We start from the raw sequence: 56,586 nt of genomic DNA, 5'->3' as shown, positions 1-56,586 counted from the left end.
CAGCACCATGATCATCTGGCGGCCCTCAAGACGTGGCATGTGCTCGACCAGCGAGACATCCGTCAATTCATCGCGCACACGCTCCAAAAGGCGCATACCGATGTCTTGGTGGGTGATTTCACGACCCCGGAAGCGCAAGGTGACCTTGCCCTTGTCGCCCTCTTCCAGAAAACGCCGCAGGTTACGCAGCTTGATCTGGTAGTCGCCTTCATCGGTACCCGGCCGGAATTTGACTTCCTTGACCTCGATGATGTGCTGGCGCGCTTTGGCTTCCGCTGTCTTCTTCTGCTCTTGATACTTGAACTTGCCGTAGTCCATCAAGCGGCACACCGGCGGATTCGCGGTTGCCGCGATTTCCACCAGATCGACATCCTGTTCAGCAGCAAGACGCAGTGCTTCTTGAATGCTAACGATGCCCAAGGGCTCGTTCTCAGGTCCATTGAGACGGACGTCAAGAGCAGTGATTTCGCGGTTCAGGCGATGTTTGCGTTCGGCATTGGGCGTCCGACGGTCAAGAAAAGTAGCGATGGTCAGATTCCTTCAGGGTACACACCCTTGAGTCAAAACAACACACACCTGAAACACAAGACATCAAACCAAACCCAAGCTCACTCCTGAGTCGTGAGTTCGGTAGCGATTTTCCCGGAGAAGGCCTCCAAGGCCATCACACCGAGGTCTTGATTGCCTCTGGCGCGTACCGCAACGGTCCCCGCTGCCTTTTCTTTGTCGCCGACAACGAGAAGATAGGGAACCTTTTGCAATGAATGCTCTCTTATTTTATACGTGATTTTTTCGTTGCGCAAATCAATCGAGACCCTAAGTCCTTGTTTTTGCAGCTGTTTGGCCACTTCTTGGACGTAATCGGTCTGGGCATCGGTGATGTTGAGCACGACCACTTGCGTCGGTGCGAGCCAAGTGGGCAAAGCACCGGCGTGCTCTTCGATCAAGATGCCAATAAAGCGCTCTAGGCTGCCCAAGATCGCACGGTGCAACATGACAGGACGATGCCGCGTGCCATCTTCGCCCACGAACTCAGCATCCAAGCGTTCCGGCAAGTTCGGATCCACTTGGATGGTGCCGCACTGCCACTGACGCCCCAGCGCATCTTTCAGGGTGTATTCGATTTTCGGGCCGTAGAAAGCGCCTTCGCCGGGCAAGTACTCGAACTCACAACCCGCAGCCCGCAGCCCTTCAGCCAAGGCTGCTTCGGCCCGATCCCAACTTTCCTCGGTGCCGATGCGTTTTTCGGGCCGTGTGGATAGCTTGTAGATGATGTCGGTGAAGCCGAAGTCTTTGTAGACCTTCTTGAGCAATGCGGTGAATGCGGCCACCTCGGTTTGGATCATGTCTTCTGTACAGAAGATGTGACCATCGTCTTGGGTGAAGCCGCGCACGCGCATGATGCCGTGCAGACTGCCGGTGGGTTCATTGCGATGGCAAGCCCCGAATTCACCGTAACGCAGCGGCAGATCGCGGTAGCTCTTGAGGCCCTGTTTGTAGATCAGGATGTGGCCTGGGCAGTTCATCGGCTTCAAAGCGTATTCACGCTTTTCAGACTCGGTGGTGAACATGTTCTCGCGGTACTTGTCCCAGTGGCCGGTTTTTTCCCACAGGCCTTTGTCAAGGATCTGCGGTCCCTTGACCTCTTGGTAGCCATTCTCGCGGTACACCCGGCGCATGTACTGTTCAACTTCCTGCCAAATCGCCCAGCCCTTCGGGTGCCAAAACACCGTGCCGGGTGAGTATTCGTCCATGTGGAACAGATCAAGTTCGCGACCGAGCTTGCGGTGATCGCGCTTCTCGGCTTCTTCCAGCATCAAGAGGTATTTCTGCAAATCGTCCTTGGTCGCCCAAGCGGTGCCGTAGACGCGTTGCAGCATTTCATTGCGATGATCGCCGCGCCAATAGGCCCCGGCCACCTTCATCAGCTTGAAGAACTTCAGCTTGCCGGTGCTTGGGACGTGCGGGCCACGGCACAGATCGGTGAACTTGCCTTCGGCGTAGAGCGAAACATCCTCACCAGCCGGGATGCTTTCGATGAGTTCTGCCTTGTAGGCTTCACCGATCGACTTGAAATAGCGCACCGCTTCATCGCGGGCCACGACGCGCCGGGCGATCTTCTCGTCCTTGTTGGATAGTTCCGTCATCTTCTTTTCGATGGCGACCAGATCCTCCGGCGTGAACGGGCGCTTGTACGAGAAGTCGTAATAAAAACCGTGTTCGATGGTCGGCCCAATCGTGACTTGGGCATCGGGGAACAGTTCTTTGACAGCGTAGGCCAACAAGTGCGCGGTCGAGTGGCGAATCACATCCAGCCCGTCAGCGTCTTTGGCCGTGATGATGGCCAGCTGCTCATCAACCTCGATCAGGTGACTGGTATCGACCAATCGGGCGCTCTCGCCTGCGCCGATACGGCCAGCCAATGCGGCCTTGGCCAGACCCGTGCCGATGGAAGCCGCCACGTCGGCCACCGTCACCGGGCCGGGAAATTCGCGCTTGGAACCGTCGGGAAGCTGTATCGAAACCATGAAATCCTCAGAACATACCTAAGGGGTTGATTTTAAGGGATCAAGATGGCGCGGAAGTCATTGACGTTGGTGCGTGTCGGGCCTGTGATCACCGAATCACCCAAGGCGTGAAAGAAACGATGTGCATCGTTGTTATCCAGATGGCTGCGTGGGTTGAAACCCAAGGCCCAAGCCCGTTGCAGCGTATCGGGGCCAAGGCAGGCACCGGCGATGTTTTCGGCACCATCCACACCATCGGTATCACCTGCGAGGGCATGGACGCCGGCCAGTCCCTCTAAAGCGAGGGCCAGAGCAAGCAAAAACTCCACGTTGCGCCCTCCTCGGCCTGTACCGCGCACCGTCACGCTGGTTTCGCCGCCTGACAACAGCACGCAAGGCGGCTTGAAGGGCTGGGCATGCAGCAGCACCTGCCGGGTGATGCCAGCCAGCACCTTGCCCACATCGCGCGCCTCGCCCTCCAAACTGTCCCCCAAGATGTACGGTGTAAAACCGGCCGCTTGAGCCACCCGAGCCGCCGCTTCAAGGGCTTGCTGCGGGGCCGTGATGATGCGCGTGTCGATGCCGGCCAAGCGCGTATCGCCTGGTTTGATGCTTTCGTCCGCCCCATTCAGAAGAAGATGCCGCACCGCAGGGGGCACGGCGATGCGGTAGCGCTCGATGATCGCCAAGGCTTGCGTGCAGGTCGTGGGATCGGCCACGGTGGGGCCTGAGGCGATGTCCATCGGCTGGTCTCCCGGTACATCGGAGATCAAAAGCGTATGCACCTTGGCCGGATAGCATGCCGCCGCAAGTCGCCCGCCCTTGACGGCTGAGAGATGCCGACGCACGCAGTTCATCTCGGCAATGCTGGCCCCACTTTTGAGCAACGCCGTGTGAACGGCTTGTTTGTCGGCCAGCGTCAGGCCCTTGGCTGGAGCCACCCAAAGCGATGAGCCTCCGCCGGAAATGAGCGCGATCACCAGATCATCCGCCCCAAGGCCTTGCACCATGTCGAGGATGCGGGCCGTGGCCTGTAAACCGGCTGTGTCAGGAACGGGGTGTGCGGCCTGCACGATCTCGATGCGCTGGCAAGATACTTCGTGACCGTAGCGGGTCACCACCAAGCCTTCGAGCGGACCCTCCCAGTGATCTTCAAGGGCGCGCGCCATGGCGGCTGAAGCCTTGCCCGCACCGATCACCAAGGTGCGGCCTCTGGGGCGAGGCGGCAGATGGGCGGGTAAGCACAGCGCGGGTTGGGCGGCCGCAACAGCGGCGTCGAACAAGCGACGCAACAGGGTGCGGGCCTCGATGTCAGGCGTCAGGTTCAGGGTCATGCGTCGGCATTCTGCATAAAAAAACCGCGCCTTGTGGGCGCGGCTTTTTGGTGAGAGAGCTCCGCCGATCAGTGGAACTGCTCTTCTTCGGTCGAGCCGGTCAAGGCCTTCACGGAAGACGAACCACCTTGGATCACGGTGGTCACGTCGTCGAAGTAGCCTGCGCCCACTTCTTGTTGGTGCGACACAAAGGTGTAGCCCTTGTCACGGGCAGCGAATTCTTGTTCTTGCACTTGTTCCACATAGTGCTTCATGCCTTCGCCGCGAGCGTAGGCGTGGGCAAACTGGAACGTGTTGTACCAGTTGATGTGGATACCGGCCAGCGTGATGAACTGGTACTTGTAGCCCAGCGCCGACAGGTCTTCTTGGAAGGAAGCGATCTGCGTGTCGTTGAGGTTTTTCTTCCAGTTGAAGGACGGCGAGCAGTTGTACGACAGCAGCTTGCCCGGGCAAGCGGCGTGAACAGCTTGGGCGAATTCACGCGCAAAACCGATGTCGGGCACGCCGGTTTCGCACCAGACCAGATCCGCGTAGGGCGCGTAAGCCACGCCACGGCTGATGGCTTGCTCCAGGCCGTTCTTGACGCGGTAGAAGCCTTCAGGGGTGCGCTCGCCCGTCAGGAACGGCTTGTCATTGGCATCGTGATCGCTGGTGATCAGGTTGGCTGCTTCAGCATCGGTACGCGCCAAGATGATGGTCGGCACGCCCATGACGTCGGCAGCGAAACGCGCCGAGATCAGCTTTTCGATTGCCTCTTGGGTCGGCACCAACACCTTGCCACCCATGTGACCGCACTTCTTCACGGCAGCCAGTTGGTCTTCAAAGTGAACGCCAGCCGCACCGGAGGCGATCATGTTCTTCATCAGTTCGAACGCATTCAGCACGCCACCGAAACCGGCTTCCGCATCAGCAACGATCGGCAGGAAGTAGTCCACGAACTGCTCGTCGCCCGGATTGATGCCACGGCTCCACTGGATTTCGTCAGCACGCTTGAAGGTGTTGTTGATACGACGCACCATGGTCGGCACCGAGTCATACGCATACAGCGATTGGTCGGGGTACATGGTTTCGCTGGTGTTGCCATCAGCGGCGACTTGCCAGCCCGACAGGTACACGGCTTCCAAGCCAGCCTTGGCTTGTTGCATGGCTTGACCGGCGGTGATCGCACCGAAAGCGTTGACGTAGCCCTTCTTGGCCCCGCCGTTGACTTTGTTCCACAGCGTTTCAGCGCCGCGCTGGGCCAGCGTGTACTCGGGTTGCAGGCTGCCACGCAGACGCACGACGTCGGCGGCGCTGTAGCCACGCTTCACCAGCGCCCAGCGGGGATTTTCAGCCCAGTCTTTTTCGAGGGCAGCGATCTGTTGTTCACGGGTCAATTGGGTCATCACAAGCTCCGATGCGTAGCGGATCGATTAACGGTGGGAATGCAATGAATCTTAGCGGAAAAGAAGACTTATGTCTTATATAAGACAGAAGATACAAGGCCATGAAAATCAAGGACTTGCGCTCTATATTTCGCAATGCGGGAAGAAGTGCGACCCATCGACCGTGAACAGAAGGCCTCCGGCGGCTGTCATTTTTTACGCAGCAAAAAGAATTTCATAATACAAAATATCGCATGCGTAATTACACGCATAAATCGAACTTGCCCATGAAAAAAGGCGACCGAAGTCGCCTTGGATACCGCCGGTCTAAAAAGCTCAGCCGCCGGTCTTCTCGGACGGGGGGAGCTTGTAGTCTGTGCGGGCTTTTTCTTTCAAGCCATCACGGAACTTGGCCAGCTTTTGTTGCTGAAGACGTTGTTGCAGTTGCGGCTTGATTTCTTCAAGCGGCGGGAACTGCACATCGCGCACATCGTCGAGCTGGATCACGTGCCAACCAAATTGGGTCTTGATGGGCTTGTCGGTGGATTTGCCCTTTTCAAGCTGGCCCAACGCTTGACCAAATTCAGCCACGTAGTTGCCCGGCGGTGCCCAATCCAAGTCGCCGCCATTGGGGGCTGAGCCTGGATCTTTGGACAGCTTCTTGGCCAGTTCGGCAAAGTTAGCCCCACCCTTGAGCTGCGTGATGATCGACTGCGCTTCTTCTTCCTTCTCGACCAAGATATGGCGAGCACGGTATTCCTTGCCACCGGCTTGGGCCTTGAGCTTGCCGTACTCGGTTTGCAGTTCAGCATCGGTGACCGGATTGGCCTTGCTGTATTCAGACAACATCTCGCGGATCAAGATCCCTTGACGTTGCATCTCAAGCTGCACCTTGTACTCTTCGGTCGCATCGATATGCCGACGCTGTGCTTCTTGAACAAAGATTTCGCGCAACACCAATTCATCTTTGACTTGGCGCTCCAACTCCGGCGTGCGAGGTTGGCCTTGCTTGGTGATTTGGCTCATCAACGCATCAAAACGTGCCTTGGGCACAGCTTTGCCGTTCACGACAGCAATGTTTTGAGCTTGCACGAGGGCCGGCAAAACGGCGGCGAAGGCAACAGCGGCCAATGAAAGCTTCTTCATGATAGGGATGCAAACCTTTCAGGAGGGGACTTTAGGAGGGACAAACACAAAAGACGCAAACCCAAGCGCCCAAGGACGAATGATAGCGACCCAGACGTGGTTTCACGCCTCAAGGTCCAAGCTCAGGGCGTGAATGCGATCACGCATCAAGCTGCCCAAGGCCGCGTAAACAAGCCGATGACGGGCAACCCTGGGCAAGCCGGCAAAGCGCGGGCTAACGATGCGCACATGAAAATGCCCGCCCCCACCCGCTGCGCCGGCATGACCGGCATGCAAGGCGCTGTCGTCGCGGATCTCAAGGGCCAGCACCGGATCAAGCCCAAAGCGCAAGCGCTGCTCCATCTCGGCCAGAAGATTCATGCTCACGCTGTGGGCTCTTTCATATGACGCGACAGGTACACGCCCTGCCCCAAGGTAAACAAGATCAGCAGGCCCGTACCGCCGAAGAGCTTGAAATTGACCCATGTATGGGTTTCAAAGTTGAACGCCACCCAGAGGTTGAGGGCCCCCATGCCGCCAAAAAACAGCACCCAAGCGGCGTTGAGGCGTCGCCAAATCGGCTCGGGCAACTCGATCTTGTCGCCCAGCAGCACACGCAGCAAGTTCTTGCCGCCCAGCATCGGCACCAACAGCAACGCCGAAGCCATGGCCCAGTAGAGCAACGTGGGCTTCCACTTGATGAACATCTCGTTGTGGAACCAAATCGTGGCTCCGCCCAGCACCGTGACCAGGCCTAAGCTGATCCAGAGCATCGCATCGACTTTGCGCCCCCGCAGCTTCAGCACCAACACCTGCACCAAGGTCGCCACGATCACCACCACCGTGGCCAGCAAGACAGGAGCCTCCTTGGCCCCCACCACCCCGCCTTGCACTAAGAAGCCGAAGGCGTCGGTGGCCCAGCTCGCGGCCTGATCGGCATGGCGCTCGGCGTAGTTGAAGGTCAGGAAGAAAAGAAGAATGGGCAGGAAATCAAGCAGCAGTTTCATAAAGAGAAAACTCAGGACGGATCGGGATTGAAATCGAGGGCAGCGGAATTGATGCAATACCGCTCGCCAGTGGGCGGCGGGCCATCGTTGAACACATGGCCTAGGTGGGCTGAGCACTGCCGGCAGCGCACTTCAACGCGCACCATACCGTGCGAGCGATCAGCGATGCGCTCGACACAGCGCGCATCCACCGGCTCCCAATAACTTGGCCAACCGCAACCCGCGTCGAACTTGGCCGCAGCCGCAAACAAGGTCGTGCCACAACACACGCAGCGGTATTGACCCGGTTCAGCGTGGTTCCAGTAACGCCCGGAAAACGGCGGCTCGGTGGCCGCTTCTTGGGTCACGGCGTACTGAACCGGGTCGAGGCGGCGCTTCAGATCATCTTTGGACATAAGAAACCTCCCATGAGAAAGAAAAGCCCGCTCAAGACGAACACGACAACGCGATCTCGGCGGCCCAAGACGGCGGCAACGCCGCATAGGCGGCATGCTCAGGCTGCTCATCGAACGGCTTGGCAAGGATGTGCAACAAGGTCCGCACCGGCTCAAAGTCGCCCGCTTGAGCCGCCGCAATCGCTTGTTCCATTTGATGGGTGCGGGCGATGTACTTCGGGTTGACTTGCTGCATGCGTGTGTGCCGCTGGGCGGCATATTCAGGCTCCATGGCGAGGCGTGCCACGTAGGCCGTGGCCCAAGCGTCGAAACGCGCTTTTTGGGGCTGCATCAGCGCATCCAACGCGCCGGTCTCGATGTCTGCCAGCCCACGCCACGCCAAGGTGTGATCCACGCGGCCTTCGGTCAATACATCCAGCCAGCCTTGGATCAGCGCGTCGTCTTCGTCATGGACACGACCAAGCCCAAGTTTGGCGCGCATCCGGGCCATCCAAGCTTGCTCGAACAGCGGTGGATAAAGCGCCAGAGCCTGTTCAAGATCCTCGGCCACCCTTTCGTTCAGCACCGCCAAGGCTTGCGCCAAGCGTTGCAAGTTCCACCAAGCTACCGAAGGTTGGCGAGCAAAGGCGTAACGGCCCCAACTGTCCGAGTGATTGCAGATGTGGTTGGGCTCGAAGGCATCGAGAAACTTGAAGGGGCCGTAGTCCAAGGTCAGGCCAAGGATCGACATGTTGTCGGTGTTCATCACGCCATGGCAAAAGCCCACAGCCTGCCAGTCGGCCATCAAGGCGGCGGTGCGGGCGACCACAGCCCGCAGCAAACGCACGGCGGGCTCATCAGACTCAGGTGAGCGCTCAGCAGGCGTGAACAAAGCCAGCGCGTCCATCACCAGTTGCTGCAAAGCCGCAGGGTTGCCCGCAGCGGCAAAGTGCTCGAAGTGGCCAAAGCGCAGAAAACTCGGGGCGACCCGGCACACCACGGCAGCACTCTCGATGCTTTCTCGTTGCACCTTCAGCGGCGAGGCGATCAGCGACAAAGCGCGGGTGGTCGGTATCCCCAGACCCGCCATGGCCTCAGAGCAAAGAAACTCGCGGATCGAAGATCGCAACACTGCCCGACCATCACCTCGGCGCGAAAACGGGGTCGGGCCACTGCCCTTGAGTTGCAGCTCCAGCCCACGCGGGGCACCCATCTCTTCGGTCTGAACAACTCCCAGCGACAGCGCCCGACCATCCCCGAGTTGACCCGCCCAAACGCCAAACTGGTGCCCGCTGTACACCGTCGCCACCGAGCGCATCCCGGGCCAAAGGGCTGAGCCACTGAATACCGTCAAGGCCGAAGGCTGTTGCCACCAATCTTGGGGCCAGCCGAGTTGTTCGGCCACCGCGTCGCTGGTGGCCACCCATGTGGGCTCAGGCACGCCTTGGGCTGAACACGCTACCGCCAAGGTATCGCCCAAGGTGGCATAAGCATCCAACCATGTCAGACGAGTGACATCAAATTGAGTCATGTGGAAGGGGCCGGCGCTTGGTGGCTCAGCGTATGGGCAAGATACGCGTGGGATCAATCGGTTTACCGCGCTTGCGCACCTCGAAGTGCAGCTGGATTCGGTCCGTATCGCTGGCCCCCATTTCGGCGATCTTTTGACCGCGTTTCACAGGTTGGTCTTCTTTGACCAGCAAGGACTGGTTATGGGCGTAGGCCGTCAGGTAGACCTCGTTGTGCTTGACGATGATCAAGTTACCGTAGCCCCTCAGGCCTGAGCCGGCATAGACCACCCGGCCATCCGCCGCCGCAAACACTGGGTCGCCGGCCTTGCCAGCGATGGCGACACCCTTGTTGCGCGTCTCATCGAAGCTCGATACCAAAGGCCCCGTGGCAGGCCAGAGCCAGATCAGATCGCTCTCGCCAGCATCACGCCCAGTGGTGCCTATCGCAGCAGCCACCGGGATCACCGGCGCGGCCACGGTGGTTGGCGCAGCGGGCGCGGCAGCGACCAACACCGCAGGCTCCGGCAGCGCAGGCGTGATGGGCGGCAACGTGCTGGTGGTGATCACGCCCGCGCCCGGTGTGGTGGTGGGTGCGTTACTGATCGAACGAAGAGCGCTGGAGGGTACGGGCACCCGGCTGGTTACGGCCGGGTTTTCTGGCATGGCGGGAGTGAGGCGCAGAACTTGGCCCACTTCGATCAAATTGGGGCGCTCTAAGTTGTTCCAGCGTTGCAAATCACGCCAGTTTTGGCCAGTTTCCAAGCCGATCCGAATCAAGGTGTCGCCCGGTTTGACGGTGTAATAACCCGGTCGGCTGACATCGACGGGCGGTGGAGGCGCTTGGAAGGCCGGCGGCTGACGCACCACCAGCACAGGTGGTTTGGCCACTGCCCCAGTTTTTTGATGATTGGTGGCACAACCCACCATGGTGATCAACAGCCAACCAGACAGCCATGCTCGAACCATCAACACAAGAAAGCGTGGAGTTTTCATGCAACCTCTGGTACTTATATCCATTCCCCTGCTCTAGGTATCAGCCTGGACCAAAGTCACAGACGCCTGATTCTAAGGGGACGAAGCGCACGTCCTCCAAGCCGAATTCTTGCAGCGTGCCATCGAACAACCGATCCACCACCAGCAAGATTTGCCGATCTTGGGTGGGAACGTAGACCGGCGCAACCAAGCGGCCCCCCGGTGCCAACTGATCCAGCCAAGCCTGCGGCAAGCTGCCATGACAGGCCGCAGCGGCGATCAAGCTGTCGTAGGGTGCGTTGGGCGGATGCCCCCAGCAGCCATCGGCGTAGATCAGCCGCACATTGGAAGCCCGGATCGGTGCCATGGCATCGCGCGCTCGGTCAAAGAGCAGTTTCAAGCGTTCCACCGAGTAGACCTCACGCGATAACTCCGCCAAGAGCGTCGCCTGATACCCACAGCCGGTGCCAATTTCCAGCGTTCGCCCCAAAGGGCGCGGGCCTGCACTGGCCCCAAGGCGCTGGCAGAGCAAGCTGAGCATGCGGGCGATGATCGACGGTTTGGAAATCGTTTGGCCCATGCCAATCGGCAGGCTGGTATCGACATAGGCTTGGGGGGCCAAGGCTGGGTCGATAAAGCGGTGTCGCTCAACGCGCGCCATGACCGATAAAACACGCTCATCAAAACACGCTGGTGCCCGCAGATGATCGACCATGCGCAGCCGCATCGATTCGTCCAAGGCTTCCTCGGACCGTGCTGATGCGGTGGCGGGGGGCGTGGCTGCCACGGTCACTCGCCGCCCGGTGGCTTGCTCTAGGCTGAGCGGAAAGCCAACCCGGCGCATCGGCCTGACGGGGGGCTCGTCACTGGCCATGCGGCCGGCTCGACATACCCGCCCAGCCGGCCAAGCCTGCGTGATCGGTCAGATCGACTTGCAACGGGGTGATGGAAATCAGGCCTTGAGCCACAGCATAGAAATCCGTGCCCTCACCGGCCTCGCGTGCATCGCCCGCTGGGCCGATCCAATAGATCGGCTCGCCCCGGGGATTGGTCTGGCGAATCACCGGCTCGCTGACATGGCGTCGCCCCAAGCGGGTGATCTGACGCGGCAAGGTTGCGGCATCGACCCGTGCGGGGATATTGACGTTCAACAGCCAAGGCTTGGCGTTCTTGGCGTTGGGCAGGTGCGGACGCTGAGCCAGCGCCTCGGCCAAGACGGCCCGCGCCGCTGCGGCCACGGCATCCAGATGAGGCCAACCGCGCCCCACCAATGAAAAGGCAATCGAGGGAATGCCAAACAAAAACCCCTCCATCGCTGCCGCCACGGTGCCCGAGTAAAGCGTATCGTCGCCCATGTTGGCACCGTTGTTGATGCCCGAGACCACCAAATCGGGGCGCTCGCTCATCAAGCCGGTCAAGGCGACATGGACGCAATCGGAAGGCGTGCCGTTGATGTAGTGAAAGCCGTTCGGGGCGGTGCAGACCGACAACGGCCGACTTAGCGTCAAGGCGTTAGAAGTACCGCTGGCGTTTTGCTCGGGGGCCACCACCTCCACCGTTCCAAATTCACGACACACCCGCACCAAGGCGTCCAGCCCCGGGGCCAAGTACCCATCATCATTGGCAACCAAAATTCTCATGGAAGCGATTTTAGAGGCCAACGTGGGATTTGGTCTTATTTACCGCTAGAATCTCATTCTCTTGTCGGGGTGTAGCGCAGCCTGGTAGCGCAACTGGTTTGGGACCAGTAGGTCGGACGTTCGAATCGTCTCACCCCGACCATCAGATCAAGTAAAGGCCCTTTCAGGCCTTTTTTGTTTTTTAGATCAGATCAACACCCGTCTTGGCCGCGATCTCTTCGCGACTCACGCCAGGGGCCAATTCCACCAGCTTCAAGCCTTCGGGCGTCACATCCATCACGGCCAGATCCGTGATGATGCGATTGACCACGCCCACGCCGGTTAACGGCAAGGTGCAGTTCGGCAGAATTTTCAGATCGGTCGAGCCGTCTCTCTTGGTGGCGATGTGTTCCATCAGCACCACGACGCGGCCCACGCCAGCGACCAAATCCATGGCACCGCCCATGCCCTTGACCATCTTGCCGGGGATCATCCAGTTGGCCAGATCACCTTGGCTGCTGACCTGCATCGCACCCAAAATGGCCAGATTGATCTTGCCGCCCCGGATCATGCCGAAGCTGTCAGCACTGCTGAAAAAGGCCGAGCCCGGCAGCGTGGTGACGGTTTGCTTGCCAGCGTTGATCAAATCGGCGTCCACGGCGTCTTCAGCCGGGAATGGGCCGATACCGAGCAAGCCGTTTTCGCTTTGCAGCCAGACTTCCATGCCAGTGGGCACGTGGTTGGCGACCAAGGTCGGCAAGCCGATACCGAGGTTGACGTAGAAGCCGTCTTGCAGCTCTTGGGCTGCGCGGGCAGCCATTTCATCGCGGGTCCATGCCATGTTGTGACTCCTCGGCTCAGATAGTTTTGCGGATGGTGCGCTGTTCGATGCGCTTTTCCGGGGTGGTGTTGAGCACGATACGGTGCACAAAAATGCCGGGCAGATGGATCTGATCCGGATCAAGTTCGCCGATCTCAACGATCTTTTCGACTTCGACCACCGTCAGCTTGCCGGCTTGGGCAACGTTCGGGTTGAAGTTGCGTGCCGTCTTGTTGAAGATCAGGTTGCCTGACTTGTCAGCGATATGCGCCTTGACCAGTGAGACTTCTGGCGTCAAGGCACGCTCCATGACGTACTTGTGACCGTCGAACTCACGGATTTCCTTGCCGTCAGCCACGATGGTGCCCACGCCGGTCTTGGTGAAGAAAGCCGGAATGCCTGCGCCGCCGGCGCGCAGCTTTTCAGCCAGCGTGCCTTGGGGGGTGAATTCCAGCTCCAGCTCGCCGCTCAGGTACTGACGCTCGAACTCTTTGTTCTCGCCCACGTAGCTGGAGATCATCTTTTTGATCTGCCGAGTGCTGAGCAACTTGCCCAAACCGAAACCATCGACCCCGGCGTTGTTCGAGATCACCGTCAGATCCTTGACGCCAGTGGCTTGCAGCGCATCAATCAGCGCCTCAGGAATCCCGCACAGGCCGAAACCACCGACCGCCAACAACTGACCGTCCCTGACGATACCGTCGAGTGCCGCAGCGGCGCTCGGATAAACCTTGTTCATGGCATTGCGCTCCGAATGACAACCTGACAACCGCCCGAAGACGTGGGCGGACCAGACGAAGCGTACTACGTAATCACATACGTATTGAGTACGTAGAATTGACTACGTTGGACTACACCAGCAAGGCGGCAAAGGCCTCGGCCGGCATGGGGCGGCCGAAGTGATAGCCCTGGGCATAACCACACTGACGGTTGTGCAGCAGATCGCGCTGCTCGATGGTTTCAACCCCCTCGGCCACGACCCGCAAATTCAGGCTGGCAGCCATGGCCAAAATGGCTTCGATCAGCGCAGTCGCGCTGGCATCTTGGACGCAATGGCGAACAAAGGACTGGTCGATCTTGATCGTCTCGACCGGAAAACGGCGGATATAGCTCAGGCTCGAATAGCCGGTGCCGAAATCATCGACCGTGAAGTGCACTCCCAATTGGCGCAGGCACTGCATGGCGGTTTCAATACCAGCGTCGTCCTGAAGCAAGATGCTCTCGGTCAGTTCCAGCTCCAACAGCTCGGGCGGGAAACCGGTTTCCTCCAAAACCGCCGCGACCACTTGGCACAAGTTCTGATGTCGAAACTGGTAGGCCGACAAATTCACCGCTAAGGAGATCGACGTTTGACCAGCACGCTGCCAGCGCACCGCTTCGGCACAGGCTTGGCGCAGCACCCACTCGCCCATCGGCGCAATCAAACCAGTTTCTTCGGCCACGGGGATGAACTCACTCGGCGGACACAGTGAGCCATCCGAGCGCACCCAGCGGATCAAAGCCTCCGCACCCACGATATGGCCGGTACGCAAATCGACTTGGGGCTGAAAGTGAACCCGAAACTCGTTTTGATCGAGCGCCCGGCGTAACTGCGCTTCCAGACGGGTGCGCAACTGCACCGCTTGGTCCATGCCCGGCGTAAAAAACCGGGCGTTGTTTTTGCCGCCAGCTTTGGCCTCATACATCGCGGTGTCGGCTTTGCGAATGAGTCCGGCCGCCGTGGCGCTATCGTCGGGATAGGTCGCGACCCCGATGCTCACGCCAAGGAAAAACTGATCGTTCAGGATGTCAAAGGGTGTTTTGAAGGCCGCGAGAATGTCTTTCGACCGGCGGGTGATGGTGCTTACATCACACCCTGAACACAGGACGGCAAATTCGTCGCCACCCAAGCGGGCCAATACATCGTCCTCGCCCAAGATGCGCCGCAGGCGCTCGGCCACCTTGTTGAGCAGTTGATCGCCTTGTTCGTGGCCCCAAGCATCGTTGATGAGCTTGAAGTTATCCAGATCCAAGATCAGCACACTGAGCATCAAAGCGTTGCGTTGTGCCACAGCCACCGCTTGCCCAAGTCGATCCAGAAACAGCACCCGATTGGGCAAGCCCGTCAGGGCGTCGAAATGCGCCACGATGTCTAAATGATGGCGCGCCAGCTGAATCTCTTCGAGCCGCTGCGCGTTGTCCAACACCAAAGACAGCGAGTTGGCAAAACTGCGCGTCAGCAGCTCGTCTTCGGCCGAGAACGGCTCGCCGTGTGGCTTGTCACTGAGATAGATCCGACCATAAACGCGGCCCATATGCGAGATCGGCACGGCCAGCAACGAGGTCATCTTGGGGTGGTGCGCCGGAAACCCCGCACTGCGCGGATCGGTATGAAGGTTCTCAAGGCGCAGAGCCACGTCTTGCTGGATCACAACGCCCAGCAAACCTCGCCCTTGGGGGAGTTCGCCGATGTGGGCAGCCTCTTCGGCCGTCAAACCCGTGTAGACAAATTGCGCCAACCCGCCTTGGCTATCCAAGATGCCGATGGCTCCGTAACGGGCATGGATCAATTTAACCAAGGCCTCGATACCGCCTTGCAGCAAGTCACGCTCCACCGTGGTGTGCGACAACAACTGCAACATCGAGCGCGCGGCGTCGTGTAGCCCTTGCAACCGCATTGCCCAATCCGTTTTGTGCTGCCGGTCTTGCTCAATTTGCTGATTGAGCTTTTGCATTTCCTGCAACAGCCATTGCTGGCGCGCCAACAACGCTTCTAGCCAACTGGCCCGGGTCACCACCCCCACAAAAAAGCCCTGCTCATCCACCACCGGCACCGCGCTCCAGCCGTAAGCGGCCATCCCTTGACCAAGCTGGTCCAACGGGGTTTGGGGTCCGACTGACATGACCGGATTGACCAAATTGAGACGAAGTAAATCGGCAAAAATGCGCTGCGGGAACGAAGCCGTGTCTTGCTCCGTGACCAAGCCGAGAAACCTTGACGCAAGCTCGTCAAGCTCGTCAGCGGTGGGCTCCTCAAACACGGCGTAGATCACACTCGCGCCTTGGCCGAGCCGCTCCGGCTTGTAGCGTTCGTCGGCATGCACCCGCATCACGCGACCTTGGCACAACGCATCTAAAGCCACCAACGGCTGATTCATGTCATGGGCCGCCACCCTTATTCCCCCGACTCTTCGATCAACATTTCGACCGAAATTTCAAGCTGCATGATTTCCTCGGCACCCATGGCAGGCTTGATATGGCGCAGCACAAAAGCCAGCAAACGATCGCGTGGAATGCGCCGCAACAGCGCTTGGCGCACCAAGATGTCTTGGATGATGTCGTCCTCGATGGGAATGTGCTCAAAGGGAAACGCCGTCAGCAGATCCAAGGCTTTGCGCAGCGCCACGCAACCAATCGGCGCATTGCGCCCCACGACCAAGCCGTCGCGGATGAGCGGCAAAACAAACTCATGCGCTTTGGCCTTGATGATCTGTTGATTTTTGTGGGATGACATGCAGCCTCGCTGGGTTTATCGACCATGTATCCCCCTTTTGGGGGATATGAACCAAGTGCGAAACTTACTTGATTTTGACAAGCCATGTCCTATAAACCTTCTTTTTTGATCGACTATCGCACCGCCTTTGAGCTCGCCCCCATCGGCTTGGTGCTGTCAAGCCATCGCACCATGGTTGATTGCAATGCCCGCATGCTGGCCATGTTTGGGGCTGAACGGACTCAGCTTATCGGCCAATCTTTTGGCATGCTCTACCCCACGGACGAAGAATTCGAGCGCACGGGGCAGCGCATCGTCGCAAGCCTAGATGACAGCGGGCATTACGCCGATGAACGCATCATGAAACGTGCGGGCGGTGTGGTGGCGGGTGAGCTTTTCTGGTGCCACGTCTCCGGTCGAGCCCTGGACCCCGCTCAGCCCCATGCTGCGGGCATTTGGGCCTTTGAAGACCTTTCCAATCGCCGCAGCGTGGGGGTGGCGTTGACCGCCCGGGAGCGCGAAATCGCCGCCCTGCTTATCGAAGGCCTGACCAGCAAGCTCATCGGTCGCAAGCTCGGCATCAGTCCACGCACCGTCGATGTCTTTCGCGCTCGACTGATCCGTAAAACCGGGGCCAGCTCGACCCCGGACTTGGTTCACAAGCTGCTGGCGGGTTCGGGTTCCGAGCCGGTTTGAGTCGTTGGCGTGGCTTGAGCTTGCAGATCTTGGTCGATCAGATACAGGCGGGTGTCGAATTCAAGCTGGTGATAGTCGGGCAGCATGTGCTGGCACAGAGCGTAAAAAGCCGAGTCATGTTCGCGCTCTTTCAGGTGCGCCAACTCATGCACCACGATCATCGCCAGCATGGGCTCCGGAGCCAGCCTGAACAAGCGGGCGATGCGGATCTCGCGCTTGGCCTTGAGCTGCCCGCCTTGCACCCGTGAAATACGAGTGTGGGTGCCCAAAGCCTGCTGCGTCAGGCGCAGCGTGCCGTCAAACACCACTTTGCTCAGCGGCGGTGCGCTGCGCATGTAGCGCGCCTTCAGGGCTTGAACATGGTCATAAAGCGCCCGGTCGGTGCGGATGTCGTGGCTCTCGGGGTAACGCTGGCGCAGCCGCTCACCGAGCTTGCCTTGGTCGATAAGTTGGCGCACTTGATCAATCAAGGGCTGGGGATAGCCGTTTAACACGCTCAAAACAGATTTTTCCATGGCGCGGCATGATGCCAGCCCATGACCCGTGACACCACGCCCAACTCGCCCTCCTCCCAAGCTCCCGCCGCTCCAACTCTTTGGCGCGGCTACCTTGCCGCTGGCGGCGTGGTGCTGATCTGGACCGGCTTCATCTTGATGTCGCGCTTTGGCGGCAAAACCCATCTCACCCCTTGGGACATCCTCGCCCTGCGCTTGGGCACGGCCAGCTTGATCTTGTTGCCGCTGTCGCTCAACTTGCCGCGCACGCTTTACGTTGACCTCTTGCGTGATGGCCGGCTCTGGTTGCTGGCGCTGCTGGGGGTGTTGCTTTACGGCGTACTGGTCTACGCCGGCTTCAAAACCGCTCCAGCCGCGCACGTGGGCATCTTGCTGTCGGGGCTACAGCCCTTTTTGATCGCCTTGGTGACGTGGGGCTTGCTGCGTGTACCGCCCTCCCGGCAAACCCGCCTTGGCCTGATCGGTATCGGTCTGGGCTTGCTGTGCGTGGCGTGGCCGCTGGTGTGGAGCCCCGACTTGCTGATCGGTGACGGGTTGGTGTTGGCCGCATCCATCACGTGGGCGTTTTACAGCGTGCTCAGCAAGCGCTGGAGCTTCGAGCCGTGGCTGCTGACGCGCTTTGTGGCGCTGGCCTCAGCGCTGGTGTTTTTACCGATCTACGCCCTCTTTCTGCCCAAAGCGCTGGGCAGCGTGCCGCCGTCGATGCTGCTGATGCAAGGCCTTTACCAAGGCATCGGCCCGACCATTTTGGCCATGCTGCTGTTTCTCAAAGCCGTCCATATCCTGGGGCCGCAACGCACCGGGGCCATGATCGCGCTCGTGCCCGTGCTGGCTGGCGTCAGCGCCGCCCCGCTGCTGGACGAAGCCCTGAGCCTATCGCTGCTCGGCGGACTGGTCTTGGTGTCTTTGGGGGCTTGGGTGGCGGTACGACCGGCAGCTGCCTGAGGCAGGCCCATCCAATAAGATGCCGCCCTTGTTCTTGTCGCGCCCTCGCCCGTGGTTTCTCACAATTCTTCGTCTCGCTACAGCACCACCCTCACAGCGGGGGCGTTGATGTTGCCCGAGAGCCGCCGTGTGGCGGCGCTCTTGCTCACGATGCCGAACCGTCAAGCGTGGGGGCATGCCTTGCGTGTGGATAACGTGTTGCAGAAAAATACGCCCGCCACCGCCATGCGTTTGGGGCGAGTGATTCGCACCCGACTGGAAACCTTGCCCGAGGCCGGTTGGCTTTTGATCGCCCAAGGGCCCCAAGAGGCTGCGCTCCAGAGTTTGTTGGCGGCGGCGATGTTGCACAGCCGGCTGCTCACGGACTTCATGCGTGACGTCGTGGCGGCGCACCACCACAAACTCGACACTGCGTTGTCCCGCCAAGATTGGGGCCCCTTTCTGGCCGACTGCGCAGCCCGTGATCCGGCAAGTGCTCGCTGGAGTCGGTCCACCCAAACCAAGCTTTGGCAGGTGCTGATACGCATCCTGACCGAAGGTCGCTATCTGGAATCGGCGCAAACACTGCGCTTGCGCTCCCCCAGCTTGCACCCCGATGTGCGTCGCATGCTTGAAAAAAGCGGCCACACACCCTTGATTCACACCTTGAACTTGGAGCTGCGCCCATGAGCCTCAGTTTTGAAGACCGGCTCAACCGCATTCTGCCCCGCATCACCGCTGACGACTTCCTTCTCAACAAGGGCCTCGGTAACGAAATCGGCTTCTGGATCTTCGACTACCCGCCGGAGCAGGAATTGGCGATGCGCGCGTTCATCACCGACGTGATCAAACCCGCTTTAGCCAAGCGCGTGCCGACGCTGCGCGCCGACACCATCGACCTCTTCGCGCTGATCATCGACATCCTCAAAGAGCGCGGTTTGCTCGATAAAGCCTTGAAGATGCAGGCCGACAAGGGCGATGAGGTCCTCATGGCTGCGCTGCGCCCGGTGCTCAAGGAAGAAAAGCTGGCTCAACGCATCACCGAGCGCATCCACCCGGCTGAACTCGATCTTCTGATGCTCACGGGCATCGGCTCGGCTTATCCGCTGCTGCGCAGCAACACCTTGCTGTCGTCCCTGCACCCAGTGATGCAACGCACGCCGCTGCTGATGTTCTTTCCAGGGCGCTACAACGGCTTCTCGCTTAGCCTGTTCAACCAACTGGCTGACGACCATTACTACCGCGCCTTCCGCTTATGCTGATCAAAGACCTCTTCGTCAAACCCATCGACCGCCCGATCAATGGCGTCATCAAGGCCGACCAGCGCGACGCCGAGAGCATTTGGCAGGAGCTGGACGAGTACGTTGTCACCAAGCAGCTCACCGAATACTTCCGCAAGTTTTTTGACGCCTACCTCGCGGCGGCTGACAACCCCAACGACCCCGTGTTGGCGGCGCGCATGGGGGTGTGGGTGTCGGGCTTCTTCGGCTCGGGCAAATCGCACTTCATCAAGATCTTGTCGTATCTGCTGGAGAACCTTGAAGCGCACAACGCGCTCACCGGGGAAAGCCGACGGGCTGCGGCGTTTTTTGATGAACGCAAGCTCAAAGACGCCATGCTGCTGGCCGATGTGCAGCGCGCCACCCGGGGCAGCGCCGATGTCATGCTGTTCAACATCGACGCCAAGGCCGACAGCAAGTCCGACCGCGACGTGATCTTGCAGGTGTTCCTGCGCGTCTTCAACGAAAAGCTCGGCTACTCGGGCGATGCACCACACATCGCCGAGATGGAGCGTCATCTGGTGAGCAAAGGGGCCTTTGAGCTCTTCCAGCAAGCGTTCGAGCAGCGCAGCGGCTCGACTTGGTTCAAGGAACGTGACTCGTTCGACTTTCTGCGCGATGAGATCGTGGCCGCCTTGTCCGAAGCGCTGAAGATGTCGCCCGAATCGGCGGGTAGCTGGTTTGACAACGCGCGTGACACCTACAAGATCAACATCGAGAGCTTCGCCAAGCTGCTGCGCGAGCACCTCGACACCCAACCGGCCGGGCACCGGGTGATTTTTTTGGTGGACGAGGTGGGGCAGTTCATCGGTGCCAACACCCAGTTGATGCTGACGCTGCAAACCATCACCGAGCAACTCGGCACGCTCTGCCAAGGCCGGGCGTGGGTCATCGTCACCAGCCAAGAAGACATCGACGCTGCGCTGGGCGACGCCAACAAGGCCAAGAGCCAAGACTTTTCCAAAATCCAGGGCCGCTTCCATACCCGCTTGTCGCTGGCCAGTTCCAACACCGACGAAGTGATCGGTGAACGCCTGTTGGCCAAGACGGAAGACGCACACCGCGCGTTGCGCACGGTGTTCGAGCGTCAGTCCGACATCATCAATAACCAACTCTCCTTCGTCGGTACCAGCGTCAACCTGCGCGGCTACCGGGACGCGGCGGAATTCGTGGCGATCTACCCGTTTGCGCCCTATCAGTTCACGCTCTTGCAAAAAGTGTTCGAGTCGATCCGCCGCGTAGGTGCCACCGGCCAGCATCTTTCAAGGGGCGAGCGCTCGCTGCTTGATGCCTTCCAGTCGGCCACCCGCCGCAACGCCGACAAGGGCCTTGATGCGTTGGTGCCGCTTTTTGATTTCTACCCCTCCATCGAGAGCTTTCTCGACACCAGTGTCAAACGCGCCATCGACCAAGCCGCCGACAACACCGCCTTGCAGTTGCCGCAGGATCTGCAACTGCTCAAGGCGCTGTTTTTGATCCGCTATGTCGCTGAAGTGCTCAAGCCCACGCTCGACAACTTGGCCACCCTCTGTCTGGAGCAGATCGACGCCGACAAACTTGCGCTCAAGCGTGGTCTGCAAGCCAGCTTGGAACGCCTCGAAGCGCAAAAGCTGGTCAGCCGCAACGGCGATCAGTGGTTCTTTCTGACCAACGAAGAACGCGATGTGGCCCGCGAGATTGGCCATATCGGGGTGGCGGTGGCCGAAAAGAACCGTTTGCTGGCCGACATCGTCTTTGAGGAAATCCTCAAAGGCCAAACCAAGGTACGCCACAAGGACACCAAAGGGGACTACGAATGCAACCGCTTGCTTGACGGTGCGCCCTACAAGCAAGCCCACCATCCGCTCACGCTGGAACTGCTCAGCCCCCTCGGGGATGACTACGAAGCGTTCAGCGAGAGTCGCTGCATTTTGCGCAGCGCCGAAGGCTCGGGCCGAGCGCTGATTCGCCTTGATGAGGGCGACCGTCTGGATGTCGAGCTGACGCTTTATATGCAGATCGAAAAGTTCGTCGATAGCCCCAAAGCCAGCACCGCCACGCCCTCGCTGAAAAAGATCATGAGCGAGCGCAAGGACGAGAATCGCGAGCGCCGCAACCGCTTGGTCGGCCAGATCAGCGCGTTGATGACCGGCGGCGACTTCTACGCCAAAGGCCAAAAGATCAGCAGCAAGGCCGCCAGCCCCAGTGCGCTGCTCGACGAGCTGGTGAACTACCTGATCACCAACACCTTTCTCAAGCTGGCTTTGCTGAAGGTGCGCCAAGCGGACCCGCAGGCTGAGATCCGCGCCGTGCTTTCGGCCGACGATCTGGCGCAGCGCACCTTGGCCTTGGGCGGCGAAGAAGGCAACCCGCTGGCCTTGGCCGATGTGCGCGACTACCTCAACCTCACCGCACGCGACAAGCGGGTGTTGTTGTCGGATGTGGTGGAGCGCTACAGCGCCATGCCCTACGGCTGGAAGCCCGACGGGGAAATCGTGCTGATCGTGGCGCGTTTGTTCATGGTGGGCGACATCAAGCTCACGCTTGAAGGCACCGACCTCGACCCGAAAAGCGCCGTCGATGCCCTGACCAAACCGGCGCGCTTTCGGCAAGTCAGCCTGCTCAAGCGCAAGCAAGCCGATGCCAGCAGCCTCAAGCGCGCGCGCGACTTGTACAAGGAGCTGTTCTCGGGCCTAGCGCGTGAGGACGAAGACGGCTTGGTGGCCGATTGGCGCGAAAAACTAACGGGCTGGTCGCAGCAACTGCGCAGCTACGCCCCCCTTGCGGCGCAAAAACACCACCCCGGCACAAGCACCCTTGACACCTTGCAGGCGCGCATCCAGCAACAGCAAGCCCTGCGTGACGCCTTTGAGTACGTCGAAGCCTTGAACCGCACCCAAGACGACTGGCTGTACGCGGGCGAGGACATGGGCGATTTGAGTGCTTTTTACGATCAGCAACTGCCCACTTGGCGCAAGTTGTTGGAGGCCCTGCACCTCTTTGAAGCCAACCGGGAAGCCTTGATCAAAGATGCTCGCGCCGGTGCCGCGCTCAAAGAGCTGGACGCCTTGCGCGCCAACCCAGCGCCCTACACGCAGATCCATCGCATCGAGCCGCTCATGGCCAGCGTGCAAGCGGTCAACGACACCTTGGCCGCTGAAAAACGGGCCACCGCCCTGCAATCCATCGACACCAAAATCGCCGATGTGCAGCAAGCTCTTGATCAAACCAGCGCCGGGCCTGAGCTGAGCCAGCGCGTATTGCAGCCGCTGCAAACCCTCAAAACCCAAGTGGCGGGGCTGAGCAGCATCCCGCAGATCCTCTACTTGCAAGACCACCAAGGGGGCGAGCGCCTCGACAAAGCCATGGCCGCCATCAGCGCCGCCGCCTTGTCGATCCAAGCCGCACCCAAACCCAGCCAAACGGTTCACGCCGCTCAGCTCTCGCCCAAAACCTATCTGGAAGACGTGGCCGAGGTCGAGAACTATCTGGATGCGCTACGCACCAAGCTGCTCAGCGTCATTCAGGCCGGTCAGCGGGTGCGGGTTCAGTGAGCGGGTGCGCCGAGGGCATCGCCGTCGTCGGCTTCGGCTTCCGGCCAAAGCGCCGGAAAGTAAAAACGCAGCGCGTGCAGCGGCAGACCCAAGCGCACAGCCCCTTGGGGCGTGTCGCTTGTCAGCAAGCGGCGCTCAAGCAGCGCCTTCAGCAGCGAGCCCGCTGTGCGCTCGGCCAAGCCGGTCATGGCTTTGAATTCGCCGCGCGCCAGTGCAGCGTCGGTGACGAACAGGTAGTGCAGCGGGCGCAGCGCCGCCATGCGGACACCTGTACGCACGCCCGAGCGCAGCGTCTGCTCCTCATAGGCCAAGCAAGCGGCGATGCGCCGCTCCATATCACCCAGCTTGAGCAGCCCCGCCATGAAGGTGACTTGGTCTTGGCAAATCGACAGCACATAGCTGATCCAGTCCACCAGCGCACGCTGACTCAGGTTGCCTCGGCCGTCCAAGTCACCCCGGCGCGATTCATCGGCAGCGGCCAGCAGCGCGTAGTACTGATCGGTGCTGCGGGCGAAGCCGCGCAGCGGCGACCACAGCCCGCCGGTGTAGCCCAGTGCCGTCATCAAGGTGTGGGTGTGCAACCGCATCACCCGGCCGTTGCCATCGACAAAGGGATGGATCCAGCCCAGCCGGTGATGCGCGGCCGCCAAGGCCAGCAGCGCGGCCTCTCCACGGCGTGTGCCGCCATAGACGGCACCCCAGCGCTGCAAAAAGCTCGGCACGGCCGCAAACGCCGGGGCGATGTGTTGGCCCACACTGACCTCACGTGGGCGCAGTTGCCCGGGCACGATCACTTCGCCATCGGGCGTGCGCAAATCATCCGGTGGCAGCCGACTGAACAGCGTGTGATGCAAGTCCGTCACCGCTTCTGGTCCATAGAGCCGCAGCGCGCCCTCGGCCCCGGCGTAGCGCGCTTCGAGCGCGATTTCAGCCTCGATGTGCGCCACCGCCAGCCGTTGGCGGGTCGCCAGTTCGCGGTCGGCCGAGAAGTCACGCCGCAGGGCTTGATCCATCTCGAACGGTCGGGTGTGCTGCCCTTCGATGCGGTTGGAGTGGTACGAGTTCATGCTGCGCAGCAGCGCTCGCAGCCCCGATGGCACAGTGGTGCCGCTCAGTTGCAGGGCCGAGCGGGCCAAGTCATGCGCTTGCACCAGCAGCGGTTGCTGCGCCGCATCGGACGGCATCAGCGGTTCGAACGGGTGGATGGAGTGGTACAAATTGCTCATGATTTGCCAACATTCAGGCATCGCCAAATGCTTGTCGTAAAACGATTATCCTTGATGAATGCGGCATCTTTTGCCAACATTTCTGCACCATGAATAAATCCAATCTCAAGAAATACGCCCCCGCCGCTCGGCGCGACTTCATTGCCAGCGTGACGCAGCGTGCGCAGTTGTTGGGCATCAGCTTGGGGGTGGGTGGCGCGCAGGCGGGCAAGGTGTTGGCTGAGCCCTGCGAGGTGCATGGTGAGGTGGCGTTGATTGCCGGTCGCCCGTGGCCGGCCCATGTGCAGGGTCAGCGCGAGATGTTGCTTGAGCGCTTCGCCCGCGACGGCTATCACGCCACGTTGGAGGCCATTGCCTACACCTGGTTCAACCGCCTGGCCGCCCTGCGCTACATGGAGCTGCACGACTACCTGGGCCACGGCCGGCGCGTGCTGAGTCACCCCGAAGGGGGGCTGTTGCCTGAGGCGCTGGCGCATGCGCTTGAGTTGGCAGAAAACGGTGATTTGCCGGGTTTGCGGGCGGACAAGGTGCGCGAACTGAAATTGACCAACCAAGACGGCGAGCTGTATCGCCGGGTGTTGTTGTCGCAGTGCAATGCGCTGCACCGGGCGATGCCTTTTTTGTTTGAGCGCTTGGACGACGAGACCGAACTGCTGCTGCCCGACAACTTGCTGCTGAGCGACGCCATCGTCGCCAAGCTCGTAGTCGAGATCCCTGAAGAGGACTGGACCGAGGTCGAAGCCATCGGCTGGCTCTATCAGTTCTACATCAGCGAGAAGAAGGACGAAGTCATCGGCAAGGTGGTCAAGAGCGAGGACATCCCTGCCGCCACCCAGCTCTTCACGCCCAACTGGATCGTGCAGTACCTGGTGCAAAACAGCGTGGGCCGCCTGTGGCTGATGGCCAACCCCACCAGCCTGCTTGCCAGCCAGTGGCCCTACTACATCCAGCCGGCCGAGCAGACGCCCGAGGTGCAGGCCCAGCTCGACGCACTGATCCAGACCCGCATCCGCGAGGACGGCGAGGCGCTCAACCCCGAGTCCATCACCGTGCTCGACCCGGCCTGCGGCAGTGGCCACATCCTGGTGGTGGCCTACGACGTGCTCAAGGCCATCTACCTAGAGCGTGGCTACCAGCCCCGGGCCATCCCGCGCTTGATCCTGGAGAAGAACCTCTACGGCCTGGACATCGACGACCGCGCCGCCCAGCTCGCCGCCTTCGCCCTGCTGATGAAGGCCAGAGCCGACGACCGCCGCCTGTTCAACGACCCGCCCAAACTCAACGTGCTGAGCCTGCAAGAAAGCAAGGGCCTGGATGCAGCCGCCCTCACCCAAGCCCTCAACGCCGTTCGTGCCACCGCCCCCACCGTTCGTGCTGAGCTTGTCGAAGCACATGTCATCCGCCAACTGCTCACCACTTTTGAGCACGCCAAAACCTTCGGATCCCTGATCCAAATCCCCCCCGCCCTCACCGCCCAACTCGCCCTAATCACCCCCGTTTTGCAACAAGCCCTGCAATCCGGCGACCTCTACGCCCAACAAGCCGCCAAGGATGTGTTGCCGCTGGTTTGGCAGGTGTTGGTGCTGGGGATGCAGTTTGATGCGGTGGTGACGAATCCGCCGTATATGGGCGGAAAGGGAATGAATCAAGGACTTAAGGACTTCGCTACCGAGAATTTTGAGAGCGCAAAATCAGACCTCTTTGCGATGTTTATCGAGCGTGGATTTGGCTCGTGCAAGTCTACAGGCTTCCTTGGTATGGTGACGATGCAGAACTGGATGTTCTTGTCATCGTTTGAAGTAATGCGAAGTCAACTTCTTGCGAACCGTACAATTTCAAATTTGATACAGATCGGGTACAACAGTTTTCCAGAGTTGAATTCCAAAGTCGCTCAAGCCTGCGCATTCTCTCTAATGGTGAGGCGAGTAGAGAAATATTCTGGCTGTTATGTTGATCTCAATTCGGCGTCGCAGTCTGCCGACAAGCGAGATGTGTTCTTGTGTCGAACTGCCGCTGAATCATATAACGCTATTCAAAATAACTTCAGTGTAATACCTGGAAACCCAATAGCGTACTGGTTGAGCGAGAGAGTTCGCCGTGCGTTCCTCTCCGGAACGGCGCTTGAAAAGGTCGCCAGTCCTCGGCAAGGGCTTGCGACAGGAGAGAATGCGCGTTTCGTTCGAAGTTGGTCTGAAGTTTCAGCCTCCAATACAAGCTTTCGCGAATCGTCGGTGGTCAGTTCTTTTGCCTCGCTGAAGCGATGGTTTCCATACAACAAGGGGGGAGACTCGCGGAAGCGGTACGGGAATCAAGAGTTTTTGGTTGACTGGGAATCTGATGGAAAGCGAATTCGGACATTTTTTGACGATGCTGGAAAGTTGCGTTCCAGGCCTCAGAACACTGAGCATTACTTTAAATCGTCGGTGTCATGGTCAAAGATTAGCAGTGGCATTCCATCATTCCGCTACTTTCCTTCTGGATTCATCTTTGACGTTGCCGGAACGTCGATATTTTCCGATGATAACGCCCTTCTATTCGGCATACTGGGATTTTCGAATTCAATAGTTGCCCGGGTGTTTCTTCAGGCGACTTCTCCCACGCTAAATCTTGAGGTGGGCCATATATGTGCGCTGCCGTTTAAGGCGCTGAAAACCTGCTTAGACTGCGTCGGCAGGGCCGTTGATATATCAAGGGCAGACTGGGATCACTTTGAGGTTAGCTGGGGTTTCGTTGCGAACCCAATGGTGATGCACGCTGGAGCGGCTATTGCTGATATTGGATCTGAGTCATCAGATCTGAACGGGACTATTCAGAAGGCATGGCAGGATTGGGCAGCGAGTTGTGTTCGTGCAATAGAGGAGTTACGGCACATCGAGGAGGTAAACAATCGGCTATTCATCGAAGCCTACGGGCTTCAGGACGAACTTCGCCCCGACGTCACCGCAGATCAAATTACGCTCGCCCGCGCTGACCGGGAGAAAGACTGCCAGCGCCTGATTTCCTACGCCATCGGCTGCATCATGGGCCGCTACAGCCTGGACGAACCGGGCCTGATCTACGCGCACGCCAACAACGTCGGGTTCGACCCGAGCCGCTACGAGAAGAAATTCCCGGCCGACGACGATGGCATTGTGCCGATCACCTTTGAGAGCTGGTTCGAGGACGACGCCGCCAGTCGCGTGCGGGAGTTTGTGCGGGCGGTGTGGGGCGCGGAGACGCTGGAAGAAAATATGGTTTGGTTGGCGGAGAGTTTGGGTGCCAAGGGGGGTGAGACGGCGGATGAAACGATTCGGCGTTATTTGGCTGACAAATTCTTCAAGGACCACCTGCAAACCTACAAAAAGCGCCCGATCTACTGGCTTTTTAGCAGCGGGAAACTTGGCGCATTCCAAGCCATCGTCTACCTGCACCGCTACTTTGACGGCACCCTCGCCCGCATGCGGGCCGAATATGTACTGCCCCTGATCGGCAAACTGCAAACCCGCGTCGAAAGCCTAGAAGCCGACATCCTTAGCGCCAGTTCTACGGCTGCCCGCACCAAGCTCAACAAGCAGCTTGAAAAACTCAAGAAACAACACCTCGAACTGCACACCTTTGAAGAAAAACTGCGCCACCACGCCGACATGCGCATCTCGCTTGATCTGGACGACGGCGTGAAAGTTAACTACGGCAAGTTTGGCGACTTGCTGGCGGAGGTGAAGGCCATCACAGGTGGAAAGGACGACGAATGAAAATCAAATCGCTGCATTTCAACGCGGTCGGGCCGTTGCAGGACGAGTCCTTTGACTTGACTGATGACTGGACGGGTGGCATCCATACCCAGGTGCTGCTGTCGGGGCCGAATGGCTGCGGCAAGTCCACCGTGCTGCGTGCCGTGGCGATGCTCTGGGAGGCGGCGGGGTACTGGCTGGATCAGCGCAAGCAACTGCCCAAGAATCACCCCGTGAGACTCTGGCTGCAACGCTGGGGTGGCGTCGGTGTGGTTTTGGCCGATACCGGTGTGACTGGGGATGCCCATACACCGCTGGGCCTATTTTTTGGCGATGCGAGTGGGTTTGCTGAGTTGAAGAAGACCCATCTCGATGTGCATTGGCTGGGTGAGTCGGTGGTGCGCGGTGCGGTGGGCGCGCCCAGGAAGACGCTGGTCGTGCCTGAAGAGCATTGGTTGACCAAGTTCTCTGACGCGCGCAAGAAGATGATTCTTGGCTTTGATGGCACGGCCCTGCCCAACATCGTTTTCATGGACGCCGAGGAACGCCGCTGGGTCACGCCGAAAAGGCGAGTCGGAGAGTTTCTGGCCGAGTCTCCGCAGCTGCGCTGGTTGCCGCGTTATCTGGCAACCGACGACTGGGACAGCCAGCTCGAAGCCTCGCTCATCAACCTCAAGCTGACCCACGAAGCCAAGTTCAAGAAGGTGCTGAGCGACCTGAACGCTTTTTTGTTTGACAAGAGCATCGAATCCGATATGCCAGAGGGCAGCAATCGGCTACGAGTTAGGCTCAAAAGCGGGAGCAAGGGTTTCATCACGCTGGATGATCTGAGCGCCGGTGAACATCAGGCGCTGATCATGATCTACCTGATTGCGCGCTGGGCTGAAAAGGGCTGCGTGGTGCTGATCGATGAGCCGGATCTGTATCTGCATCCGTCGCTGATTTCGCTGCTGCTGTCGCGTCTGGAAAACATGGTGCGCGAGCTGGGGGGGCAGTTGCTCATCACTTCGCATATTCGGACGGTATGGGATCGATATGAAACCGCCGGTCGGCGCATCGAACTTGGGGCGCAACATCCATGACCAAGGTTGAAGAGAGTCGCCAACGGATCTTGGCGTCGATCGGTGCCACGGGCCGTGCCGCGCTAGTGGTGGAAGGCGTGGATGATCTGGATGCCTTCCGCTTGTTGCTGAACAAACGCGATAGAAACTGGGAAAGCCGTTGGGTACTGGAGCAGGCGCAAGGCAAGAAAAACGCCAAAGCACTGGCAGCACTAGTGAAAGATAAGTATCCCCAGTGGCGGATCATCATCGATCGAGATGAAGCCACGGCAGAGGAGCTAAGTACCCTGCAACAAGAGCTGCCCAACCTGAAGCCTCTGCCACGCTTCTGCATCGAAAGTTATGTGAGTGACCCTGCGGAGCTGTGGGAGGCACTGCCGGTGGCCATCAAGCCCAGCAAGCCGGATGCCTTCGCGCAGTTTTATGCCGAGCTGACAGGCCCGCTGTCCGACTGGCGCCGGCATGCCGCACTCTGGAACGTCATCAATCCGCTGTGGTCGAGGTTGAGGGCGGAAGGGTTTAACGACCAAGTCTTGCAGCCAGACCAAGTGCCAGACGATGCCACCTTGCGAAGCACGCTCACGACTTGGTCCGATGTGGTGAATGCGGAGCGGGTCTTTGCGGCGTTTGAGGCTGAACAGGCACGCGTCGCAGCGCTCGACGAAACCACGTTCGTGCGAACCACGCTCTATGCCAAGAAGTTCTATCCCCTGGTGGTTCATCAGGTGCTGAATCGCTGGATCGGACAACGAAGTGAAAAAGCTCACCGGACGGCCCTGTTTCAAACTCTGCCGCTGCCGGCCGATCTGGAGCCGATCTGGAACTGGATGGGATTGGCATGAGTTCAGACAAGCGACTCACCGAAGCGCTGGCAGCGGCATTTACCAATCAGCAAGCGGTTTTCTGGCACGACGTTGATCAGGAGTTCTCGGCGATGCTGCCGAACCTGAATCTGGGCGAGCAGGTCGAAATCGTGCAACTCGATAAGCGCGCGGCGCTGCACGTCAAGCTCGATGTCGAGGCCAACTTGGCCGCCGGTGGCCAGCGGCGCTGGCTGTTCTATAGCAACCAGCCCGAGCCCGAACCTGCCAAGGACTGGTTGCTGGATATTCGCCTGCGGGCCAAGACGTTCAGGGCGGACAGCACCTCGATGCTGCTGGAGGAGCTGGGTTTGAGTTCGCTGACGCTGGCTCCGCATCTGAAGTTGCGCCGCAAGTTCTTGCGCGCCAAGGACCGGGTCGAGCGGCTCAAACGGCTGGTGTTGCCCAGCGATGACGCCGAAGCTTTGGACCGCAAGATGATCGCCGTGCTGCTGCGCAGCGATGAGTCCGACGTGCTGGCTCTGGCCATGCATGTGCTCAAAGACTTGCCCTTGTCGGTTGGCGTGCTGGTGGATGTGGTGCCCAAGAGCTGGAGCGAGATCGTTGCCAACGAGCTGGACGGGGCCTTCTGGCTGATGATGGCGCGGCACTTGGGCTACCAAGAAACCACACCCGCACTGCCGGACTTGCTGGTTCGGATGTTGGTGACAGACTTGGTGCGCAACCTGCGTGGACCCTGCCCGCCTGAGCTGGTGCATCTGGTCTTGCCCGACAAAGTGCTTGCGGCCAATGCCTCGGTGCTGGCCGGGCGTTGGCGTAGCGATTTGCATGGGCATGCATCCTACGCAGAGCTGTCGGCGGTGATCGCACAGACGCTGGCGCTCAGTACACGCTTGGCAGCACTGAGCCCTGAAATCTTGGCCGAAGCCATGACCTTTGCCGTGCTTGATCAACTCATCATCGCGGCGCTCAAGGCCCGCGTGATCCGTCAAGGCGGTGCCGCGTTGGAGGGCGTGCGCGCTTTGGCCGGCCGCCGCCGAGACGGGCCGTGGGTCAGTCGGCTGCTGGCAAGCACGAGTGACTCGACCCGAGCCCTGGGGGCTTGCTATGACGCCCTCGAAGCTGCGGCTGAGTTTTTAGCCCTCAAGGAGCGCCACGCCCAAGGGCTGAGTTTTGCCAGCGCGGCCGACGCCGTCGAGCGCTATCGCCACGAGTTGTTCAAGTTTGACCAGCTCTACCGCCGGGTTCATCACGCCGCAGCGCAGGTTGAACCCATGGGCTGGGGCTTGCTGCATGAACTGCGTGATGGGGTCGAGAGCGCCTACGCGGGCTGGTTCATGCCTCAGCTGTCTCTGGCTTGGGACACCTTGCTGGCGGGTCCAGAGGGCTTGCTTCAGACATGGGCGCTGGCGTCGGCCGCGCCCCAACAATACTTTTTCGAAGACCGAGTCGCCAAGGGGCTTAGGGGCAGCATCAAGCGCGTGTTTGTGATCATTTCGGACGCGCTGCGCTACGAAGCCGCTGAAGAACTCGGCCGCCAGATCAACAGCAAAAATCGCCTCGTTGCGCAACTCGATGTGATGCTGGGGGTGCTGCCGAGCTACACGTCACTGGGTATGGCTGCGTTGCTACCGCACAAAACGCTGGCCTACCGAGGCACCGAAGTCTGGGCAGATGACCAGCCGACAGCGAGTCTAGAGGCGCGTGACGCTCTGCTCGCGCAGCACGGTGGCATGGCGATCAAGGCCGATGAGTTGCTGGCGCTGGGCCGGGTCAAGGGGCGCGAGCGCATCCGTGATCAGCGGATCGTGTACGTCTATCACGACCGCATCGACATGCTGGGCGACAAGCAGGTATCCGAAGGCCAGACCTTCGACGCCGTGGCTGAGACGATCAACGAGTTGCAGAGCCTTGTTCGATTCATCATCGACACCCTCAACGGCACGCTGGTCATGGTGACGGCCGATCACGGCTTCATCTATCAGGAGTCGGCCCTGGACGAAGCGGATAAGGCCGTGCTTGGCGACAAACCCGAGGGCACGCTCAAGGCCAAGAAACGCTACCTGCTCGGGCGCGATCTGCCGGCCACCGCCAAAGCTTGGCGCGGCAACACCGCCACCACCGCCGGCACGACACCGGGCGAGACCAGCTTAGACTTTTGGGCTCCCAAGGGCACGATGCGTTTTCACTTCGCCGGAGGCGCACGCTTTGTGCATGGCAGCGCCATGCCTCAGGAGGTTTTGATTCCGGTCCTGAGCGTGCGTGAAAGCGAAGCTGCCAGCGCCAAGACCCGCATGGTTGATCTGAGATTGATCGGCTCATCGAACCGCGTCGTGACCAATAAACAGCGCTTCGAGTTCATCCAAAACGAGGCGGTGTCAGAGCGCGTGCTCGCCCGCACAGTGTTGATTTCTCTGCGGGATGGCCCGGATTTGATCAGCGACGAACAAACGCTGACCTTCGATAGCTGCTCAGAACACATGAATGACTGGATCCATTCGGTCTTCCTGACCGTGCGGGCCGGCAGCTACGACCGCTTGCACGACTACCACTTGGTGGTGCGTGATGCTCAAAGCCAAGTCGAAGTAATGCAGCGCTCAGCGGTGCGCATTGACTTGGCTTTCTCAAATGATTTCTGAGGTGGGTGCAGAGATGAACACGATCAGTGCTGATATCGACACATTGCTGCCCAGGCACTTTGCGGGCAAGGTGGTCCGCAAAGATTTGACCAAACTGATCAAGGAAGGAGCCAACGTGCCGGTGTATGTGCTGGAGTATTTGCTCGGCATGTACTGCGCTTCGGACGATGAAGCCACGATTGAGCAAGGCTTGCAGAGCGTGAAACGGATCTTGGCGGAGAACTATGTCCGCCCAGATGAGGCCGAAAAGGTCAAGTCGAAGATCCGTGAAAGCGGTAGCTACAAGGTGATCGACAAGGTCACCGTCAAGCTCAACGAGAAGCGGGATGTCTATGAGGCGCTGCTGTCCAACTTAGGCGTCAAGAGTGCCGAGATTGCGGATCGCATCGTGCGCCAGTTTGAGAAGCTGCTGGTGGGTGGCATTTGGTGCATCGTGACGCTGCGCTATTCCTTCGAAGAGAACCAGAAAGGCTCGCCCTTCATCGTCGAGGATCTGAAGCCGATCCAGATGCCCAACATGGACATGCAAGCACTGTTCGAGGGCCGACGACAGTTCAGCGACGACCAATGGATCGATGTACTGATTCGCTCGACCGGCATGGAGCCGACAGCGTTCAAAAGTCGCGTGAAATGGCACTTGCTGGCCCGCATGATTCCGCTGGTCGAGAACAACTACAACTTCTGCGAACTGGGGCCACGCGGCACCGGCAAGAGCCACATCTACAAGGAAATCAGTCCCAACAGCATCTTGGTGTCTGGCGGACAGACGACGGTAGCGAACCTGTTCTACAACATGGCGGCCCGCAAAGTGGGGCTGGTGGGTCTGTGGGACTGCGTGGCCTTTGATGAGGTGGCTGGGATCAACTTCAAGGACCACGACGGCGTGCAGATCATGAAGGACTACATGGCCTCGGGCTCGTTCAGCCGGGGGCGGGAGTCGATCAACGCCAATGCTTCCATGGTGTTCGTCGGCAACATCAACCAAAGCGTCGAGTCGCTGGTCAAAACCTCGCATCTACTGGCCCCGTTTCCCGAGGCGATGATCGATGCGGCTTTTTTCGACCGTTTTCACGCCTACGTGCCGGGTTGGGAAATCCCGAAGATGCGCCCAGAGTTCTTCACCAACCAGTTCGGCTTGATCGTTGATTACTTGGCTGAGGCGCTGCGAGAGCTGCGCAAGATCAGCTTTGCGGATGCCATCGACCCACACTTCAAGCTGGGCAACAACTTGAACCAGCGCGACACCATCGCAGTGCGGCGCACGGTCTCGGGCTTGCTCAAGCTGCTCTGCCCGCATGGCGAGTTCAGCAAAGAGCAGGTGCGGGTTTGCTTGGTCTACGCCCTAGAAACCCGGCGGCGCGTCAAAGAGCAGCTCAAGAAGATCGGTGGCATGGAGTTCTACGACGTGCATTTCTCGTACATCGACCTGAGCACACAGCAAGAGCACTTTGTCTCGGTGCCTGAGCAAGGCGGGGGCGGTTTGATCCCCGAAGGTCGCTTGAACCCCGGGGTGTTGCACACCATCAGCATGGGCAGCAGCATGCCCGGTGCCTACCGCGCTGAGATCCAAGCCATCGCCGGTAGCGGCAAATTGTCGGTGTCTGGGGCGTTGTCACGCGAGCCGGTCCGGGTGGCTTTTGATTACTTCAAAGCCCATGCCCAGCGAGTTAGCGCCTCGATTCGACCGACGGAACGCGACTTTCATGTGCATTGGGTGGAGCTACAAAGCAGCGGCCCGCCCCAAGCTATCACCTTGATGAGCTTCATTGCCATGTGCTCGGCCGCTTTGGGCAAGCCCGTGCAAAGCCAAATGGTGGTGATGGGCGATATGAGTCTCGGCGGCACGATCACACAAGCGCGCAACTTGGCAGAAAGCATGCAAGTCGCCTTTGATGCTGGTGCCAAACGCATCTTGCTGCCCATGTCCAGCGTCACCGATTTGCCCACCGTACCGGGTGAACTTTTCGCCAAGTTCCAAACCAGTTTCTATGCCGATCCGGTGGATGCTGCGTTCAAAGCACTGGGCGTGGAGTAACTCAACGGCTGAGTTTTTCAATGTGCTCGACGGCATAACGCACGCCATGTTCTTGGGCCATGGCGTGCCCAAGCGCTTTGGCGCGGTTGCGGACTTCGTCTTGCTCTGCCCAGGCGATCATCTCCTTGAGCTGGTCAGCGTGGATGCGCGTGTGCGGCACCGCAGGGGGGGCCACCCCGGCGCGTGCGAGCCGGTCGGCCCAGAAGAACTGATCGCCGGCAAAGGGGATCACCACCGAAGGCACGCCCGCTCGGGCTGCCGTGTGCGAGGTGCCCGCGCCACCGTGGTGAATCACCACCTTGGTCAGCGGGAAAAGATGGTCGTGCGGCACCGCGCCGATCAGGCACATGTTGCGCGGCAGATCCATGGCGGTGATGCCACTCCAGCCCGGGAAAAACAAGGCGCGCTGACCGTCGATGGCTTCGATCAACGTGGTCAAAAGGGTGCGCTGATCAAAGCCCGCCATGCTGCCAAAGCCGACGTAGATCGGCGGCGAGCCGTCCTTGAGGAAGTTCGCCAAGGCTGGCGTGGGTTTCCACACCCCCGAAGGCGCAGACCAAGCCCCGCAGATCTGCCACAGCGAGGACCAATCCTCGGGCCGAGGCACCAGATGTTTGGAAACTCCGTAGAGGATCGGGTAATCCCGCCAAGCCTGTTGGGCCTGTTGGCGTGGCGGCGGAGCATCAGGGATGCTCACCGTGTACTGGGCTCTTTGGATCGCTTTGCGAAACATCCGCCACGACACCGCGTTGACGATTTGATGGCTAAGTCGATTGAGCCAGCCCGGCAGGCGCATGGGCGGCAAGAGCGGTGACGGAAAGTCGCGCGTGGGAGAAATCGGCCACAGGCCCAGACCGATGGCCGGCAGACTGAGATGCTCCGCCGCTGCCAAACCCACATAGCTGGCGATGCCCGAGAACAAAATCGCATCGGCTTTCATGGCCCGAGCCTCGGTCAGCACCGCTTGGAGCCACGCCGTGGTGTGTTCGTTGGCGATGCGGGCCACCGCCTTGGCCATGAGCGAGGCATCCCCACCCTCCATCATCAGCCGCGACAAAGCGCCCCCCGGAGCCACCGTGGCCTTCATGTCACCGGCCAGAGCAAGGGTCGGTACGCCCAAGGCCCTGGCCGAATCCAACGTGGATCGGTCGGCCAGCAACTTGACGGCATGACCGGCATCCATCAAACCCCGGCAAACGCCCACCAAAGGACGCGTGTCGCCTTCGGTGCCAAACGTGATCACGACATAGCGCATGGGTCGCTTCAAACCTCGTTAAGCACCATTCGGGCCGCCACCTTCGGACAGAGCCGCAGCATCTTCATCATCAAAAAGTGCCAGATCGCGCACGTTTTTTTGGACGGCCACGGCCGCAAAGAGGCTCAGTAAAAACGACATGGCGTAGAAGCCTTTTTCACTGGGTGTGAGGTCGGCATTCCAGAGTCCGACCGTCAGCAGCAGCAGCGCCAAACCCAGCGAAACCCAGCACAGCCCGAAGTAGATGCCACTCACTGAGATCCCTTCAAGGCGATCCCGGACCGACTTTTGCAAGGACACCGCCGAGAACAGCCCATACATCAAAACGGTGAAATAAAAGCCCTTCACGCTCAGCGGCATACCGGCATTCCACAGCCCGATCAGAAAGGTCAGCGCGCCAATCAGCAGCGCCGACCACGATGCCCCCACAAAAGCGCCTGTGGGACGTTGAATATGTGATTTCATGATGTTTCCTCCTCCATATCGCCTCAAGGATGCCTGCCTGCTCGCCCCGCTTGCTTTGCGCCAGATCAGCCTGCGTCAGGATAAGCTCTTGCGGCTCATGCGAACTTCGTACAGCACCACGCCGACCACAGCACAGAGCAGCATGATCGGCAAACCATCGGCACTGGGTGAGAAGGTCCAGGTGTGCGTGCGGTTCAGGGTCAAGCCGGTTTCAAGGCTTCCTTGGGCCACGATATTCACCGCAGCATGCAAAGCGAACGCGGGCCAGACCGAGCGACACGCCAAGAAGAGCTCGATGTAGAGGAACTGCATGGCCAGTATTCCCACCCACAGCCGGGGGGCCAAGGTCGCCATGGATTCATTGGTGTAGTTGGCTGAGAGCACATCCAAATAAGGCAGATGCCAAGCAAACCAGATCGTGGCCCCGACGATCAAAACCACCACATAACGAAAGCGCGCCAACAACGCAGGCATCAGATAGCCCCGCCAAGCGGACTCTTCCAGCAAAGCGAAGACCGCAATGCCGAGGAGATCACGCAGTCGTTGGTACCAAGACAAAGGCGCGGTCGAGTGATCCATGACCAAGCCCCCCATGGCCAAACCCAACTTGATCACGCACCAAACCGCAAACATGGCCAACACCGCCACCCCGATGGCAAAACGCACGGGGCGTTGCCGCAAGGCAAAGGGGTTGCTTGCTCCGAGGGTCAAGTCGATGCGCCGAAACCAGCCCGCCAGCAGCGCGGGGGCCAAGATCCACAGCAACATGCCCGGTGTGCCGCCATCGAACCCCGAAACGCCCGCAAGCGGGTCGATCACCCAGCGCGCCATGACCGCTATGGTCAAGGCCAAGGCCCCAAAAAGAAGGGGCAGCAGCAGGGCAGAAGATCGAAGTTTTTGCATGGTGGGCAAGATTTGACCATCAAGAGGCGGAGCCAGTCTATTGAGTCAACCCCCATACCCGACCCCTGGCGACCGCTGCGGCGGCATTGCGCGTTTCCACGCCGAGTTTTTCGTAGACGTGTTCGAGGTGTTTTTTGACGGTAGCGGGGCTGGAGCCAAGGATGTCGCCGATGTCGCGGTTGGTTTTGCCCCGGGTGACCCAAGCCAAGACTTCGGCTTCGCGGGGGGTGAGTTTGAAGGCTTGCATCAGGGCGTCGAGGGGGGCGCTGTCGTCGTCCTCGCGCAGGACCAAGAGCCATTGATCCTCGCCCGTGGCTTCGTGCAAGGTGAAGCGCAGGCGGTGGCGACCGGCGTTCAGTGTCAGGGATGGCGGCGGCGCAGAACCTGGCCAAGCGCCGCCCAGGCTACCCATGCTAGCCATGGTGAGGCGCTGCAACCACGCGATCAGCGCGGGCGGGGCCAAGCGGCCGTCGCTGGCAAAGTGGGTTTCGAGCAGCTGGCGCGCCAAGGCGGTTTGCCAGACAAGCCGACCGTCAGGCACCTGCACCACCAAAGTGGCATGGCCGAAGGCGTCCAAGGCGTTGCGCGCTTGGCGCTGGGCGCGGGCGCTGTGCAAGTGGGTGGCGATGCGCGCCAGCACCTCGCGCACCCGGATCGGCTTGTTGACGTAATCGGTGCCGCCAGCCGCAAAGGCCGCCAGCACATGCTCGGTGTCGGTCAGGCCGGTCATGAAAACGATCGGAATCGTGGCAGTGGCGGGTTCGGCCTTCAAGCGGCGCGCCACTTCAAAACCGTCCATGCCCGGCATCACGGCGTCGAGCAAGATCAGATCGGGCTGCGCTTGCGCGGCGCGGCTCAGGGCGGAAGGGCCGTCGGTGGCCACCAGCACGGTGTAGCCTGACTCGTCGAGCGCGTCGTGCAGCACGGCCAAGTTGTCGGGCACGTCATCAACGATCAGGATCAGATCGGTGCTGCTGCGGTCAAAGCCAAGGTCTTGGTTCATGGCGATCATGGCGATGAGGTGGGTGGCAAAGCGTGTGACAACGCTTGTTGAATCGCAGCGTCCAAAGCGTTGAGCTGGCAGGCGCGGGCCAGAAGTCGCAGCTGCGCCAAAAGCGGTCGGTGACGGTCTTCGGGGCCAAGCTCGGTATCGAGCGTATCCAAAAGACGCAGCACCCCGCGCACATGCCCCAGCGCAGCAGCCGAGCGGACCGCTTGCAGCCCTGAGCACAACGCTGAGCTCAGGGCGGGCGGCGGATCTGTGAGCAGAGCAAATATCGGCAAGGATGTGGGCGATGTGGATGTGGGTGCTGGCAACGCCGCCACGCTGGGCAAAAAGAGCTTGAGCCGAAACACCGTGCCCACCCCCGGCGTGCTCTCGACCGTCAACTCGCCGCCCATCAAATCGGTCAGCATGCGGCTGATGGTCAGCCCCAGCCCGGTGCCGCTGCCGGTGCCCTGCCCTTCACTCGGCCCAGCACCAGCGGCCGCGCCGCGCTCGAAAGGCTCAAAGACCCGCGCCAGCTCGTCGCGCGTCATGCCGGGCCCCGTGTCGCGGATCTCAAAGCGCGCCATCTCGCGGGTGTAGCCCACCCACAGCACCACCTCGCCTTGGCGGGTGAACTTGACGGCGTTGCCCAGCACGTTGATCAGGATCTGGCGCAGGCGCTTGTCATCGGCGCGTACGGCTTCGGGCAAACCGACTTCCAGCAGGGTTCTAAAGCCAAGGCCTTTGGCGGCGGCTTGCAGCTCAAAGAGCTGACTGATCTCGCGCAGGCTTTGCACAAAGCGCATCGGACGCACGTCCAGACTCAGCTTGCCGCTTTCGATGCGCGCCAAGTCGAGCGTGCCCTCGATCAGCGAGAGCAAATGATCCCCGCCCCGGTGGATCACGCTCAGCGCGTGCCGCCGATGGGCCGGCATGCTGGCGTCTTCCTCCAGCAGTTGGGCATAACCCAGGATGGCGTTGAGCGGCGTGCGCATCTCGTGGCTGATGGTGGTGATGTAGCGGCTCTTGGCCTGATTGGCCGCATCAGCGCGCCGCTTGGCCTCTTGCAAAGCCAGATCGGTTTGGCGATGGCGCGCGATCTCGTCTTGCAAGGCTTGGGTCTGGCGCTGAGCTTCCTCCTGCGCCACCCGCCGACTTTGCTGCGCCAGCACCAGCCACCATACGCCCACCCCGGCCAGCACACTCAGGGCAGCAAAGGCTTTGAGCGCGCCCAAACTCAGCAAGCCCCCCAGCAGCGGCAGCACCCCCAGCATCAGCACCAAGTAGTCGCCCAAACCTTTGTCGAGATAGGGCCCGAGCGCACGCGGCAAGAGCCGCTGCAATACCCATCTCAGCAGCCGCACGCTCTGCACCGACCAGCGCGCCTCGGGCGGTTTGCAGCGGTCTTGGCAGCGCGCATCAAGGGTGCAGCACAGCGAACAGATCGAGCCGCCGTAAGCCGGGCACACCGCCATGTCTTCGGCCTCAAACGTGCCGGCACACACCGTGCAGCCACAAGCGTGTGCTGAAAGTTGGGTGGGCAAGCGCGCCAGATAAAAACGCCCTTGGGTCGCCCAAGCGATCAGCGGCGAAACCGACAACGCCGTCAGCAGCGCGATCAGGGCCGACCACGCTTGGGCCAAGGCCCCAAAAGCGCCCAAGTGCGCTGCGATCGACAAAGCCGAGGCCAAGCCCATGGCACCCACGCCCACCGGGTTGAGGTCATGCAAATGCGCGCGCCGAAATTCGATCCCCTTGGGCGACCAGCCCAACGGTTTGTTGATGAGCAGATCGGCCACCACCGCCATGAACCAGCTGATGGCGATGTTGGCGTACAGCCCCAGCACGCCGCCCAAAGCTTGGAAGAGATCCATCTCCATCAGCAGCAGCGCAATGCCGATGTTGAACACCAGCCAAACCACCCGACCGGGATGGCTGTGGGTGAGGCGGGCAAAAAAGTTCGACCACGCCAGCGAGCCGGCGTAGGCGTTGGTGACGTTGATCTTGAGCTGCGACACCAGCACCAACAGCGCCGTGGCCGCCACCGCCAAGTCGTAGCGCGAGAACACCTCTTCAAAAGCCCCCAAGTACAGCTGGTTCGGATCGACCGCGCGCTCCAGCGGCACCTCGTGGGTCACGTCGTGGCTCAAGGCCAGCCAAGCCAGCAAGGCCCCACCCAACATCTTCAACACCCCCGGGACCACCCAACCCACCCCGCCGAGCAAGGTGGCCGCCAGCCAGCGGCCTCTCCCAAGGGTGGCGCGCTCGGGCATGAAACGCAGGTAATCGGCCTGCTCGCCCATTTGGGTGATGAGCGCCATCCCGACCGTGAGTGCCGCACCAAAGGCCTGCGCATCGACATGCGTCAACCCCGCTTGGCCGCCGTAGCCCGCCAACTCGGCCAGCACGCCAGGATGGTGCGCAAAGACAAACACATAGGGCGTGATCAACAGCAGCAGCCACAGCGGTTGGGTCCAGACCTGCAAACGGCTGAGGGTGCGGATGCCGTGCGTCACCAGCGGCAGCACCACCAAAGCACAGATCAAGTAGCCCCAAGCGGGCGGGATGTCGAAGGCCATGTCCAAGGCGTAAGCCATCACAGCCGCTTCGAGGGCAAAGAAGATGAAGGTGAAACCGGCGTAGATCAGCGAGGTCAGCGTCGAGCCCAAGTAACCAAAACCGGCCCCTCGGGTGAGCAGATCCATGTCCACGCCGTAGCGTGCGGCGTACACGCTGATGGGCACGCCCGCCACCAAAATGATCAACCCAGTGGTGAGGATGGCAAGGGCAGCATTGACGAAACCGTACTGCACCAAAAGTGTCGCCCCGACCGCTTCCAGCACCAGAAACGACGCCGCGCCCCCGAAGGCCGTGTTCGCCACCCGCCAAGCGCCCCAGCGGCGGGCTGAGCGCGGGGTGAAGCGCAAGGCGTAATCTTCAAGCGTTTCGCTGGCGACCCACGCGTTGTAGTCGCGCCGGATTTTGATGACGTGCTGGGTGGGCTCAAGGGTCGATGGCGGATGCATACCCGCTCCTGTTCAAGAATCGCACCAGCTGCGCGCCGACTCAGGCAAGCTGGCATCCATCCTGCAAGGACGCACCCCATGGAACTGACCCCGCGTGAAAAAGACAAGCTGCTGATCTTCACCGCCGCCTTGCTGGCCGAGCGTCGCTTGGCCCGGGGGCTGAAGCTCAACTACCCCGAGGCCGTGGCCCTGATCAGCGCGGCCATCATGGAAGGAGCCCGCGACGGCAAAACCGTGGCCACCTTGATGAGCGAAGGCAAAACCATCCTCACGCGCCATCAGGTCATGGACGGTATCCCCGAGCTGATCCCCGACATCCAAGTCGAAGCCACCTTCCCCGACGGCACCAAATTGGTGACTGTGCACCAACCGATTGCCTGAGCGCCCACTAGAACGCCCCGCATTGGGGCCACAGACACCATGAGGCTCTTCATGACCCCGCGACACACGCCTTTTCTTGGTTTGATCCTGCTGCTTAGCTCCTCTTGGGCGCTGGCCCATGAAGGTCACGGCCTGCCTGGGGCGGCGCATTGGCACAGCACCGATGTGGTGGGCTACATCGCCTTGGCGTTGATCGGACTGGTGCTTTGGCTCAGCGGGAGGAAATGATGATTCCCGGCGAACTGTTTACCGATGATGGCGAGCTCATCCTCAACCCCGGTCGGCGCACGCTGAGCCTGGTGGTGGAGAACGCCAGCGACCGCCCCGTTCAAGTCGGCTCGCATTACCACTTTGCCGAGACCAACGCCGGGCTGCGCTTTGACCGCGCGGCCGCGCACGGCATGCGGCTCAACATCGCCAGCGGGCTGGCGGTGCGTTTCGAGCCCGGCCAACAACGCACGGTTGAGCTGGTGGATTACGCCGGGGATCGACAGGTCTACGGTTTTCGCGGTTTGGTGCAAGGAGCCCTCTGATGGCCACGCTGGGTAAACGCGCTTACGCTGAAATGTTCGGCCCCACGGTGGGCGACCGCCTGCGGCTGGCCGACACGAACTTGATCATCGAAGTTGAAGCCGACTACACCTTGCGCGCTGGCGGCTACGGCGAGGAGGTGAAGTTTGGCGGCGGCAAAACCATCCGCGACGGCATGGGTCAGAGCCAGCGCATGAACGGGCCGGGTGCGGGGGATGCGGTGGACTGCGTAATCACCAACGCGCTGATCCTCGACCACTGGGGCATCGTCAAGGCCGACATCGGCTTGCGGGGCTCGCGCATCTGCGCCATCGGCAAAGCGGGCAACCCGGACGTGCAACCGGGCGTGGACATCGTCATCGGCCCCGGCACCGAAGTGATCGCGGCCGAAGGCCTGATCGTCACCGCCGGGGCCATTGACACCCACATCCACTTCATCTGCCCGCAGCAGATCGAAGAAGCCCTGAGCAGCGGTGTCACCACCATGATCGGCGGCGGTACCGGCCCGGCCACCGGCACCTTTGCCACCACCTGCACGCCCGGCCCCGAAAACCTCGCCCGCATGCTGCAAGCGGCCGACGCTTTTGCGATGAATCTGGGCTTTCTCGGCAAAGGCAACGCCAGCCGCCCGGAAGCCCTGCGCCAGCAGGTTGATGCCGGGGCCATCGGCCTGAAACTGCATGAGGACTGGGGCACCACGCCCGCCGCCATCGACTGCTGCCTGAGCGTGGCCGAAGAAACCGACGTGCAAGTGGCGATCCACAGCGACACGCTCAATGAATCGGGCTTTGTCGAAAACACCGTCGCCGCCTTCAAAGGCCGCACGATCCACAGTTTCCACACCGAAGGCGCGGGCGGCGGTCACGCGCCCGACATCATGAAAGTGGTGGGCGAGGTCAACGTGCTGCCCTCATCGACCAACCCCACCCGGCCCTACACCATCAACACGCTGGATGAACATCTGGACATGCTGATGGTTTGCCACCACCTCGACGCGGGCATTGCCGAGGACTTGGCCTTTGCCGAATCGCGCATCCGCCGCGAGACCATCGCCGCCGAAGACATCCTGCATGACCTGGGTGCCATCAGCATGTTCTCCTCCGACAGCCAAGCCATGGGCCGCGTTGGCGAGGTGCAAATCCGCTGCTGGCAAACCGCGCACAAGATGAAAGAGCAACGCGGTTCGTTGCCCGGCGACACCTCACGCAACGACAACACCCGCGTCAAACGCTACCTCGCCAAACTCACCATCAACCCCGCGTTGGCCCACGGCATCAGCCACGAGGTCGGCTCGATCGAGGTCGGCAAATGGGCCGATCTGGTCTTCTGGCGTCCGGCTTTTTTCGGTGTCAAACCGAGCCTGATTTTGAAAGGCGGCTTCATCGCCATGGCCGCCATGGGCGACCCCAACGCCTCGATCCCCACGCCGCAGCCCGTCCACTACCGGCCGATGTTTGGCGCTTACGGCGGCGTGGTGGCCCGCACCTCGCTCACTTTCCTCAGCCAAGCCGCCACCTCAGCCGGTGTGGCTGAACGCTACGGCCTGCGTAAACAAACCTCCGCCGTCAAAGGCTGCCGCAGCGTCCAAAAAACCGACATGATCCACAACGCCTACCTGCCGGTGATGGACATCGACGCCCAAACCTACCAAGTCCGCGCCGACGGCCAACTCCTCACCTGCGAACCCGCGACCTCGCTGCCAATGGCGCAGCGGTATTTTTTGTTTTGAGGATGGGGGCCGGTGCGCAATACCTTCGGCTGGCCCCTTCCAACAGCGTTCGATACGGCAATAACACCCACTAGGACGCGGCAGAGACAAGGTCGGCCATGCGCTTGTAGTGGTCAGGGTCACAGTGCCGAATGAACTCCAAAAGCTCCTGAAGAATTGCTGGCGTCTCGGAGAGTACTGACGGATCGTGGTCAGGTTCTGCTACTTGGTCGAAGTGCGAGTACGTATGCAGGAACCGCAGGATGCGTGTCTTTTTCGCTGTATCGTACTCAATGCATTCCAGTTTCTGGAAAAGCTCACCTGGCTTATCTGGGATTCTGAATGCCAAGAACGCCTCCAGAAGGCGTCGCGCAATATTTGGAATGGCGTAATAGGTCTCCAGTCTGGGCACGACAGCCTTGTTTGCCTCTTCGTGAACCCGTTTAAAAAGATAGTGGTACTCGGACTCGTACTGATGTAGGAATGGGTCAAGACTATCGAGTCTGGCGGTTCTCACTCCCCCGACGAACTCCGTCGCAAGCATGTAAAACCGTGCCGGCTGCTGGCTCACATCTTTCTTCTTTTGATTGGGAAGGTTGTAGTACCAATTCCTGACTTGCCGGAAGAAGGTGAAATTGTGTGTAAGTACAAAAAGTTGTCCTGCTTCTGCGGTTCGCTGTTTCAGGAATCCGAATGCACTGAACAGCGAATTAGCGTCTAGACTGGACACAGGATCGTCAATCACGACGATCCCAGTTTCAAGATCAAAATCAGTAGCCTTCAGCGATTTGAGAAAATACAGGAATGCAATCGCTGTGCGTTCGCCGTCGCTGAGATGCATTGCCGGGTGACCACCACGCATAATCCGATAGCCATTTTGCTCAACTTCGAACCGCAGTTCGTCACGGCCGAGGTATGCTGCGACCTCTTGGTTCAATTCTTCTGCTGGTCGGCGATGTTGCCGAACTTCCAATTCCAGCTCGACGATTTGAGTCTTGAGTTTTCCTGCTGCCTCACGTGCCGCATTGGCTTGGTCTCTGGCCTCCGTCACCGCATTCGACTTTTTCTGCCACTCAGGCAGTGCCCTGAGTACCTCATGTTGTGCCAAAGCGGATCGCGCCTTCTTCACTTCATCGTCGAAGGTATCCGTATGCTGGTTGTGCTGCCTAATTATTTCCGTCAGCTGATCAAAGGCTGTTTTTCCGATGGCTGCACCCACGGCTGAAATACCAGCAATAACAATCTGAAAAAACACTTCAATACCACCAGCAGGAGATCCTTCGGCCGTAGCATTGGTAATGAAGTGGGCGAGATCTAACACTTTGAATGGTTCGTCCCGCTTGGATTTCAGCGCACGGAGCAAGACATCCAGAGCCATTGGAACTGTGCCAGCTTGTTGGGTGAGAGTGCCCATTGCTTTCTGGTACGCCGGCCGGAGATTGGCGTAGAGCGCTTCCTTGGGTGGCACACGAAGTACCTTCGGAAACTCCCGCGCTTCCTGGATCTCAGCGACGAGACTGTCCACGTCGGAGACAAAATGTTTGAACTCGTTGTTGAAGTGCGCTTCCAGCTGTTGAATCCGGCACTCGGGGAGAGGCTGATCGCAGAACCGGCAGTTGGTAGTCAGATGCTGTCCACGGTGCAGGCCTAAACCTGTGTTCACCCACGAGGCCACGCTCGGGTTATCAACCAGATCGCTGAGCACGGCCGAAACCACTGAACGCCTGAGCATTTCTTTCGTTCGGGAGGTCAGGCCAACAACATCAGGAAATTGAATCTTCGGTTCAACGACTCGCTCCAGTGCCTTGCCATCTTTGGTTGCCAAGTGCGCTTGACGTTGTTCATCCGTTAACTGCGGCGGCAAGGTTGAGCGTTTGACTAGTGCCTGAACTTCAGCTTTGAAGCTGGCTGCATTGTAGTTATTGAACGGTCCGCCACCGGCTACCGTGAGCAGATTCTTGATGCCCTTCGCTTCTTCGGAGCAAATGGTTTCAAGCGCAGAACTGGCCTCCACCTTCTTGCGATCCCAACGCGATTCGGATGCTACCTGAGCGGCCGATTCCTTCGAAAGCTCTTCAATACGTCTCTGCTTCTCAACACTGTCTTCCCCGAGGAAAAATACAGGTGGCAGTTGCGTATTTGGTACCTCGAAGACACTGCGATCCACGGCATCACGATTGAACGTACGAACTGACGGCAAGGCTGCCGTGCCAAAGTCTCCCCCAGAAACCCGAGTGTGTCCGACGTTAATCTCAACAGCACCCTCAGTCAATGGCTGCTTTCTCTGGACCATGCGAAAAACATTCGAGAGCGATGTTTTCCCCGTACCATTCCACCCGTAGACAACATTAAAACGAGCAAAATCTGGCAGGCCAGAGGTCGGCCAATTGAAGTCACGGAATATTCGATAATTCTTGGCTTTTTGTAATCGTGTGATTTTCATATTTTCCCCCTTGATTCACTATTTCAATAGTTTATCAACTGATAAAGCATCATCCAGCCATGATATCCACCTCAAACTCCACCACATTCCGCGCCACCTTCCCAAACTCCACCCGACTAGGTGAATCGGCTCGCCCCGATGGTCACACAGTGTTACCTCACCCCTCCGGCAAAAACTCCTGCATCAACACCTGCGCCATCGCCCAGGGGCAATCCTCCGGGAAGGTATCGAGGCCGGTTTCGTCGATGGCTTTGGTGACGGCGTCGGCCCAGGTGCCGGCGATCCAGTCGGGATCGGTGAGGGTGGCGTTCAGGCTTGGCGTCTGGCGCAGCGCGGCGGCAAGGGCTTTGCGCTGTTCCTTGATGGTGCGCGACCCGCTGTTACCGCGTCGGCCGGGTTGGTACTGCCACTTCAACAAATGCGCCAACAGGACCGCCATGCGGCTGGCGAGTTCGCGCTTTTCGCTCTTGCCCACGTCCTCAATCTCCTGCGCGATGTGTTCGATGTCGATGGCCGCAAGCTTGCCGGCGCGCAACAGCGCAGCCTGTTCGCTGGCCCAAGCCATCACGTCTTGTTCATACAGCGTTCCCATGGGGCAACTCCTTCAAGCTGAGGTCGCATTGTGAATGCTCCACCAAGGTGTAGCTACAAAGGGGCTCATCGCCGTCCCCTCACCTAGAATCCTGCGCACTTCATATCGACACTCAACAACACAAGGAAACGCAGAACATGGGCGCGCAATGGAAAGCCAAGCACAAGGATCTCGCAGCCAACGCCAAGGGCCGGCTGTTTGGCAAGCTGTCCAAGGACATCATGATTGCGGCCCGGCATGGGGCGGACCCGGCGGCCAATTCGCGTTTGCGATTGGTGCTTGAACAAGCCCGCAAGGTCTCGATGCCCAGAGATACCTTGGAGCGCGCCATCAAAAAGGGCGCAGGCCTCACGGGTGAGGCGGTGCATTTTGAGCACGCCATGTACGAAGGCTTTGCGCCGCACCGCGTGCCGGTGATGGTGGAGTGCTTGACCGACAACGTGAACCGCGCGGCCTCAGAAATGCGCGTGCTGTTTCGCAAGGGCCACTTGGGCACATCGGGCTCGGTGTCGTGGGATTTTGAACACGTCGGTCTGATCGAGGCCGAAGCGGCTGCGGCTGGGGCGGATGTGGAAATGGCCGCCATCGAAGCCGGGGCCCAAGACTTTGAAGCCGCTGACGACGATGGCGTGGCCGTTTTTGTGACCGAGGCCACCGATCTTGACTTGGTCTGCCGCGCCCTGCCCGCTCAAGGCTTCACGGTGCTCTCAGCCAAGCTTGGCTACAAGCCGAAAAACCCCATCGCTCCAAGCAGCCTGAGCACTGAGCAGCTCGAAGAAGTCGAAGCCTTCCTCGCTGCGCTCGACGCCAACGAAGACGTGCAAAACGTGTTCGCAGGGTTGGCGGGCTGATCCACCTAAAGCGGCGTTACTCACAACTCCGCCCGTCTCGGCAGATCAGGCCCACGGCGGGTACAGGTGATGGCGGCGGCTTGGGCGGCGAAGGCAAGGATGGTTTGGCAAGTCTCTAGGCTGAGATGCGCTAAACCATCGGGGCTGAGGAGGCCGCGTTCGGCCAAGGCGACGAGGGTGGCGGCTTGGAAAGTGTCGCCGGCACCGACGGTATCGACCACATTGATGTCGGGTGAGTTGACCGCACAGGTGCCCGCTGCACACCAAGCTTGGGCACCACGCCCACCACGGGTCAACACCACCAAGCGCACGCCCACAGCGAGCCAACGCGCGGCCTGCTCTTCGGGGGTGGTCTCAGGGTAAAGCACCGCAAAATCCTCATCGCTGAGCTTAAGCAGATGGGTGCGGTAGCTCATCCACGCCACCGTGGCGCGCCAGACGGCCACATCGGGCTCAACGTTGAGGCGCACATTGGGGTCGTAGGCGATCACAGTGCTGGCAAAACGCTCCTGCACCAATTGGCGGATCGTCGTGCCGATGGGCTCAACCACACAGGCGTAGGAGCCAAAGTGCAGGGCCGCGACCTTTTGGGGCAGCCGCGCCAGATCTTTGGCCAAGACTTGCCGGTCTGCTCCGCCCTGACCGTAAAAGCGATAACTCGGCACGCCATGAGCGTCCAAACCAATCAGGCTCAAGGTGGTCGGTGCATCACAGGGCACCAAACCGCAAGGGTCGATGCCTTCGGCGCGGATGGCTTGATCGATGCGCTCGCCCAAGAAATCGCGTGAAATCGCGCCGAGAAAAATCGTCGGCTGCCCCAAGCGCGCCACGCCCACCGCCACGTTCAACGGCGAGCCCCCCACCACCGCATCCAACATCAGCCCCGTGGGCGTGAGCCGTTCTTGAAAGACATCAAGCAGCGACTCACCGCAAATCACCACGGGCAAGGCGGAAGACAACGAAGGGATCGAAGACGAAGGCGAAGGGGGTCGGTCGGGGCTCACGGGTTCTCCTGAGAAGGCACGGGGTCGCGCCATGGTGGCACCACCTTGGCGTGGATGCACTAGGGAAAGCACTAAATCAATCTCATTGATTTATTAACTCAGAAGACTAGCATTCGGTCCGTGCGCAACACCACACTACACCGCACCGGCCCTTCCTCGATCCCCCAACGGAGACAAGACACCATGAAGCACCTGAACCTCAGCCTCGCTGCCGCCACCCTCGCCTGCATGACCCTGATGTCCAGCCCCGTTCAAGCTGAGGACAAGATCGTCATCGGCCTGATCACCAAGACCGACACCAACCCTTTCTTCGTCAAGATGAAGGAAGGCGCGCAGGCCGAGGCCAAGAAGCTGGGGGTCAAGCTCATGACCGCCTCGGGCAAGAAGGACGGTGACACGGCCGCCCAGATCAACGCCATTGAGAACATGGTGACGGCCGGAGCCAAGACCATCCTGATCACCTCCAGCGGCGACGCCATCATCCCGGCGGTCAAGAAGGCCCAAGCCAAGGGCGTGCAAGTCATTGCGCTCGACAGCCCCTTTGACGGCGCTGACGCCCTCTTCGCCACCGACAACTACAAGGCCGGCATCCTGATCGGCCAGTACGCCAAGGCCTCGCTGGGCGACAAGCCGGCCAAGATCGCCATGCTGGATCTCTTTCCCGGTCATCCGGTGGGCGCGCAACGCCACAACGGTTTCATGAAGGGCTTTGGGCTGCAAGCGCTGGACACCAACTCGAAGGAACTCTCCAGCACGCCTGAGACCGTTTGTGCAGCGGATACCGACGGCAACCAAGCCAAGGGCCAGACCGCGATGGAAAACTGCCTGCAAAAGGACGCTGCCATCAACGTGGTCTACACCATCAATGAACCCGCTGCGGCCGGTGCTTACAACGCGCTCAAGAAAGCCGGCAAGGAAAAAGGCGTGCTGATCGTCTCGGTGGACGGTGGCTGCGCGGGCATTGCCGACGTGGGCAAGGGCGTGATCGCCGCGACGTCGCAGCAATATCCGCTCAAGATGGCGTCGATGGGTGTGGCAGCGGGCGTGGACTACGCCAAGGGCGGCAAGAAGGCCAGCGGCTATGTCGATACCGGCGTCACGCTGATCGCGGGCAAGGCGGTCAAGGGCGTGGATAGCAAGGACGTCAAGACCGGCACAGACCTCTGCTGGGGCAAGAAGTAATCCGTCATCGCCAAGGAGATAACCACCATGACCACCTTCAAGGACAAGTTACCGCCGCTGAGTCAGCTCGGGCCCTTCATCGCCTTGGCGGTGGCGTGCGTGATCTTTGGCTTCACCACCGACCATTTCTTCAGCGGTGACAACTTCGCGCTGATCCTGCAACAAGTCATGGTGGTGGGCGTGATCGCCATCGGCCAGACGCTGATCATCTTGACGGCCGGCATTGATCTGTCGTGCGGCATGGTGATGGCGCTGGGTAGCATCGTCATGACCAAGTTTGCGGTCGATCTGGGCATGCCGGCCCCGCTGGCCATCCTGTGCGGCATCGCAGTCACAACGCTGTTTGGCCTGATCAACGGTTTGCTGGTGACGCGCATCAAGTTGCCGCCCTTCATCGTCACGCTGGGCACCTTCAACATCGCTTTTGCCATCACGCAGCTCTATTCCTCATCCCAAACGGTGACGGATGTGCCGGAGATGATGACGTGGCTGGGCAACACCTTCTTGCTCGGCGGCTCGCCCATCGCCTACGGCACGGTGCTGATGCTGGCGCTCTATCTCGTCGTCTGGTTCTGGCTGCGTGACACCGCCTCCGGCCGCCACGTCTACGCCGTGGGCAACAACCCGGAAGCCACCCGCTTGGTGGGCATCCCCACGGAGCGCGTGCTGCTGGGGGTTTACGTGCTGGCCGGGCTGTTCTATGGCATCGCCTCGCTACTGACCGTGGCCCGCACCGGGGTGGGTGACCCGAATGGCGGCCAGACTGAAAACCTCGACGCCATCACCGCCGTGGTGCTGGGCGGCACCAGCTTGTTTGGCGGGCGCGGCATGGTGCTGGGCTCGCTGGCCGGGGCCATTGTGGTGGGTGTGCTGCGCAATGGGCTCACGCTCATGGGCGTGTCCTCGGTCTACCAAGTCTTGATCACCGGCATCTTGGTGATCGTGGCGGTGGCGGTTGATCAACTTTCACGCAAGGGAGGCCGCTGATGGCTTCGAACCGAATCGTCATGCAGGCTAGAGGCCTGGTGAAACGCTACGGCCAAGTCACTGCGCTGGACGGCGCTGACTTTGAGCTGCGCGCCGGTGAGATCTTGGCCGTGATCGGCGACAACGGCGCGGGCAAATCCAGCCTGATCAAAGCGCTGTCGGGAGCCACCATCCCCGATGAAGGCACGATGGAGCTCGACGGCGAACCCATCCACTTCAAAAGCCCGCTCGATGCGCGTCGGGTGGGGATTGAAACGGTCTACCAAGACTTGGCCGTGGCCCCGGCCATGACCATTGCCGAAAACCTCTTCCTTGGTCGCGAGCTACGTCGCGAGGGCTTTGCCGGCTCGGTGTTGCGCATGCTCGACAAGAAAAAGATGCTGGAGATCAGCATTGAGCGCATGAACGACCTCAAAGTTGGCATCCGGTCCATGACGCAGGCGGTCGAAACCCTCTCAGGCGGTCAGCGTCAGTGCGTGGCCGTGGCTCGCGCGGCGGCCTTTGCTGAACACGTGGTGATCCTCGACGAGCCGACCGCCGCCTTGGGCGTCAAGGAAGGCAACATGGTGCTGGAGCTGATTCGGCGGGTGCGCGACAAGGGCCTGCCCGTCATCTTGATCTCGCACAACATGCCGCACGTCTTTGAGATCGCCGACCGCATCCACGTCGCCCGGCTGGGTCGGCGCGCTGCCATCCTCGACCCGAAAAAGATCAGCATGAGCGACACCGTGGCGGTGATGACCGGAGCGATGGCCCCGGAGCAGATTCCGCGTGAATGTTTGGCCCACTGAGCGCGCGCGAACAAAAGATCAGGAGAAAACCCCATGCTCAAAGGTATCGACCCTCTGCTGACGCCCGATCTGCTCAAGGTCTTGGCCGAGATGGGCCACGGTGACGAAATCATCATCGCCGACGCCAACTTCACCGCAGCCAGCCTGAGCGTTGGCGCGGACGGCCAGCGCAAGCCCCTGATTCACCTGCCCGGCGCGGGCGTGGCACGCACAGTTCAAGCGGTGCTGAGTCTGCTGCCGCTGGACGCGGCGGTGACTCAGCCCGTGGCCTATATGCATGTCTGTGGTCAACCCGAGGGTTATCGCAGTCGCCAACAGCGCGACGTGGTCGAGTGGCTGGTGCGTGAGGGTCATGCCAAGGCCGAACAATGTGAGGCGGTGGAGCGCTTCGCCTTCTATGATCGCGTCCGCCGAGCGTTTGCCATCGTCCTCACGGGCGAGTTGCAGCCCTACGGCAATGTCCTTCTCAAGAAGGGTGTCCTCAGCGAAACCCTCGATCCATGACGCACCACGCAGCTCCCCTCCTCCAGCTCCGCCCCCGAGGTTCCAACCATGTTGGGATGCGCCAGTACAACGAGCGGGTGGTGCTGCACGCCATCCGCCTGCATGGCGACTTGCCCAAGGCCGAGTTGGCGCGGTTAACGCACCTCAGCACCCAGACCATCTCGCTGATCGTCAACAAACTGCTCGACGATCAGTTGCTGATCAAGTGCGCGCCCTTGCGGGGGCGCATTGGCCAGCCTTCGGTGCCGATTGCGCTCAACCCGGATGGCGCTTTTGCCATCGGCATCAAGATCGGCCGGCGCAGCATGGACGTGCTGCTGATCGACTTCACCGGCAGCGTGCGCCTGCGCCTAGAGCGCAGTTACCCCTTCCCCGATCCGCTCACGCTCTTCGACAACCTGCAAGCGATGCTGGGTGATGCCATGGCGCACTTGCAGCAGATCAACGCAGGCGCACCCGAGCGCCTTACCGGCATCGGCGTGGCCGCGCCCTTATCGCTGGGGGGTTGGCAAGCGCTGCTGGATGTGCCGCCAGCGCAAGCGCAGGCGTGGAACGAGATCGACCTCTACAGCCGCATCCAAGCCTTGCCGGCGGTGCGCGCCCTTGATTTGCCGGTGCATCTGCTCAAAGACACCGCTGCGGCCTGCACCGCCGAGCTGGTCGCCGGCCGGGGCCATAGCCTGAAGAGTTTTCTGTATCTCTTCGTCGATACCTTCATCGGCGGCGGCTTGGTGCTTGACAGCCACTTGCACAGCGGCAGCAGCGGTAACGCGGGCGCGGTGGGTTCGATGCCGCTGCATGCGGCCCAACCGGCTGGTCCGGTGCCCGCACAGGTGCTGAGCCAAGCCTCGCTGCTCAATTTGCAGCGGCTTTTCTCAGCAGCGGGGTTGGATATCGACGCAGCTCAAGACGAGCGCGCCCTTCAGGCGCCTTGGCGAGCACTCACCGAGCGTTGGCTGGCGCAAGCCGCTCAGGCCACTGCGCTGAGCATCGCCAACGCCGCTTGCTTGCTTGATCTGGGCCACGTCGTTCTCGATGGTGTTTTCAGTCGCACCTTGCTGACCGAACTGATCGTGTCCACCGAGCGCGCCCTGAACGCCCACAGCTGGGAGGGCGTGACCCGACCCACTTTGCACGCCGGCACCATCGGCAGTGATGCCCGGGCGCTCGGCGGCGCACTGCTGCCGCTACACGCTGCTTTCGCCCCCGACCCCGAAGTTTTTCTTAAAACCGGGCACCCACCGCGAGGATGAGTTCCTTGTAGTTGAACGTCTGCGAGGCTTTGTCCTTCTGCGCGCTGGTCCAGACATCTGGCAGATCGACATAGCCCATCTTGGCGGTCGTGCGCACGAAGAAACGCTTCAGGAAATCGGTCTCGAAGCCTGCACCCAAGTGGGCGCTGTAGCCCGCCAAGTGGAATTCATCGTTACGTGCCCGCCCCATCACACCCAATTCGACATTGCTCTTGGGCAACACGATGCCCGCGCCGACCAAGCCGAAAACACGCGAGTTAGGCACAAAACCAAAGACCGTCACCGGCTTTTGCTTTTCCCATTCGACCGACAGCACATTCAGGCCGTCGGTGTGCTCGTAGGTCAAGAAGTTGGTGCTGAGCACCTGGTTGCCGGACTGCGCTAAACCATTGATCGCCCCCGAGATGCCCACCAATTGATCGGTGGCCATCACGTACTTCATGTGATCCAAATTGATCGCGATGGCCGTGTTGTCAGCGTACTGATAGGCCAAACGGACATTGGTTTGCGGAATGGTGATACGCAGCGGATTGAGGTAGGTCTGAAAGATATTGGCCAAGGTCAGATCGGACTGCCGGTCGTTGGCTTGAACGTTGGCCAGCGTGAAGTCATGTCCAGCACCTTGGAAATGAATATCGCTGCTCGAATAGTGTTCGCGGTTCCAACCCCATGAAAACGACCACTTACGCGCATCAGCGGGCGGTTTATCGGCGGTTGCAACGGGAGTTTGGGCTTGGGTTTGTTGGGCCGGCTTGGGGGCGGTCCAAACGGTGGGCGTCGATTGAGCCCAACAGGCGGGTGCGACCAGCAAGAGACTAGCCAGCAACGACGGGATGCGTCCAACGCAGAGGGAAGAGGTCTTCATGTAGGGGATGTATGTTCAAAAGGGCACCGTGCGGCCGGCTAGCTTACAGACATCACCCCTTGGGTGAGCCTGTCCCAGATCAAGCAGTGTATTCACTGATCAATGACCTGCTCCATGCGCTTGGCGCGCATCACTGGGTCTTCAGTCAACGGCAGCGTGGTTTCAGTGCTCGGTGTGGCGGCTTTGGCGGCGTTAACCAGTTTGCGCTGATCCTTCAGCACCGTGACGGTGCCGCCCACGCTGTGTTCTTGGCTACCCGCCGGACAGTCGCCGTCGGTATAGACGACGCTCGCACCTTGGCGGCACTTGCGCATGCCGCCGGTGGATTTTTGGGCGGGCTGAGCCGTTTGAGCCGCTGCGGGCAGAGCAGCGGCGTCATCCCGCCAAGTGCGCTCCTGCGTCACCACGGGCGGCGGCGGATTGAGCCAGCGCTGGATGAAAGGAGCCTCGCGGTAATGCCAGCCAAAGCTGGCGATCAGACCAAGGAGAAGGGTCCAAAAAAGCGTTTTAGCGATCAAGAGTCACTCCCGGTTGCATTGGCCCTGCTTTTCCAGCCAATAGGCGATGTTACCGAGCACCACCACGCTGCCCGAAATCACCGCAGAGGTCGCGGCCACAGCACCGGCCACCACCAGCATGGCCGCGCATTCCTCGTGATGGCAATGCTGCATGCCTTGCAACACGACAGGTTGAAGCTCGAACTCCTTGGACGTGACGCGGCAATCCCGGTCGTACACCGGCTTGGAGGTCGGGACAAATACACAGGCCATCAACATCAGCAGCGGCACGATCAGGGCCAGCAAGGTCAGCGGGCGAAGGGTTTTCAAGCGTTGGCGCTCCCATAACATTCAGGGGGAGTCAACTTACGCAACGCCAAAATTCGCCGCGCCATGTGCTCTGCTGCGCCTCGGTGGGCGGTGGCAAAGGTGGTGGCGGCTTGGCGAGCCAAGGCCAAGGCGGGTGGATCGCTGGCCCAGTGCAGGGCGAGATCCAACGCTTCAGGTAGATCGGCGCAACGGCGGGCGGCTTGGGCGGTTTGGGCACCTTGGGCGGCGTCCTTGAAGTTGAAGGTATGCGGGCCCATCACCACGGGGCAGGCGCAGGCGGCGGCTTCGATCAGGTTTTGGCCGCCCAGCGGAGCAAAGCTGCCGCCCAAAAGGGCGACATCGGCCAAAGCGTAATAGGCGGGCATCTCGCGCATCGAATCGCCCAACCAAACATCAGCTGTGGCCAAGGCTTGATCAGCCTCCGCCTCTGTCCAGCGACTGCGCCGCACCAAACTCAAACCTGCGGCTTGAACCATCGCGGCGACTTCATCAAAGCGCTGCGGATGGCGCGGCACCAACACCAACAGCGGCCGTGGGCGCTTGGCGGCGTCGCAGCGTTGGCAGAGTTGCTGCCAAGCAGCCAAGAGCGGTGCATCCTCGCCTTCGCGCCAACTGGCCGCCAAGATCAAGGGGCGTTTGGGATCGGCATGGCTGCGCCAACGCTGACCCAACGCGAGCAAAGCAGGGTCGGGCGTTATGTCGAACTTGAGGTTGCCCAACACCTCGACCTGAGCGGCCCCGGCTTGACGAAAACGCAGCGCGTCAGCCTCGGTTTGCGCCAACACGGCCTTGAGGCTTTCCACCGCAGGGCGCATCAGGGCATGCAGTCGCAAGGACTTGGCCAGACTGCGCTCTGACAAGCGACCGTTAGCCAGCACCACCGACACCCCGGCGCGGGCGCTCTCGGCTTGCAGATTTGGCCAGACCTCGGTTTCCATCAACACACCGACCTGAGGCTGCCAAGCGCGCAAAAAACGGCGCACCGCCCCGGGAGTGTCGATGGGCAACCAAAGCTGCACATCGCCCTGCCGAAGCAACGCCTGCCCGGTCTCCCGCCCGGTGGCGGTGCCGTGCGTCAAGATGAGTTGGAGATCCGGCTGCTGCTGACGCAAGGCGCACAACAAGGGCTCAGCCGCCCGGGTTTCGCCCAAGGAGACCGCGTGCAGCCACAGCCTAAGCGGCTTGGCACCTGCCTTGGGCAGAAGACGCGCATCGGCACCATAAAAGCCATAGCGCTCAGCCATGAAGCGCCCGTACAGCGGCTCGGCCCGAGCCCGCCAACGCAGGCGCAGGGGCAGCAGCGGTGCCACCACCGCACGCATCAAGGTGCTGTACAGCCCGAGCGCCAGTGTCCCTGCCAAACTTTTTGCCAAACGCATCAGTGCGCAGCGGCCTGGAACGTGGCCTCCGGCAAGACTTCGCGCAGCAAGCTGAGGAACTGCGCTTGGATGCGCGCCAAGGCTTCAGCGGTGTGACCTTCAAAGC

50 protein-coding genes and 1 tRNA gene (1 of these 51 only partly in view) are annotated in these 56,586 nt (G+C 60.4%); 21 read left to right on the top strand and 30 right to left on the bottom strand.

Annotated features, from left to right (window positions below):
• The 12 genes from infC to surE form a co-directional block, all read right to left on the bottom strand.
• Window positions 1-534 carry the 5' portion of a translation initiation factor IF-3 gene (infC, locus tag AC3VI7_RS00255; protein ID WP_489668985.1) on the bottom strand. The gene continues 21 nt to the left of window position 1, outside the view, so only the first 534 of its 555 coding nucleotides appear in the window; the start codon lies at window positions 532-534; the stop codon falls past the left edge of the window.
• Window positions 535-608: 74 nt separating this feature from the next.
• Window positions 609-2,528 carry a threonine--tRNA ligase gene (thrS, locus tag AC3VI7_RS00250; RefSeq protein ID WP_489668951.1) on the bottom strand — a complete coding sequence of 640 codons (1,920 nt, stop codon included), beginning with the start codon at window positions 2,526-2,528 and terminating at the stop codon, window positions 609-611.
• 32 nt (window positions 2,529-2,560) lie between these two features.
• Window positions 2,561-3,841 (bottom strand): glycerate kinase type-2 family protein, encoded by a 1,281-nt coding sequence (locus tag AC3VI7_RS00245; RefSeq protein WP_489668950.1) that lies wholly within the window; start codon window positions 3,839-3,841, stop codon window positions 2,561-2,563.
• 68 nt (window positions 3,842-3,909) lie between these two features.
• On the bottom strand, window positions 3,910-5,226 hold the full coding sequence (aceA, locus tag AC3VI7_RS00240; RefSeq protein WP_489668949.1) for an isocitrate lyase: 1,317 nt from the start codon (window positions 5,224-5,226) through the stop codon (window positions 3,910-3,912).
• 315 nt (window positions 5,227-5,541) lie between these two features.
• Window positions 5,542-6,351, bottom strand: coding sequence for a peptidylprolyl isomerase (locus AC3VI7_RS00235; RefSeq protein WP_489668948.1), 810 nt, complete (start codon window positions 6,349-6,351; stop codon window positions 5,542-5,544).
• Window positions 6,352-6,453: 102 nt separating this feature from the next.
• Window positions 6,454-6,711, bottom strand: a complete 258-nt coding sequence (locus tag AC3VI7_RS00230; RefSeq protein WP_489668984.1) for a BolA family protein — start codon at window positions 6,709-6,711, stop codon at window positions 6,454-6,456.
• 2 nt (window positions 6,712-6,713) lie between these two features.
• A complete protein-coding gene (locus AC3VI7_RS00225; protein ID WP_489668947.1) occupies window positions 6,714-7,337 on the bottom strand; it encodes a septation protein A in 624 nt (207 codons plus the stop codon).
• Between the two features lie 11 nt (window positions 7,338-7,348).
• Complete coding sequence (gene msrB / locus AC3VI7_RS00220) at window positions 7,349-7,732, bottom strand: peptide-methionine (R)-S-oxide reductase MsrB (RefSeq protein ID WP_489668946.1); 384 nt, start codon at window positions 7,730-7,732, stop codon at window positions 7,349-7,351.
• A gap of 31 nt (window positions 7,733-7,763) precedes the next feature.
• Window positions 7,764-9,242 (bottom strand): protein adenylyltransferase SelO, encoded by a 1,479-nt coding sequence (locus tag AC3VI7_RS00215; RefSeq protein WP_489668945.1) that lies wholly within the window; start codon window positions 9,240-9,242, stop codon window positions 7,764-7,766.
• Window positions 9,243-9,267: 25 nt separating this feature from the next.
• Window positions 9,268-10,215: a peptidoglycan DD-metalloendopeptidase family protein gene (locus AC3VI7_RS00210; RefSeq protein ID WP_489668944.1), complete on the bottom strand. Its 948-nt coding sequence runs from the start codon at window positions 10,213-10,215 to the stop codon at window positions 9,268-9,270.
• Between the two features lie 40 nt (window positions 10,216-10,255).
• Window positions 10,256-11,068, bottom strand: a complete 813-nt coding sequence (locus tag AC3VI7_RS00205; RefSeq protein WP_489671171.1) for a protein-L-isoaspartate O-methyltransferase family protein — start codon at window positions 11,066-11,068, stop codon at window positions 10,256-10,258.
• Complete coding sequence (gene surE / locus AC3VI7_RS00200; protein ID WP_489669867.1) at window positions 11,058-11,834, bottom strand: 5'/3'-nucleotidase SurE; 777 nt, start codon at window positions 11,832-11,834, stop codon at window positions 11,058-11,060. The genes AC3VI7_RS00205 and surE overlap by 11 nt, the downstream gene beginning before the upstream one ends.
• A gap of 65 nt (window positions 11,835-11,899) precedes the next feature.
• Between surE and AC3VI7_RS00195 the strand changes: the two genes are divergently transcribed.
• Window positions 11,900-11,976 (top strand) — tRNA-Pro (locus AC3VI7_RS00195).
• Between the two features lie 39 nt (window positions 11,977-12,015).
• Here AC3VI7_RS00195 and AC3VI7_RS00190 read toward each other — a convergent pair.
• The 4 genes from AC3VI7_RS00190 to AC3VI7_RS00175 form a co-directional block, all read right to left on the bottom strand.
• Window positions 12,016-12,654 (bottom strand): CoA transferase subunit B, encoded by a 639-nt coding sequence (locus tag AC3VI7_RS00190; RefSeq protein ID WP_489669866.1) that lies wholly within the window; start codon window positions 12,652-12,654, stop codon window positions 12,016-12,018.
• A gap of 16 nt (window positions 12,655-12,670) precedes the next feature.
• Entirely contained in the window at window positions 12,671-13,372 is a 702-nt protein-coding gene (locus AC3VI7_RS00185; RefSeq protein ID WP_489669865.1) for a CoA transferase subunit A, read from the bottom strand.
• A 112-nt stretch (window positions 13,373-13,484) separates the two neighbouring features.
• Window positions 13,485-15,770: an EAL domain-containing protein gene (locus AC3VI7_RS00180; RefSeq protein WP_489669864.1), complete on the bottom strand. Its 2,286-nt coding sequence runs from the start codon at window positions 15,768-15,770 to the stop codon at window positions 13,485-13,487.
• A 17-nt stretch (window positions 15,771-15,787) separates the two neighbouring features.
• Window positions 15,788-16,126, bottom strand: coding sequence for a hypothetical protein (locus AC3VI7_RS00175; RefSeq protein WP_489669863.1), 339 nt, complete (start codon window positions 16,124-16,126; stop codon window positions 15,788-15,790).
• 84 nt (window positions 16,127-16,210) lie between these two features.
• On the opposite strand from AC3VI7_RS00175, the gene AC3VI7_RS00170 reads away from it, so the two are divergent.
• Window positions 16,211-16,801, top strand: coding sequence for a LuxR C-terminal-related transcriptional regulator (locus AC3VI7_RS00170; protein ID WP_489669862.1), 591 nt, complete (start codon window positions 16,211-16,213; stop codon window positions 16,799-16,801).
• Here the strand turns inward: AC3VI7_RS00170 and AC3VI7_RS00165 are convergent.
• Complete coding sequence (locus AC3VI7_RS00165) at window positions 16,762-17,316, bottom strand: M48 metallopeptidase family protein (RefSeq protein ID WP_489669861.1); 555 nt, start codon at window positions 17,314-17,316, stop codon at window positions 16,762-16,764. The two genes, AC3VI7_RS00170 and AC3VI7_RS00165, sit on opposite strands and share 40 nt — an antisense overlap.
• 21 nt (window positions 17,317-17,337) lie before the next feature.
• Here AC3VI7_RS00165 and AC3VI7_RS00160 point away from each other — a divergent pair, with 21 nt between their 5' ends.
• The 4 genes from AC3VI7_RS00160 to brxC are packed head-to-tail and all read left to right on the top strand — an operon-like array spanning window position 17,338 to window position 23,053.
• On the top strand, window positions 17,338-18,261 hold the full coding sequence (locus tag AC3VI7_RS00160; RefSeq protein WP_489671170.1) for a DMT family transporter: 924 nt from the start codon (window positions 17,338-17,340) through the stop codon (window positions 18,259-18,261).
• 51 nt (window positions 18,262-18,312) lie between these two features.
• Complete coding sequence (locus AC3VI7_RS00155; RefSeq protein ID WP_489668631.1) at window positions 18,313-18,930, top strand: DUF1819 family protein; 618 nt, start codon at window positions 18,313-18,315, stop codon at window positions 18,928-18,930.
• On the top strand, window positions 18,927-19,502 hold the full coding sequence (locus tag AC3VI7_RS00150) for a DUF1788 domain-containing protein (protein WP_489668630.1): 576 nt from the start codon (window positions 18,927-18,929) through the stop codon (window positions 19,500-19,502). The genes AC3VI7_RS00155 and AC3VI7_RS00150 overlap by 4 nt, the downstream gene beginning before the upstream one ends.
• Window positions 19,496-23,053, top strand: coding sequence for a BREX system P-loop protein BrxC (gene brxC / locus AC3VI7_RS00145; RefSeq protein WP_489668629.1), 3,558 nt, complete (start codon window positions 19,496-19,498; stop codon window positions 23,051-23,053). The genes AC3VI7_RS00150 and brxC overlap by 7 nt, the downstream gene beginning before the upstream one ends.
• Here the strand turns inward: brxC and AC3VI7_RS00140 are convergent.
• The gene (locus AC3VI7_RS00140) at window positions 23,047-24,279 is read right to left on the bottom strand and encodes a Fic family protein (protein ID WP_489668628.1); all 1,233 of its coding nucleotides are present in this window, start codon (window positions 24,277-24,279) and stop codon (window positions 23,047-23,049) included. The genes brxC and AC3VI7_RS00140 overlap by 7 nt on opposite strands.
• An 89-nt stretch (window positions 24,280-24,368) precedes the next feature.
• Here AC3VI7_RS00140 and pglX point away from each other — a divergent pair, with 89 nt between their 5' ends.
• From pglX to brxL, 5 genes are read left to right on the top strand one after another with little or no spacing between them, the layout of a single operon-like run.
• On the top strand, window positions 24,369-28,010 hold the full coding sequence (gene pglX, locus AC3VI7_RS00135) for a BREX-1 system adenine-specific DNA-methyltransferase PglX (RefSeq protein WP_489671169.1): 3,642 nt from the start codon (window positions 24,369-24,371) through the stop codon (window positions 28,008-28,010).
• Entirely contained in the window at window positions 28,007-29,071 is a 1,065-nt protein-coding gene (locus AC3VI7_RS00130; protein WP_489668626.1) for an AAA family ATPase, read from the top strand. Before pglX ends, AC3VI7_RS00130 begins: the two co-directional genes overlap by 4 nt.
• Window positions 29,068-29,892 (top strand): hypothetical protein, encoded by an 825-nt coding sequence (locus tag AC3VI7_RS00125; protein ID WP_489668625.1) that lies wholly within the window; start codon window positions 29,068-29,070, stop codon window positions 29,890-29,892. The genes AC3VI7_RS00130 and AC3VI7_RS00125 overlap by 4 nt, the downstream gene beginning before the upstream one ends.
• Window positions 29,889-32,510 (top strand): BREX-1 system phosphatase PglZ type A, encoded by a 2,622-nt coding sequence (gene pglZ / locus AC3VI7_RS00120; RefSeq protein WP_489668624.1) that lies wholly within the window; start codon window positions 29,889-29,891, stop codon window positions 32,508-32,510. Before AC3VI7_RS00125 ends, pglZ begins: the two co-directional genes overlap by 4 nt.
• Before the next feature lie 13 nt (window positions 32,511-32,523).
• Entirely contained in the window at window positions 32,524-34,545 is a 2,022-nt protein-coding gene (brxL, locus tag AC3VI7_RS00115) for a protease Lon-related BREX system protein BrxL (RefSeq protein WP_489668623.1), read from the top strand.
• A gap of 1 nt (window position 34,546) precedes the next feature.
• Here the strand turns inward: brxL and AC3VI7_RS00110 are convergent, their stop codons facing one another.
• The 5 genes from AC3VI7_RS00110 to AC3VI7_RS00090 all read right to left on the bottom strand — a co-directional run bounded on the left by AC3VI7_RS00110 (window position 34,547) and on the right by AC3VI7_RS00090 (window position 41,182).
• Complete coding sequence (locus AC3VI7_RS00110) at window positions 34,547-35,800, bottom strand: glycosyltransferase (RefSeq protein ID WP_489668622.1); 1,254 nt, start codon at window positions 35,798-35,800, stop codon at window positions 34,547-34,549.
• Window positions 35,801-35,818: 18 nt separating this feature from the next.
• Entirely contained in the window at window positions 35,819-36,265 is a 447-nt protein-coding gene (yiaA, locus tag AC3VI7_RS00105) for an inner membrane protein YiaA (RefSeq protein WP_489668621.1), read from the bottom strand.
• 75 nt (window positions 36,266-36,340) lie between these two features.
• Entirely contained in the window at window positions 36,341-37,168 is an 828-nt protein-coding gene (locus tag AC3VI7_RS00100; RefSeq protein WP_489668620.1) for a CPBP family intramembrane glutamic endopeptidase, read from the bottom strand.
• 37 nt (window positions 37,169-37,205) lie between these two features.
• Entirely contained in the window at window positions 37,206-38,180 is a 975-nt protein-coding gene (locus tag AC3VI7_RS00095; protein WP_489668619.1) for a response regulator, read from the bottom strand.
• Window positions 38,177-41,182: an ATP-binding protein gene (locus AC3VI7_RS00090; RefSeq protein WP_489671168.1), complete on the bottom strand. Its 3,006-nt coding sequence runs from the start codon at window positions 41,180-41,182 to the stop codon at window positions 38,177-38,179. Before AC3VI7_RS00090 ends, AC3VI7_RS00095 begins: the two co-directional genes overlap by 4 nt.
• Window positions 41,183-41,260: 78 nt before the next feature.
• On the opposite strand from AC3VI7_RS00090, the gene AC3VI7_RS00085 reads away from it, so the two are divergent.
• The 4 genes from AC3VI7_RS00085 to ureC are packed head-to-tail and all read left to right on the top strand — an operon-like array spanning window position 41,261 to window position 43,823.
• Window positions 41,261-41,563 carry an urease subunit gamma gene (locus tag AC3VI7_RS00085; RefSeq protein ID WP_369415857.1) on the top strand — a complete coding sequence of 101 codons (303 nt, stop codon included), beginning with the start codon at window positions 41,261-41,263 and terminating at the stop codon, window positions 41,561-41,563.
• Window positions 41,564-41,614: 51 nt separating this feature from the next.
• Window positions 41,615-41,791 carry a hypothetical protein gene (locus AC3VI7_RS00080; protein ID WP_489668617.1) on the top strand — a complete coding sequence of 59 codons (177 nt, stop codon included), beginning with the start codon at window positions 41,615-41,617 and terminating at the stop codon, window positions 41,789-41,791.
• Window positions 41,791-42,096, top strand: a complete 306-nt coding sequence (locus tag AC3VI7_RS00075) for an urease subunit beta (protein ID WP_489668616.1) — start codon at window positions 41,791-41,793, stop codon at window positions 42,094-42,096. Before AC3VI7_RS00080 ends, AC3VI7_RS00075 begins: the two co-directional genes overlap by 1 nt.
• Window positions 42,096-43,823, top strand: a complete 1,728-nt coding sequence (gene ureC, locus AC3VI7_RS00070) for an urease subunit alpha (protein ID WP_489668615.1) — start codon at window positions 42,096-42,098, stop codon at window positions 43,821-43,823. Before AC3VI7_RS00075 ends, ureC begins: the two co-directional genes overlap by 1 nt.
• A gap of 70 nt (window positions 43,824-43,893) precedes the next feature.
• Here the strand turns inward: ureC and AC3VI7_RS00065 are convergent, their stop codons facing one another.
• On the bottom strand, window positions 43,894-46,245 hold the full coding sequence (locus AC3VI7_RS00065; RefSeq protein ID WP_489668614.1) for an AAA family ATPase: 2,352 nt from the start codon (window positions 46,243-46,245) through the stop codon (window positions 43,894-43,896).
• A 157-nt stretch (window positions 46,246-46,402) separates the two neighbouring features.
• Window positions 46,403-46,837 carry a DUF29 domain-containing protein gene (locus AC3VI7_RS00060; RefSeq protein WP_489668613.1) on the bottom strand — a complete coding sequence of 145 codons (435 nt, stop codon included), beginning with the start codon at window positions 46,835-46,837 and terminating at the stop codon, window positions 46,403-46,405.
• Window positions 46,838-46,974: 137 nt separating this feature from the next.
• On the opposite strand from AC3VI7_RS00060, the gene AC3VI7_RS00055 reads away from it, so the two are divergent.
• Window positions 46,975-47,688 (top strand): YebC/PmpR family DNA-binding transcriptional regulator, encoded by a 714-nt coding sequence (locus AC3VI7_RS00055; protein ID WP_489668612.1) that lies wholly within the window; start codon window positions 46,975-46,977, stop codon window positions 47,686-47,688.
• Window positions 47,689-47,708: 20 nt separating this feature from the next.
• Here AC3VI7_RS00055 and AC3VI7_RS00050 read toward each other — a convergent pair whose 3' ends face one another.
• On the bottom strand, window positions 47,709-48,725 hold the full coding sequence (locus tag AC3VI7_RS00050) for a carbohydrate kinase family protein (protein ID WP_489668611.1): 1,017 nt from the start codon (window positions 48,723-48,725) through the stop codon (window positions 47,709-47,711).
• Window positions 48,726-48,920: 195 nt separating this feature from the next.
• On the opposite strand from AC3VI7_RS00050, the gene AC3VI7_RS00045 reads away from it, so the two are divergent.
• The 5 genes from AC3VI7_RS00045 to AC3VI7_RS00025 are packed head-to-tail and all read left to right on the top strand — an operon-like array spanning window position 48,921 to window position 53,409.
• Window positions 48,921-49,874: a sugar ABC transporter substrate-binding protein gene (locus AC3VI7_RS00045; protein WP_489668639.1), complete on the top strand. Its 954-nt coding sequence runs from the start codon at window positions 48,921-48,923 to the stop codon at window positions 49,872-49,874.
• A gap of 27 nt (window positions 49,875-49,901) precedes the next feature.
• A complete protein-coding gene (locus AC3VI7_RS00040; RefSeq protein ID WP_489668610.1) occupies window positions 49,902-50,861 on the top strand; it encodes an ABC transporter permease in 960 nt (319 codons plus the stop codon).
• Complete coding sequence (locus AC3VI7_RS00035) at window positions 50,861-51,652, top strand: ATP-binding cassette domain-containing protein (protein WP_489668609.1); 792 nt, start codon at window positions 50,861-50,863, stop codon at window positions 51,650-51,652. The genes AC3VI7_RS00040 and AC3VI7_RS00035 overlap by 1 nt, the downstream gene beginning before the upstream one ends.
• Window positions 51,653-51,685: 33 nt before the next feature.
• On the top strand, window positions 51,686-52,156 hold the full coding sequence (locus tag AC3VI7_RS00030) for an RbsD/FucU family protein (RefSeq protein WP_489668608.1): 471 nt from the start codon (window positions 51,686-51,688) through the stop codon (window positions 52,154-52,156).
• A complete protein-coding gene (locus tag AC3VI7_RS00025; RefSeq protein WP_489668607.1) occupies window positions 52,153-53,409 on the top strand; it encodes an ROK family transcriptional regulator in 1,257 nt (418 codons plus the stop codon). The genes AC3VI7_RS00030 and AC3VI7_RS00025 overlap by 4 nt, the downstream gene beginning before the upstream one ends.
• On the opposite strand, the gene AC3VI7_RS00020 is transcribed toward AC3VI7_RS00025, so the two are convergent.
• The 4 genes from AC3VI7_RS00020 to AC3VI7_RS00005 form a co-directional block, all read right to left on the bottom strand.
• The gene (locus tag AC3VI7_RS00020; protein WP_489668606.1) at window positions 53,381-54,274 is read right to left on the bottom strand and encodes a hypothetical protein; all 894 of its coding nucleotides are present in this window, start codon (window positions 54,272-54,274) and stop codon (window positions 53,381-53,383) included. The genes AC3VI7_RS00025 and AC3VI7_RS00020 overlap by 29 nt on opposite strands.
• Window positions 54,275-54,366: 92 nt before the next feature.
• Entirely contained in the window at window positions 54,367-54,792 is a 426-nt protein-coding gene (locus tag AC3VI7_RS00015; protein WP_489668605.1) for a hypothetical protein, read from the bottom strand.
• 3 nt (window positions 54,793-54,795) lie between these two features.
• Window positions 54,796-55,101 carry a hypothetical protein gene (locus AC3VI7_RS00010; RefSeq protein ID WP_489668604.1) on the bottom strand — a complete coding sequence of 102 codons (306 nt, stop codon included), beginning with the start codon at window positions 55,099-55,101 and terminating at the stop codon, window positions 54,796-54,798.
• Window positions 55,098-56,480 (bottom strand): 3-deoxy-D-manno-octulosonic acid transferase, encoded by a 1,383-nt coding sequence (locus AC3VI7_RS00005; RefSeq protein ID WP_489668603.1) that lies wholly within the window; start codon window positions 56,478-56,480, stop codon window positions 55,098-55,100. Before AC3VI7_RS00005 ends, AC3VI7_RS00010 begins: the two co-directional genes overlap by 4 nt.
• Between the last annotated feature and the right edge of the window lie 106 nt (window positions 56,481-56,586).

Source organism: Leptothrix toolikensis (SeqCode) (assembly GCF_057922285.1).
The sequence above is the reverse complement of the archived record's forward strand: the minus strand, read 5'-3'. Positions and strand labels throughout refer to the sequence as shown.

What these genes read in the sequence shown, in the direction of transcription:
- AC3VI7_RS00185 (WP_489669865.1), bottom strand. Translation starts at nt 13,372, where the DNA reads ATGAACAAGGTTTATCCGAGCGCCGCTGCGGCACTCGACGGTATCGTC.
- AC3VI7_RS00050 (WP_489668611.1), bottom strand. Translation starts at nt 48,725, where the DNA reads ATGGCGCGACCCCGTGCCTTCTCAGGAGAACCCGTGAGCCCCGACCGA.
- AC3VI7_RS00025 (WP_489668607.1), top strand. Translation starts at nt 52,153, where the DNA reads ATGACGCACCACGCAGCTCCCCTCCTCCAGCTCCGCCCCCGAGGTTCC.
- pglX (WP_489671169.1), top strand. Translation starts at nt 24,369, where the DNA reads ATGAATAAATCCAATCTCAAGAAATACGCCCCCGCCGCTCGGCGCGAC.
- AC3VI7_RS00080 (WP_489668617.1), top strand. Translation starts at nt 41,615, where the DNA reads ATGACCCCGCGACACACGCCTTTTCTTGGTTTGATCCTGCTGCTTAGC.
- AC3VI7_RS00230 (WP_489668984.1), bottom strand. Translation starts at nt 6,711, where the DNA reads ATGAATCTTCTGGCCGAGATGGAGCAGCGCTTGCGCTTTGGGCTTGAT.
- AC3VI7_RS00130 (WP_489668626.1), top strand. Translation starts at nt 28,007, where the DNA reads ATGAAAATCAAATCGCTGCATTTCAACGCGGTCGGGCCGTTGCAGGAC.
- AC3VI7_RS00175 (WP_489669863.1), bottom strand. Translation starts at nt 16,126, where the DNA reads ATGTCATCCCACAAAAATCAACAGATCATCAAGGCCAAAGCGCATGAG.
- AC3VI7_RS00090 (WP_489671168.1), bottom strand. Translation starts at nt 41,182, where the DNA reads ATGCATCCGCCATCGACCCTTGAGCCCACCCAGCACGTCATCAAAATC.
- ureC (WP_489668615.1), top strand. Translation starts at nt 42,096, where the DNA reads ATGGCCACGCTGGGTAAACGCGCTTACGCTGAAATGTTCGGCCCCACG.
- thrS (WP_489668951.1), bottom strand. Translation starts at nt 2,528, where the DNA reads ATGGTTTCGATACAGCTTCCCGACGGTTCCAAGCGCGAATTTCCCGGC.
- AC3VI7_RS00205 (WP_489671171.1), bottom strand. Translation starts at nt 11,068, where the DNA reads ATGGCCAGTGACGAGCCCCCCGTCAGGCCGATGCGCCGGGTTGGCTTT.
- yiaA (WP_489668621.1), bottom strand. Translation starts at nt 36,265, where the DNA reads ATGAAATCACATATTCAACGTCCCACAGGCGCTTTTGTGGGGGCATCG.
- AC3VI7_RS00060 (WP_489668613.1), bottom strand. Translation starts at nt 46,837, where the DNA reads ATGGGAACGCTGTATGAACAAGACGTGATGGCTTGGGCCAGCGAACAG.
- AC3VI7_RS00020 (WP_489668606.1), bottom strand. Translation starts at nt 54,274, where the DNA reads ATGAAGACCTCTTCCCTCTGCGTTGGACGCATCCCGTCGTTGCTGGCT.
- AC3VI7_RS00065 (WP_489668614.1), bottom strand. Translation starts at nt 46,245, where the DNA reads ATGAAAATCACACGATTACAAAAAGCCAAGAATTATCGAATATTCCGT.
- AC3VI7_RS00150 (WP_489668630.1), top strand. Translation starts at nt 18,927, where the DNA reads ATGAGCCTCAGTTTTGAAGACCGGCTCAACCGCATTCTGCCCCGCATC.
- AC3VI7_RS00125 (WP_489668625.1), top strand. Translation starts at nt 29,068, where the DNA reads ATGACCAAGGTTGAAGAGAGTCGCCAACGGATCTTGGCGTCGATCGGT.
- AC3VI7_RS00110 (WP_489668622.1), bottom strand. Translation starts at nt 35,800, where the DNA reads ATGCGCTATGTCGTGATCACGTTTGGCACCGAAGGCGACACGCGTCCT.
- AC3VI7_RS00245 (WP_489668950.1), bottom strand. Translation starts at nt 3,841, where the DNA reads ATGACCCTGAACCTGACGCCTGACATCGAGGCCCGCACCCTGTTGCGT.
- AC3VI7_RS00005 (WP_489668603.1), bottom strand. Translation starts at nt 56,480, where the DNA reads ATGCGTTTGGCAAAAAGTTTGGCAGGGACACTGGCGCTCGGGCTGTAC.
- AC3VI7_RS00215 (WP_489668945.1), bottom strand. Translation starts at nt 9,242, where the DNA reads ATGACTCAATTTGATGTCACTCGTCTGACATGGTTGGATGCTTATGCC.
- AC3VI7_RS00040 (WP_489668610.1), top strand. Translation starts at nt 49,902, where the DNA reads ATGACCACCTTCAAGGACAAGTTACCGCCGCTGAGTCAGCTCGGGCCC.
- pglZ (WP_489668624.1), top strand. Translation starts at nt 29,889, where the DNA reads ATGAGTTCAGACAAGCGACTCACCGAAGCGCTGGCAGCGGCATTTACC.
- AC3VI7_RS00180 (WP_489669864.1), bottom strand. Translation starts at nt 15,770, where the DNA reads ATGAATCAGCCGTTGGTGGCTTTAGATGCGTTGTGCCAAGGTCGCGTG.
- surE (WP_489669867.1), bottom strand. Translation starts at nt 11,834, where the DNA reads ATGAGAATTTTGGTTGCCAATGATGATGGGTACTTGGCCCCGGGGCTG.
- AC3VI7_RS00210 (WP_489668944.1), bottom strand. Translation starts at nt 10,215, where the DNA reads ATGAAAACTCCACGCTTTCTTGTGTTGATGGTTCGAGCATGGCTGTCT.
- AC3VI7_RS00085 (WP_369415857.1), top strand. Translation starts at nt 41,261, where the DNA reads ATGGAACTGACCCCGCGTGAAAAAGACAAGCTGCTGATCTTCACCGCC.
- brxC (WP_489668629.1), top strand. Translation starts at nt 19,496, where the DNA reads ATGCTGATCAAAGACCTCTTCGTCAAACCCATCGACCGCCCGATCAAT.
- AC3VI7_RS00140 (WP_489668628.1), bottom strand. Translation starts at nt 24,279, where the DNA reads ATGAGCAATTTGTACCACTCCATCCACCCGTTCGAACCGCTGATGCCG.
- brxL (WP_489668623.1), top strand. Translation starts at nt 32,524, where the DNA reads ATGAACACGATCAGTGCTGATATCGACACATTGCTGCCCAGGCACTTT.
- AC3VI7_RS00225 (WP_489668947.1), bottom strand. Translation starts at nt 7,337, where the DNA reads ATGAAACTGCTGCTTGATTTCCTGCCCATTCTTCTTTTCTTCCTGACC.
- AC3VI7_RS00235 (WP_489668948.1), bottom strand. Translation starts at nt 6,351, where the DNA reads ATGAAGAAGCTTTCATTGGCCGCTGTTGCCTTCGCCGCCGTTTTGCCG.
- AC3VI7_RS00160 (WP_489671170.1), top strand. Translation starts at nt 17,338, where the DNA reads ATGACCCGTGACACCACGCCCAACTCGCCCTCCTCCCAAGCTCCCGCC.
- aceA (WP_489668949.1), bottom strand. Translation starts at nt 5,226, where the DNA reads ATGACCCAATTGACCCGTGAACAACAGATCGCTGCCCTCGAAAAAGAC.
- AC3VI7_RS00030 (WP_489668608.1), top strand. Translation starts at nt 51,686, where the DNA reads ATGCTCAAAGGTATCGACCCTCTGCTGACGCCCGATCTGCTCAAGGTC.
- AC3VI7_RS00170 (WP_489669862.1), top strand. Translation starts at nt 16,211, where the DNA reads ATGTCCTATAAACCTTCTTTTTTGATCGACTATCGCACCGCCTTTGAG.
- AC3VI7_RS00190 (WP_489669866.1), bottom strand. Translation starts at nt 12,654, where the DNA reads ATGGCATGGACCCGCGATGAAATGGCTGCCCGCGCAGCCCAAGAGCTG.
- AC3VI7_RS00075 (WP_489668616.1), top strand. Translation starts at nt 41,791, where the DNA reads ATGATTCCCGGCGAACTGTTTACCGATGATGGCGAGCTCATCCTCAAC.
- msrB (WP_489668946.1), bottom strand. Translation starts at nt 7,732, where the DNA reads ATGTCCAAAGATGATCTGAAGCGCCGCCTCGACCCGGTTCAGTACGCC.
- AC3VI7_RS00055 (WP_489668612.1), top strand. Translation starts at nt 46,975, where the DNA reads ATGGGCGCGCAATGGAAAGCCAAGCACAAGGATCTCGCAGCCAACGCC.
- AC3VI7_RS00165 (WP_489669861.1), bottom strand. Translation starts at nt 17,316, where the DNA reads ATGGAAAAATCTGTTTTGAGCGTGTTAAACGGCTATCCCCAGCCCTTG.
- AC3VI7_RS00045 (WP_489668639.1), top strand. Translation starts at nt 48,921, where the DNA reads ATGACCCTGATGTCCAGCCCCGTTCAAGCTGAGGACAAGATCGTCATC.
- AC3VI7_RS00095 (WP_489668619.1), bottom strand. Translation starts at nt 38,180, where the DNA reads ATGATCGCCATGAACCAAGACCTTGGCTTTGACCGCAGCAGCACCGAT.
- AC3VI7_RS00035 (WP_489668609.1), top strand. Translation starts at nt 50,861, where the DNA reads ATGGCTTCGAACCGAATCGTCATGCAGGCTAGAGGCCTGGTGAAACGC.
- AC3VI7_RS00100 (WP_489668620.1), bottom strand. Translation starts at nt 37,168, where the DNA reads ATGCAAAAACTTCGATCTTCTGCCCTGCTGCTGCCCCTTCTTTTTGGG.